A 57,671-nucleotide genomic window follows, 5' to 3' on the forward strand; every position below is an offset into this window, starting at 1 on the left:
CCGACGCTCCGCGTCGACTCCCTCCTCCGCCTTGCGATGCACGCCACCAGACGCCGCTCCCTGATCCGGCCTGATCCAAACGACAGACCCTAGGTGGTGGCCGTGCGCAGTTCCAGCGTGCAGCACTTGACGCTGCCGCCGGCCTTGAGGAGTTCCGAGAGGTCCACGCCGATGGGGTGGAAGCCCCGGGCGCGCAACTGCTCGGTCAGGCCGGTGGCGTTGTGCGGCAGGACCACGTTGAGGCCGTCCGACGTCGCGTTGAGTCCGAAGACCGCCGCGTCCTCGGCCGTGGCGATGAGGGCGTCGGGGAACAGCCGCCGCAGCACGGCGAGGCTGCCCGGCGAGAAGGCCGCCGGGTAGTACGCGATCGTCCGCTCGTCGAGCACCGTCAGCGCGGTGTCGAGGTGGTAGTACTCCGGGTCCACGAGCGTCAGCCCGATGACGGGGCGGCCGAAGAACTCCTGCGCCTCGTCGTGCGAGCGCGGGTCGCTGCGGAAGCCCGTACCGGCGAGCAGCCAGTCGCCGGTCAACAGGTAGTCGCCCTCACCTTCGTTGACGACGTTCGCGGTGCGCAGGTCGGGGAATCCGTTGTCGCGCAGCCAGTCGTGGTAGGCGGGGCCCTCCGCGATGCGCTCGGCGTCGCGGAACCTCGCCACGAGCGCCCGGCCGTCGATCACCGTCGCGCCGTTGGCGGCGAAGACCATGTCGGGGAGGCCGGGGACGGGGTCGATCGTGTCGACGGTGTGCCCGAGGCTCAGGTAGACCTCGCGCAGCTTCTCCCACTGGGTGATGGCCAGTTGGGTGTCGACGGGCTTCGCCGGGTCCATCCAGGGGTTGATGGAGTAGACCACGTCGAAGTGGGTGGGCCGGCACATGAGGTAGTGCCGAGGCCGTGCGGTACGCATGGTGAGGGTCCTCGTGGTCAGGGGCGGCTGGTGAGGTAGCCGCCCATGGAAGTGAAGTACTCGGCCGCTCCGAGCTCGCGGCCGTCGTCCGTCCGTACGCGGGTGATGGCGAGGCCGTGGTTGCGGCCGGTGCGCGCGTCGGCTCCGGCGACGATGACGACGCCGTCGCCCTCGCGGTAGAAGATCCGGCCGGGGGTGCCGCCGTACCGGCCCGTGGAGACCACGGCGGAGAGGATTTCCAGACGCCTGCCCCGGTGGAACGTGAAGGCGGCCGGATACGGGTCGGACTGGGCGCGGACCAGGCGCTCGAGGACCTCGGCGGGCCAGCTCCAGTCGATCCGGATGTCCTCTTCGGCCCGCTTGTGGAAGAAGCTGGCCTGCGACCTGTCCTGCCGGGTGAACTCGGTCTGCCCGGAGGCGATCAGGCCGAGGGCGCCGATCGTGACCGGGGCGATGAGATCGACCGTCTTGTGGAAGAGGTCCGTCGCCGTGTCGGTGGGCTCCACGGTGACCGCGTCCTGCCGGACGATGTCGCCGGCGTCGAGCACCTCGTCCATCATGTGGGCGGTGACGCCCACTTCCGGTTCGCCGTTGATCAGCGCCCAGATCAGGGGCGAGAAGCCGGCGTACTTCGGCAGCAGCGAGTCGTGGATGTTCAGCGTGCCGTGGCGCGGCAGGGTGTAGATGCGCGGCGGGATCCACGTACGCCAGTTGTTGGCCACGATGATGTCCGGATCGGCTTCCTTGAGCCGCTCGAACAGCTCCTCGTCGTCGGGCCGGTTGCGGATGACGACGGGGACGCCGTGCTCCGCGGCCAGATCGGCGACCGAGTCGCTCCAGATCTTCTCGTAGGCGTGCTCGCTCTTGGGGTGTGTCACGACCAACACCACGTCGTGCTCGGAGTCCAGGAGCGCTTGGAGGGTGCGATGGCCCCAGGTCTGATAACCGAACATGACGACCCGCATGGGCTTCCTCCTAGGAAGAGCGATTGATCGACGCAAGTAAAGCAAGGCTTACCTAACATGACAACTGGGCCATGTTTCAAGGCTGTTCGAAGCCATTGTTTCGCCATCGATCGTCGCGGGCCGTCGACAGGCGGAGTCAAATCAGGTTAGCTTTACCTAAGTTCCGCTCGGGTCGCCCTCTCCGGTGTGCCCCGAACACCCTGTTCCAGGCCACGCCCCCCACAGGCGGCACGCACGATGGGAGTCACATGTCTCAGGTTCTTCCTGGTGACACACCTCTGGTCCACGACCTCATTGGAATCGGCTTCGGGCCGTCCAACGTGGCCATGGCGTTGGCGCTCAGCGAGCACAACGCCCGCGTCGGCAGGGAGGAGGCGGTGACCGCGCACTTCTTCGAGCGGCAGCCGTGCTTCGGCTGGCACCGCGGCATGCTGATCGACGACGCGACCATGCAGGTGTCCTTCCTCAAGGACCTCGTGACGCTGCGGAACCCGTCCAGCGAGTACAGCTTCCTCTGCTACCTGCAGAGCAAGGGCCGGCTGATCGACTTCGTCAACCACAAGAACCTCTTCCCGCTGCGCGTGGAGTTCCACGACTACTTCGAGTGGGCGGCGGCGAAGGTCGACGACATGGTCTCGTACGGTCACGAGATCATCGCCGTCGAACCCGTCGTCCAGGACGGCGTCGTGGAGTACCTGGAGGTCACCGCCCGCGCCGGCACGGAGCTCGTCGTCCACCGCGCCCGCAACCTCGTCCTCGGCACCGGACTGCGCCCCCGCATGCCGGAGGGCATCGAGCGGAGCGAACGGGTCTGGCACAACTCCGACCTGCTGGCCAAGGTGGACAGTCTGGAGGGCACTGCCCCCGAGCGGTTCGTCGTCGTGGGTGCCGGGCAGAGCGCCGCCGAGAACGTGGCCTATCTGCACCGCCGGTTCCCCGACGCCGAGATCTGCGCCGTCTTCTCCCGCTACGGCTACAGCCCCGCCGACGACAGCGCCTTCGCCAACCGCATCTTCGACCCCGAAGCGGTCGACGAGTACTTCACCGCGCCCGACGACATCAAGCGCAAGCTGATGGAGTACCACGGCAACACCAACTACTCCGTGGTGGACATCGACCTCATCGACGACCTGTACCGGCAGCAGTACCAGGAGAAGGTCCTCGGCACCGAGCGGCTGCGCTTCCTGAACATCTCCCGGCTCATCGGCGTCGAGGACGGTCCGGACGGCGCCCGCGCCACCGTCAGGTCCCTGGTCAGCGGCGAGGAGACCACGCTCGACGCCGACGTGGTCGTGCTCGCCACCGGCTACAGCCCCGCCGACCCGCTCGGCCTCCTGGGCGAGGTCGCCGAGCGCTGCCACCGCGACGAGCAGGGCCGCATCCGGGTCGAACGCGACTACCGCGTCGCCACCGACCCCGAACTGCGCTGCGGCATCTACCTCCAGGGCGGTACGGAGCACACCCACGGCATCACGTCGTCGCTGCTCTCCAACACCGCGATCAGGGTCGGAGAGATCCTCGACTCGGTCGTCGGCCACCGCCCGGCCACCGCCCCTTCCCCGACCTCCGTCCCCGCCCCCTCCTCAGGTGAGGGCCGGCCGGTCGTCGACGGTGTGGGTACGGCCCGCTAGGCCCCGCACCGCACCCCACGCACCTCTCCGCGCCCCCCACGCAACACCCGCCGCTCCCCGTCGGGCAGATGTCCCGTCCCGGCGGGCGCGGCACGCACTGTGAATCCCCCTGAAAGGAACGTCTGTGTCAACTGGTGCACGTCCCGCCCTCGCGCGGTTCGCCAGATCCGCTCCCCGTGTGGCCGTCCTCGCGGTGGCGGCACTCGCACTCGCCGCCTGTGGGGGCGGGACGGAGAAGTCCGGCTCGGCCTCCTCGCCCTCCGGCTCGGCGTCGGCGGACGGAGCGGGCAAGCCCGCCGCGTTCCCCGTCACCGTCGCGCACAAGTACGGCAGCACGACGATCGACAAGGAGCCGAAGACGATCGTCACGCTCGGCCTCTCCGACCAGGACGCGGTGCTCGCGCTCGGCGTCAAGCCGGCCGGCTCGGTCGACTGGTTCAAGGAGCAGCCGTACGGCAAGTGGCCGTGGACGAAGGACAAGTGGGGCTCCACGAAGCCGGTGATCGTCGGCGAGCGCGACGAGTACAACATCGAGAAGATCGCGGAGCTGAAGCCGGACCTGGTCATCGCCCAGTACTCGGGGATGAAGAAGGAGCAGTACGACACGCTCTCCAAGTTCACCAAGGTCGTCGCCCAGCCCAAGGAGCACCCCGACTACGGCGCTCCGTGGCAGGTCATGACCCGGCAGATCGGCAAGGCGCTCGGCAAGGACGCCGAGACCGAGAAGCTGATCGCGGACATCGACACCCGCTTCAAGGCCGTCCGGGCGAAGCACCCCGAGTTCGCGCAGAAGACGCTGGCCGTCGCCGACTCCTTCGAGGCCGGCAAGTACTCGGCGTTCACCAAGACCGACCCCAAGGCGATCTTCTTCTCCGAGCTCGGCTTCAAGCTGAAGCCGGAGATCGACGGCCTGGCCAAGCCGGGCTGGAACGTCGCCGAACTCAGCGCCGAGAAGCTCAACATCCTCGACGTCGACCGGCTGGTCTGGGTCACCTCCAGCACCGAGGCCAACGACCGCATCAAGGCGGAGCCGCTCTACAAGAAGCTGAAGGTCAACCAGGAGAAGCGCGACCTGTTCGTGCCCTACCAGGACCCCGACATCGGCGCCGCGTTCTCCTTCAACACCGTCCTGTCGATCCCGTACGCCATCGACGAGGTCACGCCGCTCCTCGCGGCCGTCAAGTGACGACGCACCGCTGACCCGCACGCCGCTGACGCGGCGCCAGGGGGGCGTCGATCGAACCGACGGCGTGGCGGTCCCGCCACGCCGTCGGCGTTCGAGGCGCACCCCGCGCACGGAGGGGTGCCGAGCCACGCCCGGGACCACCCCACACCGACGCACCTCCAGGGAAAGGCCACTTCGTACGATGTTTGACGTCGAGTCGGACCGGACGTCCGCTTCCGGGATCCCCCTCACCGGCGGGCAATCCGGTATCTGGCTGGCCCAGCAACTGGAGCCGGACAGCTCTGCCTACAACATCGTGTTCGCGCTCGACCTCCGCGGCGGCCTCGACCTGGACCGGCTCGCCGCGGCCGTCCGCCGGGCCGTCGAGGAGGCCGAGTGCCTGCGGGTGAACGTCGCCCCCGGGAGCGACGGGCCACGCCAGACGCTCCGGGACCTCCCCGCCGCCCTCGCCGTCGTGGACCTGCGTGCCGCCGCCGACCCCGAGGAGGCCGCCGCCGCGTGGACCGCCGCGGACCGGGACCGGCCCGTCGACCTGGCCCACGGACCGCTCACCGGCCACGCGCTGCTGCGGCTCGCCGACGACCACGTCCTGTGGGTCCAGCGCTACCACCACATCGTGATGGACGGCATGGGCGTCGCCCTCGTCACCCGGCGCGCCGGCGAGCTCTACACGGCGCGGGAGCAGGCACCGGCGCCCGGCGACCGCTCCCTCGCCCGCCTGGTCGCCGCCGACCGCGCGTACCGCACGTCGGACCGGCACGGGAAGGACCGCGCCTGGTGGGCCGACCGGATGGCCGGCCGGACCGAGCCCGTACGCCTCGTCGAGCGCGGCGCGTCCCCGATGACCCGTCGCCTGCGGCGTACGACGGAACTCGACCCGCAGGCCGTCGACCGGCTGCACGCCGCCGCCCGGAGCGCGGGCGTCCGCCCGTCCCGCGTCCTGCTCGCCGCCGTCGCCGCCTACCTCCACCGCGTCAGCGGCGAGCAGGACCTCGTCCTCGGCCTGCCGATCGCCGCCCGCCAGGACGAGGTCTCCGCGACCGTCCCCGGCATGGTGTCCAACATCGTCCCGCTGCGCCTCGCCGTCGGGCCCGCCGTCACCGGCGTCGCGCTCGTGGCGCACGTGCGCGACGCGGTCGCCGACGCGGTCGCCCACGGCCGCTACCGCGCCGAGGACCTGGCCAGGGACCTCGGCCTCGTCGACGGCGTACCGGAGCTCGTCGGCCCCACCGTCAACATCCTGCCGCGCCCCGAGGGCCTGCTCTTCGCGGACGGCGGAACCGAGCACGCGGCCGAGCTGCGCCCGGAATGGCTCGGGCCCGTCAGCGACCTCGCCGTCAACTTCGCCGAGACCCGGCACGGTCAGGGCCTCACCGTCCACCTCGACGCCGACGCGGACGTCTGCGACGAGGCCGCGCTCGCCGACCACGAACGCCGCTTCCTCGCCCTGCTGCACGCCTTCACAGCGGACCTCGACCGCCCCCTGGGCCACCTCGACCTCACGTCGGCCACCGAACGCGCCCTGGTACTCGACGAGTTCGGTGTGGCGCCGTGCGAAGCGCCGGAACTCTCCTGGCCCGCCGCCTTCGAGCGGCAGGTCCGCCGCAGGCCCGACGCCGTCGCCCTCGTCTGCGAGGACCGCGAGCTGACCTACGCCGAGCTCAACGCCTCCGCGAACCGCCTCGCCCGCCTCCTCGCCGCCCGTGGCGTGGGCACCGAGGACGTCGTCGGCGTGGCCCTGCCCCGCTCGCCGGAACTCGTCGTCGCCCTGCTCGCCGTGATGAAGGCGGGCGCCGCCTACCTGCCGCTGGACGCGGACCACCCCCGCGACCGCATCGCCTACATGCTGTCCGACGCCGGGGCGCGGACCGTCCTCACCGTGGGCGACCTCGCCGGTGAACTCCCCTCGTCGGAGGGCGTCACGCACCTCCTGCTCGACGACCCGGCGACCGTGGACGCCCTCGCCGCCCAGGCCGCCACCGACCCGGGCGTCCCGGTCGCCCTCGACCAGGCCGCGTACGTCATCTACACCTCCGGCTCGACCGGCCGCCCCAAGGGCGTCGTCGTCCCGCACGACGGCGTCGGCAGCCTCATCGCCACGGCGACCGAGCGGATCGGCATCACCGCCGACAGCCGGGTCGTGCAGTTCGCCTCCATCGGCTTCGACGTGACGGTGTGGGACCTGATCATGTCGCTGTGCGTCGGCGGCCGGATCATCGTCGTCCCCGCCGAGCGCCGCGTCGCCGGCCCCGCGCTCACCGACTACATCGCGCGCCACCGCGCCACCCACATGATCCTGCCGCCGTCGCTCGTCTCCGCGCTGCCGCAGGAGTGCCAACTGCCCACCGGCGCCGTGCTCGTCGTCGGCACCGAGGCGGTGCCGAGCGAACTGATCGCCCGCTGGGACGGCAGGCTCCGGGTCGTCGTCGCCTACGGCCTCACCGAGGCGAGCGTCAACTCCACGCTCTGGATCGCCGACCCCGACCGGCCCGGCCCCGCGCCCATCGGCCGCCCCGACCCCAACACCCGCGCCTACGTGCTCGACACGGCACTCCGCCCGGTACCCGCCGGCACGGAGGGCGAGCTGTACGTGGCCGGGCGCGGCCTCGCCCGCGGCTACCTGGGCCGCCACGGGCTGACCTCGGAGCGGTTCGTCGCCGATCCGTACGGCGAGCCGGGCACCCGGATGTACCGCACGGGCGACCGGGTCCGCTGGGGCGCCGACGGCAACCTGGAGTTCCTCGGCCGCGCGGACGGCCAGCTCAAGATCCGCGGCCACCGGATCGAACCCGGCGAGATCGAGAGCGCCCTGATGGCCTGCCCGGGCATCGCCCAGGCCGCCGTCCTCGCCCGCGAGGACCACCGGGGCGCGAAGCGCCTCGTCGCCTACCTGGTCGCGGAAGCGGACGGCGCGGCGGCCGAGGCCGCCGTGACGGTCGCGCGCGCCCACGTGACCGACGCGCTGCCCGACCACATGGTCCCGTCGGCCGTCGTGCTCCTGGACGGCCCGCTCCCTCTCACCCCCAACGGCAAGCTCGACACCAAGGCCCTGCCCGAGCCCCGGTGGACGGCCCTGACCGGTGCCGACACCCCGGGCACCCCGGCCGAGGCCGCGCTCGCCGCGCTGTTCGCCGAGGTCCTCGGCCTGCCGTCGGTGGGCGTCCACGACAGCTTCTTCGAACTGGGCGGCGACAGCATCGTCGCCATCCAGCTCGTCAACCGCGCCCGCGAGGCCGGTCTCGCCATCACCCCGCGCGAGGTGTTCCGGAACAGGACCGTGGCCGCGCTCGCCCGGATCGCCGGCGAGACGGCCACCGCCCCGGCTCCCCGGGTGGAGCTCGACGCGGACGCGCTGCCCGTCTCCCCGCTCCAGGAGGGTTTCTTCTTCCACGCGGAGTTCGACGACCGCGCCGCCGACCTCTACGTCGTCCAGGAACTCCTCGACCTCACGGGCCCCGTCGACCCCGACCGGCTGCGCCGCTCGCTCCAACTGCTCCTCGACCGGCATCCGTTGCTGCGCGCGTCGTTCCGCCAGCTGCCCGGCGGCGAGATCGTCCAGCGGCTCGCCGACCGCGTGATCCTGCCGTGGCGGGAGGCCGACACCGCCACCACCGGACTCGACGCGCTCCTGCGCGCCGACCGCGCCCAGCGGTTCGCCCTCGACCGGCCGCCGCTGCTGCGCGCCACCCTCATCAGGGACGGGCAGCGCCACCGGCTCCTCCTCACCCTGCACCACATCGTCGCCGACGGCTGGTCCGTCTCCGTCCTGCTCCGCGAACTGACCGCCGCGTACGAGGGCGTCGCGCTACCGGAGCCGGTCGCCCCGGAGCCGTACCTGTCCTGGCTGGCGGGCCGGGACCGGGACGCCGCGCGTGCGGCGTGGGGCGAGGCCCTCGCCGGGCTCGCGGGACCCACGCGCCTGCCGGAACTCGCCACCGCGGCCACCGCGGCCACCGCGGCCGCCACCGCCTCCGGCGTCGACACACCGGCCCGGCACGAGCACGTCGACACCCGCCTTCCCCAGGACCTAGCCGACGAGCTGACCGCCTACGCCCGCACCCACGGCCTCACCCTGAGCACCGTCCTCCACGGCGCCTGGGGCCTCGTCCTCGGAGCGCTCACCGGCAGCCAGGACGTCGTCTTCGGCACCACCGTGTCCGGGCGGACCACGGAGGTCGCGGGCCTCGACTCCGCCGTCGGCCTCTTCATCAACACGATCCCGGCCCGGGTGACCCTGCGCGCCGACGAGACGCTCACGGAGCTCCTGCGGCGCGTCCAGGACGAGCACACGGCCCTGCTCGACCACCAGCACCTCGGCCTCACCGACATCCAGCGGGTCGCGGGCGGCGGCGAACTCTTCGACACGCTCGTGGTCCTGGAGAACTACCCGACCGGCGACCGGTCCGGCGGACAGAAGCCGGAGGAGCTGCGCATCACCGGCGCCGAGGTCCTCGACGCCGTGCACTACCCCCTCGCGCTCGTCGTCGAGCCGGCCGACGGCGGGTTGCTGCTGCGGTTCAAGCACGACGCGGCACGCCTCGACCAGGTGGCCGTCGCGGTCCTCGCCGGCCGGTACACGGCCCTGCTGCGGACCGTCGTCGCCGAACCCTCCCGTCTCGTCGGCCGGACCGGCCTGCTCTCCCTCCGCGAGCGGGAACACCTCGCGGAACTCAACGCCACCGGGCACCCGGTTCCCGAGACGACCCTCGACGCGCTCTTCGCCGCGCGGGTGGCGGACGCCCCGGACGCCTCGGCCGTCGTCTTCGAGGACATCACCCTCACCTACGCGGAACTCGACCGGCGCGCCGAGGCCCTGGCGGCCCGGCTCCGCACCCACGGCGCGGGCCCCGAGCGGTACGTCGCCGTCGCGGTGCCGCGCTCGGCCGAGCTGATGGTCGCGCTCCTCGGCGTCCTCCGGACGGGCGCCGCCTACCTGCCCGTCGACCTCGACTACCCGGCCGACCGGGTCGCGTTCATGCTCACCGACTCGGGCGCCCGCACCGTCGTGACGACGGCGGAGGCCGCCGGCCGGCTGCCCGCGGTGCCCGGCCTCGACCACGTCGTCATCGGCGCGAACGACCGGGCCGAGACCGTCCCAGCAGCAGCAGCAGCAGCAGCAACAGCAACAGCAGCAACAGCAACGGCGGCGGGGGCCGCCGGACCCGACCACCCCGCGTACCTGATCTACACCTCGGGCTCCACCGGCCGCCCCAAGGGCGTCGCCGTCACCCACCGGGCCATTGTGAACCGGCTCGCCTGGATGCAGCACGCGTACGGTCTCACCGCCGACGACCGGGTCCTCCAGAAGACCCCGTCCAGCTTCGACGTGTCGGTGTGGGAGTTCTTCTGGGCCCTGACCGAGGGCGCGACCGTCGTCCTCGCCCGCCCCGACGGCCACCGCGACCCGGCCTACCTGGCCGACCTGATCCACGAACAGGCCGTCACCACCGCCCACTTCGTGCCCTCGATGCTCGCCGCGTTCACCCAGGTCATGGAGACCGCCAGGGACCTTCCCGACTGGGCGACGAGCCTGCGCCGGGTGTTCTGCAGCGGCGAGGCGCTCACCGGAGCCGACGCCCGCGGCTGGCAGGACCTCACGGCCGGGACCTCCCGCGGCGGGCGGGGACCCGTCCCCCTCCACAACCTGTACGGCCCCACCGAAGCCGCCGTGGACGTCACGTACTTCCCGTACGAGGGCGGCGACGAACCGGCCGTGCCGATCGGCCGGCCCGTGTGGAACACCCGGCTCCACGTCCTGGACCCGTTCCTGCGCCAGGTGCCCGACGGGGTGCCCGGCGAGCTGTACCTCGCGGGCGTCCAGCTGGCGCGGGCCTACCACGACCGGCCCGGGCTGACCGCCGAGCGGTTCGTCGCCGACCCCTTCGGCGAGCCCGGCACCCGGATGTACCGCACCGGCGACCTGGTGCGGCGGCGAGCCGACGGGGCGGTCGAGTACCTCGGACGCACCGACCGCCAGGTCAAGATCCGCGGCAACCGCATCGAGCCGGGCGAGATCGAGACCGCGCTCGCCGCGCTCCCCGGCGTCGCGCGAGCGGCCGTGGTCGTCCGCGACGGCGCCCTCGTCGGCTACGCCGTCCCGGCCCCCGGCGCCGCCCCGGACTCCGCGGCGCTGCATGCCGGTCTCGCCGGCGCGCTCCCCGCCCCGATGGTGCCCGGCGCCGTCGTCGTCCTCGCCGAACTGCCCCTGACGCCCAGTGGCAAGCTCGACCAGAACGCCCTGCCCGCCCCCGAGGCCGCGCCCCGGGCGGACGGGCGCGCGCCCCGCGACGAACGCGAGCGGGCCCTGTGCGCGATCTTCGCCGACGTCCTCGGCGTCCCGGGCATCGGCGTCGACGACGACTTCTTCGTCCTGGGCGGCGACAGCCTCACCTCGATCACCGTCGCCACCCGCGCCCGCGAGCACGGGCTGACGCTCAGCCCGCGCGACGTGTTCGCGTGCCGCACCCCCGCCGCCCTCGCCGAGACGGCCGCGCACGCGGCCCCGGCCGAGGCCCCGGCCGACCCCACCGCACCCCAGACAACCGAGGTACCCGTGCACTCCGACGGCGTGACCGTCTCCGCCACCGACGCCGGGCAGGCCGCCGCCGCTCTCCAGGCCGTCCTCGCCCTCCAGCAGCAGTCCGGCGCGGCCGTCGACCCGGCTCTGAAGGCCCTGCTCGACCAGCTGACCGCGGCCGCGCCCCCGGAGCCCCCGACCCCCGCGCCCGCCCCGGCCCCGCTGGGCGGGCTCGTCCTCACCCCCGAGGAGACCGAGCGCGTCCACGCCGCCGCCGGACTCCCCGTCGCGGACGTCTGGCCGCTCTCCCCGCTCCAGGAGGGCATGTACTTCCACGCCACCTACGACGCGGGCGACGCCCTCGACGTCTACCAGTCCCAGGAGGCCCTGGACTTCGACCGCCGGGTCGACGCCGACCGGCTGCGGGCCGCCTGCCGCGCCCTCCTCGACCGCAACACCAGCCTCCGCGCCGGATTCACCAGCGACGGCCTGCCCCGGCCCGTGCAGTTCATCGCCGACGGCGCCGAGATCCCGCTGGTGGAGGAGGACCTGACCCACCTCTCCGAGGAGGAGCAGCGGACCCGCGTGGAGGAGCTGCTCGCCGCCGACCGCCGGCAGCGCTTCGACCTGTCCGCCGCGCCGCTCTGCCGGCTGCTGCTCATCCGCCTCGGCGACGGCCGCGACCGGCTCGTCGTCACCCACCACCTCATCCTCTGGGACGGCTGGTCCGCCTGGCTGTTCCTGGAGGAGCTGTTCACGCTGTACGAGCGGGCCGGTGACGCCACCGGCCTGCCGCTGCCCGGCTCGTACCGCGACTACCTGGCCTGGCTCGACGCCCAGGACACCGCCGCCGCCCTGGACGCCTGGCGCGGGACGCTGGCCGGATTCGACGAACCGACGCTCGTCGCCCCCTCCGGACGCGACGCCGGCCCGGTCATCCCCGCCGACTTCGACGCCCACCTCACCCAGGAGAGCAGCGACCGGCTCCGCACTCTCGCCCGGCGCCACGGACTCACCCTGAACACCGTCCTGAACGCCGCCTGGGGCCTGGTGCTCTCGGCGATGACGGGCCGCGGGGACGTCGCCTTCGGCACCGCGGTCGCCGGCCGCCCGGCGGACGTACCGAACGTGGCCGGCATCATCGGCATGTTCCTGAACACCGTCCCCGCCCGCGTCGCCTTCGCCCCGGACGAGCCGCTCCTCGACCTGCTGCGCCGGATGCAGTCCGAGCGCGCCACCGTCATGCCGTACGAGTACGTGGGCCTGGGCACGCTCCAGCAGGAGACCGGCCACCGCCGCCTCTTCGACACCCTCTTCGTGCTCCGCTCGGCCGACGGCGAGGACCGCGCGGCGGAGCTCCGGGCGCGGCACGGCATCACCGGCGTCTCCAACGTCGACGGCACCCACTTCCCGCTCACCCTGATCGTCACGCCCGGCGCCCGGCTGCGGGTGACCCTGGCGGCCAGGCCCGACCTCTTCGACGCCGAGGCGGCCGCCACGATCCTGGCCCGCTTCACGACGGTCCTGGAGCGGCTGGGCGAGGGCCTCGACGGCGCGACGCCCGCCCGTACCGCCGGCATGGACCTGCTGCTGCCGGAGGAGCGCGCCGCGCTGGAATCCGGCCGGACGGCCACCCGCGGGGACGTGCCGGACGAGACCGTCGCCGACATGCTGACGGCCCAGGTCGCCCGTACCCCCGACGCCGTGGCGCTCGTCTTCGGCGACGTCGCCCTGACATACGCCGAACTCGACGCGCGAATCAACCGGCTCGCCCGGCTGCTCCTCGCCCGCGGCGCCGGACCCGAGACCGTCGTGGCGCTCGCGCTGCCCCGGTCCATCGAGATGGTGGCCGCGCTCTTCGCCGTCCTGCGGACCGGCGCCGCCTACCTGCCGCTCGACCTCGACCACCCCGCCGACCGGCTGCGCCTGATGGCCGAGGACACGGGACCGCTGTGCCTGCTGTCCACGACCGCCGTCGCCCCGACGCTGCGCGGCGAGCACGGGCCCGTCGCCCCCGAACTCCTCCTCGACGACCCGGCGGTGACGGCCGAGCTGGCCGCGCTGTCCGGCGCCGGGATCACCGACGCCGAGCGGCCCGCGTTCGCCCGCGGCGTGCCGGACCGGCTGGAACACCCCGCGTACGTCATCTACACCTCCGGTTCCACCGGCCGCCCCAAGGGCGTCGTCACCCCCTACCGGGGTCTGACGAACATGCAGCTCAACCACCAGAAGGAGATCTTCGACCCGGCCATCGCCTCGGCAGGCGGACGACGGCTGCGCATCGCGCACACCGTCTCCTTCGCCTTCGACATGTCCTGGGAGGAGCTGCTCTGGCTCGTCGAGGGCCATGAGGTCCACGTCTGCGACGAGGAACTCCGTCGCGACGCCGAGGCCCTGGTCGCGTACTGCGACGAACATCGCGTCGACGTCGTCAACGTGACGCCCACCTACGCCCAGCTCCTCATCGAGGAGGGCCTCCTCGACCGCGACGAGACCACGGGCAGCGCGACGGGCAGGCACCGGCCCGCCCTCGTCCTGCTCGGTGGCGAGGCCGTCTCCGACACCGTCTGGACGCGCCTGCGCGACACCGACGACACGTACGGCTACAACCTGTACGGCCCGACCGAGTACACGATCAACACCCTCGGCGGCTCCACCACCGACAGCGCGACGCCGACCGTCGGCCTGCCCATCCGGAACACTCGCGCCCATGTCCTCGACACGATGCTGCGCCCCGTACCGCCGGGCTGCCCCGGCGAGCTGTACATCGCCGGTACGGGCCTCGCCCGCGGCTACCACGACCGCGCCGGCCTCACGGCCGAGCGGTTCGTCGCCGACCCGTTCGGCGAGCCCGGCGAACGCATGTACCGCACGGGCGACCTCGTACGGCAGCGGCCCGACGGCCTGCTCGACTTCCTCGGCCGCACCGACGACCAGGTGAAGATCCGCGGCTACCGCATCGAACTCGGCGAGATCTCCACGGCCCTGTCCGCGCACCCGGAGGTCGCCCACGCCGCCGTGGTCGTCCACGAGACCGCCGGCACCAAGCGCCTCGTCGGCTATGTCGTACGGGAGGACTCGGCCGGACCCGGCGACGAGACGCTCGTTCCCCGGCTGCGCGAGCACCTGAAGGCCGGCCTGCCCGACTACATGGTCCCGTCCGCGCTGGTCACCGTGGCCACCCTGCCGCTCACCGTCAACGGCAAGCTGGACGTCAAGGCCCTGCCCGCGCCCGACTTCGCCGGCACGGGCGAGACCCGGGCGCCGCGCACGCCGCAGGAGGAGACGCTCTGCGCGCTCTTCGCGGAGGTCCTCGGCCTCGCCGAGGGCAGCGTCGGCATCGACAGCGACTTCTTCGACCTGGGCGGGCACTCCCTCCTCGCCACCCGGCTCGTCAGCCGCGCCCGCACCGCGCTCGACGCCGAACTCGCGATCCGCGACCTGTTCGAGGCGCCCACCGTCGCCGAGCTCGTGGAGCGCGCGACCGCCCCGCGCGGCGCCGCCCGCCCGGCCCTGACGGCGCTCACGGCCGCCGAGCGGCCCGACGAACTGCCGCTGTCCCACGCCCAGCAGCGCCTGTGGGTCATCCAGCAGATCGAGTGCACCTCGGCCGCGTACAACTTCCCGCTCGTCATGCGCCTGCGCGGCGCCTTCGACCGCACGGCCTGGTGCGCCGCCCTCGCCGACGTGACCGCCCGCCACGAGGCACTCCGCACGGTCTTCGCCGAGCGCGAGGGCCAGGCGTTCCAGCGGGTCCTGCCCGCCGGCGTGCCGCCGGCCGTGGAACACCTGCGCGCCACCGAGGACGAGGTGCCCGGCATCGTCGACGCCGCCGTCCGGCGGCCCTTCGACCTCTCCGGTGAACTGCCCGTCCGCGCCACGATCGTGGAGGTCGCGCCGGACGACCACGTCGTCGCGCTGCTCCTGCACCACATCACCACAGACGAGTGGTCCGACCGCCCCTTCCTGCGGGACCTGACCACCGCCTACACGGCCCGCCTCGACGGCGCCGCCCCCGACTGGGAGCCGCTGCCCGTCCAGTACGCCGACTACGCGCTCTGGCAGCGACGTCTCCTCGGCGACCCGGCCGACCCGGACAGCCTCGCGGCCCGGCAGCTGGAGCACTGGAGCACGACCCTCGCCGGCGCCCCCGAGGAGCTGGAACTGCCCACCGACCGGCCGCGGCCCGCCCGCCCGGCGTTCACCGGCGGCGAGCTGGACATCACCTTCGACCGGACGGTCCACGACGGACTCAAGCGGCTCGCCCGCGAGACCGGCGCCAGCATGTTCATGGTCGCCCACGCGGCCGTCGCCGCCCTGCTGCACCGGCTCGGCGCGGGCACCGACATCCCCCTCGGCGCACCCATCGCCGGACGGGGTGACGAGGCCCTGGACGAACTCGTCGGCTTCTTCGTCAACACGCTGGTGCTGCGGACCGACCTCGCGGGAGACCCCAGCTTCACCGAACTGCTCGCCCGGGTCCGGGAGACCGACCTGGCCGCGTTCTCCCACGCCGACGTCCCCTTCGAGTCGGTCGTGGAGAAGCTCAACCCGACCCGCTCCCTCTCCCGGAACCCGCTGTTCCAGGTGATGGTCGGCTACCACGCCCGCACCGACGACGAGCTGCGGCTGCCCGGGCTCCGGGCCGACTACGTCCCCTTCGGGATCGGCACCGCCAAGTTCGACCTCGTGTTCAGCTTCACGGAGCGGAGCCCCGTCGAGGGCGCCGGGGGTTCCGACTCCCTCGGCTGCCGCCTGGAGTTCGCCACCGAACTCTTCGACCGGGAGACCGCCGAGCTCGTCGCCGACCGCCTCCGCAGGCTGGTCGCGGCCCTCGTCGCGGCCCCCGACCAGCCCGTGTCGCGGGCCGAGATCCTCTCCGCCGAAGAACGCCGACTGGTCCTCGAAGGCTTCAACGGCGCGCCCCGCGAGGTCGACGAGGAGACCCTGCCGGCGCTCTTCGCCCGGTGGGTCGCCGAGCGCCCGGACGCCGTCGCCGTCGTCGAGCGCTCCCGGTCGGTGACGTACGCCCAGCTCGACGCCCGCGCCCACCGCGTCGCCCGGCTGCTCGCGGCCCGCGGCGTCGGGGCCGAGAGCGTCGTCGGCGTGGCCGTGCCGCGCTCGGTGGACATGATCGCGACGGTCCTCGCCGCGCTGAAGCTGGGCGCCGCGTTCCTGCCGCTCGACCTCGTCCACCCGGGCGACCGCCTCACGTACATGATCGAGAACTCGGGCGCGGCCGTCGTCGTCGGCACCGAGTCCGTCGCCGGGAAGATCCCCGACGTGCCGGGCGTCCCGGTGCTCCTGCTCGACGCCCCGGACACCGCGGCCGAACTGGACGCGCTGCCCGCGACGCCGCCGCCCGGCGGACCGGCGGGCCTCCACCAGGCCGCGTACGTCATCTACACCTCCGGCTCGACCGGCCGCCCCAAGGGCGTCGTCGTCCCGCACGAGGGCATCGCCAGCCTCGTCGCCACCGCCGTCGACCGGATGGGCCTCGAACACGACAGCCGCGTCCTCCAGTTCGCGTCCATCGGCTTCGACGTCTTCGCCTTCGAGCTTGCCATGGCGCTCTGCCACGGCGGACGGCTCGTCCTCATCACCGACGAGGCCAGGGTCGCGGGCCCCGCGCTCACCGACTTCCTCGCCGACCAGCGGATCACCCACATGATCCTGCCGCCCTCGCTCGTCTCGGCGCTGCCCCCGGGCTGCGCCCTGCCGGAGGGCTCGACCGTCCTCGTCGGCACCGAGACCGTGCCGCCGGACCTGTTCGAGCGGTTCGGCGCCACCGCGCACCTGATCTGCGCGTACGGACTCACCGAGGCGACGGTCAACTCGACGCTGTGGCCCGCCCGCGAGCACGGAGGCCGGGCCTCCGGACGGGTGCCGATCGGCCGCCCCGACCCCAACACCCGCTGCTACGTCCTCGACGAGCACCTGCGGCCGGTGCCAACCGGTGTCGTCGGCGAGCTGTACGTCGCCGGGCGAGGCCTCGCCCGGGGCTACCTCGGGCAGACGGGGCTCACCTCGGAGCGGTTCGTCGCCGACCCGTTCGGCACGCCCGGCAGCCGCATGTACCGCACGGGCGACCGCGCCCGCTGGCGCGCCGACGGCAACCTCGACTTCCTCGGCCGGGTCGACACCCAGGTGAAGATCCGCGGCTTCCGCATCGAACTGGGCGAGATCGAGGCCGCCCTCGCCGGCCACCCGTCCGTCGCCCAGGCCGCCGTCCTGCCCGACCGCGACGGCGACATCGTCCGGCTCGTCGGCTACGCCGTACCCGAGACCGGCGCGGGGACGACGAGGGAGCTCGACCCGCAGGAGCTGCGCGCCCATGTCGCAGGGCAGCTGCCCGAGTACATGGTCCCCGCCCTCGTCGTCGCCCTCGACGGCCCGCTGCCGCTCACGCCCAACGGCAAGCTCGACCACAAGGCGCTGCCCGCGCCGCGATGGTCCGCGATGACCGGCGACGCCCACCCGGCGACCCCCACCCAGGCCCGGCTCGCCGAGCTGTTCTGCGAGATCCTCAAGCTGGACTCCGTCGGCGTCCACGACAGCTTCTTCGCGCTCGGCGGCCACTCCATGGCGTCGATGCGGCTCCTCGGCCGGATCCGCGCCGAGTTCGGCGTCGAGCTGAGCATCCGGGACGTCTTCGACGCCCTGACCGTCGCCGGTATCGCCGGCAAGCTGGACGGCGCGACGGCCGCCCGCCCGGCGCTGCGCCCCGCGCGGGACGCCGAGCCCGACGGCGACCTTCAGGTGGCACCCGTACAGCAGTGGCAGTGGAACGCGTACCGGCGGAGCCCCGGCTTCGACCACGCGCTCGTGCTGCGCTCGCCCGGCGGACTCGACGCCGACGCCCTCACCGCCGCGCTCGCCGACGTGACGGCCCGCCACGAGCCGCTGCGCACGGCCTTCGCCGCGCAGCCCGACGGGACGGTGCTCCGGCGGGCCGCCGAGGCACCGGCCCCGACCGCCGAGCACTGCGCGGACCTGGACGCCCGACTGGCCGAACTGGCCGGGCAGGCACCGGACCTGGAGCGGGAACCCGCCCTGCGCGTCCGGCTGCTCACCGGCCCGGACGGGGCCCAGGCGGTGCTGCTGACCATGCACTACCTGGCCGTGGACGAATGGTCCGTGGTCCCGCTCCTCCGCGACCTCACCACGGCCTACGGAGCGCGGACCGCCGGCCGGGCGCCCGACTGGGAGCCGCTCCCCGTGACGTACGGCGACTACATCCGCTGGGCGCGCGAGGTCCTCGGCGACGTCGACGACCCGGACAGCCGGGGCGGCCGCCAACTTGCCTACTGGCGCCGGACGCTCAGGGAGGCACCGCGCGAACTGGCACTGCCGGCCGGCGTCCCCGGCCCCCGGACCGAGGAGCACACCGGTCACGGGCCGGCGGCCGGGATCGTCGAGTTCGTCCTCGACGAGCGGCTGCACGCCGACGTGGACCGGCTCGCGCAGGCCACCGGCACCAGCATGTTCATGGTCCTGCACTCGGCGCTCGCCGCCCTGCTCACCGCCCACGGCGCGGGCACCGACCTGCCCATCGGCACGATGGTCGCCGGGCGCACCGACGACCGGCTCGCGGACCTGGTCGGCTGCTTCTTCAACACGGTCCTGCTGCGCACCGACACGGCGGGCGACCCGACCTTCGCCGAACTGCTCGGCCGCGTAAGGGAGACCACGCTCAGCGCCCTCGACCGGCAGGACGTCCCCTTCGACGCGGTCGTCCGGTCGGCCGGCCTGCGGCCGGAGGGCCCGCAGGTGATGGTGATCCACCACGAGCAGGCCGACCTCGACCGGCTGGAGGGCGGCGTGGGTAGCCTCCAGGCCGTCCCCACCGGCTCGGCACGGGCGGAGCTGACGCTCTCCTTCTACGAGCCGCGCGGCGACGGGCCCGTGCACTGCGGGATCATCCACGCCCACGAGCGGATCGGCGCCGCCAAGGCCCGCCGGCTCGCCGAAGAACTCCAGACCCTGCTGCGCACGGTGACAGCCGACTCCGAGCAGCCGCTGTCCGAACTGTTCGACGTCACATCCACGAGGAGTGAGAACGCATGACGACCAACCCCTTCGAGGACTCGCAGGGCCGCTTCTGGGTCCTGGCCAACGAGGAGAACCAGCACTCGCTGTGGCCCTCCTTCGCCGCGGTACCCGCCGGCTGGCGGACCGTCTTCGGTGAGAACACCCGAGAAGCGTGCCTGGCGTACGTGGAGGCCCACTGGACCGACCTGCGCCCGGCGAGCCTCGTGGCCCGGCAGGGCTGAGTAACGAAAGGAGGGGCGTCACGACGATCCGTCGTGACGCCCCTCCGGCGTTTCGCGCCTGAAGCCGGTCGAGCCGGAGGCCGGTCGCTCCTGGGAACCGTCGCTCCCGAAGCCGGTCGCTCCTGGAGCCGGTCGCTCCTGAAGCCGGGCGTCCCTGGAGCCGGGCGCTCCTGAAGCCGGGCGTCCCTGGAGCCGGGCGTCCCTGGAGCCGGTCGCTCCTGGAGCCGGTCGCCCCCGAAGCCGGTCGCTCCCGAAGCCGGGTGCCCCTGGAGCCGGTCGCTCCTGGGCCGGTCGTGCCTAGAGAGCCGGCGAGACCGGCACCTCGGCGCCGGATTCGGAGTCGGAGGCCGGCTTCGGCACCTTCTCCGCCGGCTGCCGGCGGCTGTCGGACCACGCGGCCCAGAGGTCGGCGTACCGCCCGCCCGCGGCGATCAGCTCCTCGTGGGTGCCGTTCTCCACGACCCGCCCCTTGTCCAGGACGACGACCCGGTCGGCCGTCGCGGCCTGCGGAAGACGGTGGGCCACCATCATGCCCGTACGCCCCTCAAGGGCCCGCGCCGCGGCGTCCTCCAGGACGCGCGCGCCCGCGCTGCCCGCGTCGGCCGTCGCCTCGTCGAGGATGGCGATGGGCGGATCCGCGAGGACCAGCCGGGCCAGCGCGAGGTGCTGCGCCTGCGTCACCGTCAGCCGGTGCCCGCCCTCTCCGACGACCGTGGCCAGGCACTCGGGCAGCGCCTCCGCCCACTCCAGGGCGCCCACCCGGTCCAGGGCCGCGCGCAGCTCCTCGTCACCGGCGCCGGGCCGGGCGAGCCGCAGGTCCTCGGCGAGCGGCCCGGCGAAGACGTGCACCTCCTGGCTGATCAGGGTCACCGCGCGCCGGACCCCGGCCGGGCCCAGCTTCCCCACGGGCACCCCGCCGAGGGTGATCGAGCCCGACGTCGGCTCGTGGACCCCGGCGATGACCTTGGCGAGGGTCGTCTTGCCCGCCCCGCTCGCGCCGACCAGGGCGACCCGCTCCCCGCTGCGCACGGTGAGGTCGACGTCGTGCAGCACCGGAGCCCCGGTGCCGTACGAGTGACCGAGCGCCGACACCGTGACGGAACCGTCCACGGGCGCGTCGGCCTCCTCCGGCGCGGACTCCGCGGGCAGGGCCGAGACGCCCACCAGGCGGGCGAAGCTCGCGCCCGCGGACTGCGCGTCGTCCAGGAGGTACAGCGTGGCGTTGATCGGGTTGAAGAGGCTGTGGAAGTACAGCGCGGCCGCGGTGGCCGTACCGATGGTGACCGAGCCGCCGTCGACCAGGACGAAGCCGGTGGCGAGCATCGCGGCGAGGCCGATGAACTCGGCGAGGTTCAGCCGGGAGAAGAAGCCCGTGACGAGGTGGATGCCCCGCAGGCCGAGGTCGCGCGCGGCCCCCGACCGGTCCTCCAGAAGCCCGGTGTGCGTGGAGCCGAGCCGGAAGGCGCGCACGGTCCGCGCACCGCCGACGCTGTCGAGCAGCTGGTGCTGCAACGCCCCGGTGGCGATGCGGTGCTCGCCGTACACGGGGGAGGAGCGGCGCATGTACCAGCGGACTGAGAACACCTGCACCGGCGCGGCGAGGAGCGCGGCGAGCAGGAACCGCCAGTCGAGCACGGCGAGTCCCGCGAAGGTCAGCACGATGGTGAGCGCGGACCGGCTGAACTCGGGAAGGGCCTGCCGCACCGACTTCGCGATCATGGTCACATCGCTCGTCACCCGGGACACGAGGTCGCCGGAGCCGGCCGCCTCGACCCGCTCCAGCGGCAGCCGCAGCGCCCGCTCGATGAACTGCTCGCGCAGCGCGGCGAGCACGGTCTCGCCGAGCCGGGCGACGAGCGTGCTGCCGACGGCGGCGGCGGCGCCGCGCGCCACGGCGACGGCGATGAGCAGGACGAGCGGCAGCGTCAGGGCCTGGGACCCCCGCTGTTCCACCACCAGGTCGACGATGTGGCCGAGCAGGGGCGCCGTCAGCAGCCCGATGGCCGTGCCGGCGACCAGGACGGTGATCGCGGCCACGGCCAGGAGCCGGTGGCCGTGGAGCATGGTGCGGAGCGCCGCCATGCACTCGGCGCCGGTGGCGGTCGGCAGGAGCGCGCGGTCCGGGCTGCTTCCGGTCATGGTCTGTTCCGTCTCCTCGGGCGGTGTCGTACCCGGTGTCGTACCCGGTGTCGTGCGCGGAGTCGTCATGCGAGCACCGCCGCGCGGTACGTCTCGTCGGCGGCGAGGAGGTCGTTGTGGTGGCCGTCGGCCCGTACGGCGCCGTCCTCCAGGACCACCACCCGGTCGGTCACCGCGAGGAGTGCGGGACTGGTGGTGACGAGGACGGTCGTACGGCCCCGGCGGACCTCCCGCAGCTCGCGCGCGATCCGCGACTCGGTGACGGTGTCGACGGCGGTGGTCGGATCGTGCAGGACGAGGACGGGCCGGTCGGCGGCGAGCGCCCGGGCGAGCGCCACGCGCTGGCGCTGGCCGCCCGAGAGGGACCGGCCGCGCTCGGCGAGGAGGGTGTCCACGCCGTCCGGGAGCAGCTGGGCCACGTCGTCGGCGGCCGAGGCCGCGAGGGCGCTCTCGACCGCCGCCGTGTCGCCGTCGGCCCCGGACCGTACGTTGTCGAGCAGGGTGCTCTCGAACAGGTCCGCGTCGTGGTGGGCGACCAGGACGGCGCGGCGCAGCGCGTCGGGGTCGAGCCCGGTCAGCGGTACGCCGTCGAGCTCGACCGTGCCCTCGGCGGGGTCCTTCTCCCGGGCCAGGCAGAGCAGCAGGTCGGCGGCGGCCGCCGGGTCCCTGGTGACGATGCCGGTCAGGCCGCCGGCGGGCAGGTCGAGGTCCACCCCGCGCAGGGCGCCGAGCGACACCCCGCGCAGCGCGAGGTGCCCGGCGGTCGCGTCGGCCGGGACCGCCTCGCCGCCCTCGACGGAGACGGGCGAGGCCAGCACCTCCGCGATGCGCTTGGCGGAGGCCCGCCCCTGGGCGAGTTCGGCGTTGACGTAGGTGAGCAGCTGGAACGGTCCGAGGAGGAACTGCGCCAGGCCCACGGCCGCCACCAGTTCGCCGACGCTGATGCTGCCGTCCATGGCGAGGTAGGCGCCCACCAGGCCGATCACGGCGATGAAGACGCCGGTCAGGGTGAGGATCGCGCCCTCGTGCCCGGCCCGGCTGCGGGCCGCGCGCAGGGCGGCGGCCAACGAGTCCTGGCTCGTGGTGCGGTAGCGGGCGACGGCCGCCGACTCGGCGCCCATGCCCTTGAGGACCCGCAGCCCGGCGACGAGGTCGGCGGCGACCCCCGAGGCGTGGGCGGCGCGCTCCTGCTCGGTCTCGCTGCGCCGCTCCAGGGGTCGGCTGATGCGGTGCCCGAGCCAGAGCAGGGGCGGGATGCCGAGCAGGACGAGCAGGCCCAGCGGCACGGAGATCCTGAGCAGCGCGACGGCGCTGATCACGAGGGCCGCGACCGCCGACACCCCGTACGCGATGGCGGTCGCCACCGAGCCCACCCGGCGGGCGTCGTTGGTGGCGATGCTGGTGAGGGCGCCGGGGAGCCGGTTCGTCTCGGAGCCGCCCCGGGGGTCGAGGACACGCCCGGCCAGCTCCATCCGGAGCCGGTGCGCGGCGTGCTCGCCCGCGCCCTCGGTGATCCGCGCGCTCGTCCGGTAGCACGTCGAGAGGACGAGGAAGAGGACGGCGAGGACGACGAGCCAGCGCAGCAGGGACGCGGAGGAGCCGGTCGCCACCGCCGAGTCGATGATGACGCCGATGACCACCGGGATCAGGGCCTCGCAGCCTTGATGGGTCATGCCGAGCAGGGACGCCGCGATGATGCGCGGGCGCTGCCCTCTGATCGCTCGACCGAGGACAAGTGCCCCTGTCGGTACGCCCGTTGGCATGTGACTCCTCCACGGAGACGTAGATGATGGTTAGGTAAGCCTACTCTGACCGTTCGGCGCGTTGACCGGCCGTTTGCGTTCGGGTTAGCCTCACCTAAGTATCGACTCGCCAGTCCGTGTGTCGAGGGGCCCGCCCCACGCGCCAACTGCCGCCAGGGGAGCTGTCGTTGTCCGTCCAGTCCCGCGAAAACGTCGGGAAGGCCGTCGACGCCGCACCCCGGCCGGGCCGCACCGGGGCGACGCTCCGGAGCCTCGGCCTGCTGGTCGGCGTCGCGGCACTCGTCCTCGTCTGCCTCCTCAGCGTCTGGGTCGGCACCCGGGGCATCCCCTTCACCGCCACCTGGAACGTCCTGTGGAACCCCGACGGGTCGGAGACGTCGGTGATCATCCATGACTACCGCATCCCCCGGACCCTGCTCGGCATGCTCGTCGGCATGGCCCTCGGCCTCGCCGGCGCCCTCATGCAGGCCCTGACCCGCAATCCGCTCGCCGACCCCGGCATGCTCGGCGTCAACCTCGGGGCCTCCGCCGGCGTGGTGGTGGCCATCGCCTTCTTCGGCATCGCCGCGCCCCTCGGCTACGTCTGGTTCGCCCTCGTGGGCGCCGCCGCCGCGTCCGTCGGGGTCTTCCTGCTCGGCTCCTCCGGCCGGAAACTCGCCTCACCCGACCGGCTCGTCGTCGCCGGCGCCGCCGTCACCGCCGTGCTGTACGCCTTCAACTGGGCGATCCTGCTGCTCAACCCCAGGGCCTTCGACCAGTTCCGCTTCTGGACCGTGGGCTCCCTCGCGGGCCGCTACTACGACGTCGTCCTGATGGCCCTGCCGTTCATCGCGGTCGGCCTGGTCGTCGCCCTCGTCCTCGCGCCCTCGCTCAACGCCCTGGCCATGGGCGACCAGATGGGACGGGCGCTCGGCGTGAACGTCGGCCGGACCCGCGTCCTCGGAGCCGTCGCCGTGATGCTCCTGTGCGGCGCCGCGACCGCCGCCGCCGGACCGATCGGCTTCGTGGGGCTCGCCGTCCCGCACGTCGCCCGCTTCGTCGTCGGCCCCGACCAGCGGTGGGTGTTCGCGTACTCGATGCTCATCGCCCCCGTCCTCCTCGTCGGCTCCGACGTCCTCGGCCGGATCCTCGGCGCCCCCGGCGAGGTCCAGGTCGGCATCGTCACCGCCTTCGTCGGAGCCCCCCTCTTCATCGCCCTGTGCCGCCGCCGAAAGCTGGTCATGCTGTGACTGCCGTACGGGAGGCGAAGGCCTCCGGACCCCCGCCCGGCTCCGAGGGCGGGCCCGCCCCGGCCCGCGTCGTCACCGGCCGGGTCGTCCGTACGCCCTCGGGGGCCGTCTCCGTGCTCGTCCGGGGCCGGACCGTCGCCGTCACCGCCGCCCTCCTCGCCGCGCTCCTCACGGTCGCCGGCGTCACCCTCACCACCGGCGACTTCGACCTCACCGTCGGAGAGGTCCTCCAGGCGCTCACCGGCAACGGAACGGGCATCGCCGACTTCGTCGTCAACACCCTGCGCATGCCCCGGCTCCTGACCGCGCTGTTCGTCGGCGCCGCCCTCGCCGTCAGCGGGGCCATCCTCCAGAGCATCACGGGCAACCCCCTCGGCAGCCCCGACATCATCGGCTTCACCAACGGCTCCGCCGTGGGCGCGCTCGTCGTCATCGTCGTCCTCCACGGCAGCATGACGCAGATCGCGCTCGGCGCGCTGATCGGCGGCCTCGCCACCGCCCTCGCCATCCACCTCCTCATGCTCGGCCGGGGCATCCAGGGATTCCGGCTGGTCGTCGTCGGCATCGGGGTCAGCGCCCTGCTCCTCGCCGTCAACTCGTACCTGATCACCCGGGCGACCTTCCAGGAGGCCCTGGAGGCCCAGGCCTGGCTCATCGGCAGCCTGGGCAACCGGCTCTGGACGCACGCCAACGCCATCGGCATCGTCGTCGCCGTCCTGCTGCCGCTCGCCTTCTTCCTCTCCCGCCGCCTCTCCATGGTGGAGATGGGCGACACCACCGCCATGGCCCTCGGCGTCGACGTGGCACGCACCCGCACCCTGCTGCTGGTCATCAGCGTCGCCCTCGCCGCCTTCGCCACCGCCGTCACCGGCCCCATCTGGTTCGTGGCCCTGGCCGCTCCCCAAGTGGCCCGCAAGCTGGCCCGCTCCTCCGGGCCCGCCCTGCTGCCGTCCGCCCTCATGGGCGCGGTCATGCTCGCCCTCAGCGACCTCGCCGTGCAGCGGCTCTTCGCCCCCGCACTCCTGCCCGTGGGCACGGCGACCGGCTGCGTCGGCGGGCTCTACCTCATCTGGCTACTGGTCACCGAGTCGCGAAAGAGCCGCGCATGACAGCAACAGCGAAGCGTCCGACGACAGCGAACCGTCCGACGGACCGTCCGGCCTCCCGGCTCCGCGCCGAGAACCTGACCCTCTCCTACGACCAGCGGACCGTGGCCACCGACCTCGGCGTCGACATCCCCGACCACTCGTTCACCGTGATCATCGGCCCGAACGCCTGCGGCAAGTCCACGCTCCTCACCGCCCTCGCCCGGATGCTCAAGCCCCGCGCCGGACAGGTCTACCTCGACGGCCGCGCCATCGGCTCGTACCGCTCCCGCGAGGTCGCCCGCCGCCTCGGACTGCTCCCGCAGTCCTCCACCGCCCCCGGCGGCATCACGGTCGGCGACCTCGTCGCCCGCGGCCGGTACCCGCACCAGGGCATGCTCAAGCAGTGGTCCGCCGACGACGAGGCGGCCGTCGTCGAGGCGATGCGCCAGACCGGCGTCCTCGAACTCGCCGACCGGCCCGTCGACGACCTCTCCGGCGGCCAGCGCCAGCGCGTGTGGCTGTCCATGGTCCTGGCGCAGCAGACCTCGATCCTCCTCCTCGACGAGCCGACGACCTTCCTCGACATCGCCCACCAGGTCGAGGTCCTCGACCTGTGCGCCGAACTCCACGCCCGCGAGGGCCACACCATCGTGGCGGTCCTCCACGACCTCAACCAGGCCTGCCGCTACGCCACGCACCTCATCGTGATGCGGCCCGGGGGCGTGATCGCGGCCGAGGGCGACCCGTCGACCGTCATGACCGCCGAGCTGGTCGAGGACGTGTTCGGCCTGCCCTGCCGCATCATCGACGACCCGGAGACGGGGACACCGCTGATGGTGCCGGCGGCGCCCAAGCGGTACGCGCCCACGCCCACCGGCGCCAACGTACTGGCCGAGACCTCCTGACTCGACGACGAACCGGACGGACCGCCCATGCTCTGTACGAGGCTGACGAACGCGCACATCCTCACGATGGACCCGGACCACCCCGTCGCCCATGACCTCGGGATCTGGCGCGGCCGGATCGTCGGCCTCGACGAGGCCGTCACCTCGCTGCCCGCCCGCGAGGTCGTCGACCTCCAGGGCGCCACCGTGCTGCCCGGCTTCATCGACAGCCACGTGCACCTGGCGTGGACCGGACTGAAGGCGAACACCCCGAGCGTCGCCCCCTGCGAACGCGTCGAGGACGTGCTCGCCGCCGTCGAGGAAGCCGCCGCGCGGAAGGCACCCGGAACCTGGGTCGACATCGCCGGATACGACCAGCGGGCCCTGGGCCGCCACCTCACCGCCGCCGAGCTCGACCGCGTCACCCACGGGCGCAAGCTCTTCGTCATGCACGACTCCGGACACGCGTGCGTGGTCAACAGCGCCGTCCTGGAGCTCCTCCCGGCCGACGTGCCGCACCAGGACGGCTTCCTCGTCGAGAGCGCCATGGCCGCCGTACGCCGCCTCCGCCTGCCGTACTCCCAGGAGGAACTCGCCGACGCGATCGAGCGCGCGGGCCGCGCCTGCCTCGCCGAGGGCATCACCGCCGTCGCCGAGGCGGGCATCGGCGGCGGGCTCCTCGGCCACAGCCCCGTCGAGCTCGGGGCCTACCAACTCCTGCGCGACCAGGGACGGCTGCCCCTGCGCGTCCAGCTCATGGCCGCGGGCGACACCCTGCGACCGCGGGCCGCGCACCGCGACGACGGCATCCCCCGCGCCCTCGACCTCGGCCTGCGGACGGGCTTCGGCGACGACTGGCTGTCGCTGGGCGCGCTCAAGATCTACACGGACGGCGGCATGATGGCCCGTACGGCGGCCCTCACCGCCCCGTACGAGGGGATGTCCCACACCGGCCAGCTCCAGGACGACCCCGAGCGGCTCGCCGAGCTGATCGTGGACGGCCACCTCGCGGGCTGGCAGCTCGCCGTCCACGCCATCGGGGACCGCGCCGCCGACCTCGCCCTCGACGCCCTGGAACGCGCCCAGGCCATGCGGCCCCGCCCCGACGCCCGGCACCGGATCGAGCACGCCGGGCTGATCCGCCCCGACCAGCTGCCACGCCTCGGGCGCCTCGGTCTCAGCGCCGTGGTCCAGCCCAACTTCCTCCGGTACTTCGGCGACGACTATGCGGAGATCATGGGGGAGCGGCGGGCGCCGTGGATGTACCGGGGCCGGGGATTCCTGGACCACGGCGTCACCCTCGTCGGCAGCTCGGACCGCCCGGTCACGGACGGCTCGCCACTGCGGGCCGTCCAGTTCATGGTCGAGCGCGCCTCCCTCTCCGGCCGACGGATCGGCCCGGACGAGGCCGTCACCGTCGACGAGGCCCTGCACGCCTACACCGCCGCCGGCGCGTACGCCTGCCGGTGGGACGACACGGCGGGCAGCCTGAGCCCCGGCAAGCGCGCCGACCTCGTGGTCCTGGGAGACGACCCGCGCCGCGTCGACCCGGCCCGGATCGGGGACATCGACATCGTGGCGACGTACGTGGACGGCCACCGCGCCCAGGAAGGGAAAGCCTAGGGTCTGTCGTTTGGATCAGGCCGGATCAGGGAGCGGCGTCTGGTGGCGTGCATCGCAAGGCGGAGGAGGGAGTCGACGTGGTGGGGGTACCTCCCGTGCCCGAAGGGCTACGGGGGACGTCGGCGAGTGACGACAACGCGGCGAGGCGCGGTGCCAGGTGCCGCGAGCCCGGCATGATCCAAACGACAGGCCCTAGCCCTGCGGCGTGCCGGGAAGCCGGACCGTGACCAGGAGACCGCCGGTGGGGCGGGGGGTGAGGTCGAGGGTTCCGTCGTGGGCGCGGACGATGCTGTGCACGATGGCCAGGCCGAGGCCGACCCCCGCGTGCTCGTCGGTGCGTACGCGTTCCGTCCCGCGTCGGAAGGGTTCGGTCAGGGTCGGGACCAGGTCCGGCGGGAGCGGAGGGCCCGTGTTCTCGACCCGCAGCACGCTCGTGGAGCCGCGCGCCTCGGTGTGGACCGTCACGGTGCCGCCGGCGGGGAGGTTGTGGACGACGGCGTTCTGGACGAGGTTCGTCACCATCCGCAGCAGGAGCTCCGCGGAGCCGCCGGCCCGGGCCGGCCCGCCGGTGACGTCGAGCGTGATCCGGCGCTGTTCCGCGAGGGGAAGCAGCGTTTCTGCGGCTTCCTCGGCGACGAGGGAGAGGTCGACGCTCTCGCGGGTGAAGTCTCCGCGGTCGCCGCGGCTGAGCAGCAGGAGGGCCTCGGTGAGGTCGATCGCCCGCGCGTTGACGGTGTGCAGGCGCTCGACGAGTTCGCCCCGGTCCCGCGTGGGGTCCTTGCGGGCGACGTCGAGGAGCGTCTTCGAGATCGCCAGCGGGGTGCGCAGTTCGTGGGAGGCGTTCGCCGCGAACCTCTGTTGCTCGGCGACATGGGAGTCGAGCTGTTCGAGCATCGAGTCGAACGCGTCGGAGAGTTCACGGAACTCGTCCTGGCGGCCCTTCATCCGGATCCGGTGGGAGAGCGATCCGCTGCCGGCTCGCCGGGCCGCATCCGTGATCAGGGTGAGGGGTGCGAGCATCCGGCCGGCGAGGAGCCACCCTCCCAGCAGGCCGAACACGAGCAGGAAGACCATCGCCACGGCCGCGGCGGGGGCGAAGGTACGCACGAGGAGGTAGCGGTTGGGCGCGACCCCGAGCAGGCCCTGGGAGTTGTCGGGTACGTAGCGCAGCAGGAACACCCACACCACGGCCAGCAGGAGAGCGCCGGCGACGGCGAGGAACCCGGCGTAGCTGAGGGTGAGTTTCAGCCGGGCGCTGAGCCCTGGGCGTCTACGCACGCGGACCGCCGGAGCGGGCGGTGTCGCGGCCGTCGTCGATCCGGTAACCGACGCCGGGCACCGTGGCGATGAGCCAGGGTTCGCCGAGCCGTTTGCGCAGCGCGGAGACGGTGATGCGCACGGCGTTGGTGAGCGGGTCGGCGTTCTCGTCCCAGGCCCGTTCCAGCAGCTGTTCGGCACTGACGACCCCGCCTTCGGCGGCGACGAGGACGTCGAGCACGGCGAACTGCTTGCGGGTGAGCGCGACGTACCGTCCGTCGCGGAAGACCTCACGACGGAAGGGATCGAGCCGGAGCCCCGCGATCTCGCGGACCGGCGGCCGGACGTGCGCGCGTCTGCGGTCGAGCGCCCGCAGCCGCACGACGAGCTCCCGCAGCTCGAACGGCTTGGTGAGGTAGTCGTCGGCGCCGAGCCCGAACCCGGAGACCTTGTCGTCGATCCGGTCGGCGGCGGTGAGCATGAGGATCGGGATGCCGCTGCCGGACGCGACGACGCGCCGGGCGACCTCGTCGCCGGAGGGGCCGGGGATGTCGCGGTCGAGGACCACGAGGTCGTAGGAGTTGACGCCGAGCAGTTCCAGGGCGGAGTCGCCGTCGCCGGCGATGTCGGCGGCGATCGCCTCCAGCCGGAGACCGTCACGGACGGCTTCCGCCAGGTAGGGCTCGTCCTCCACGATCAGTACGCGCATGTCCGAAGCCTAAGCAGCACGACCTATCGCCGACGTATGCGGGGAGGCGCCCGCCGGACCGCGCCACCAGCGGCGCGACGCCAGAGCCGCCAGCATGGCGCCGGTGGCGTTCACGAGGACGTCGTCCACGGAGGACACCCGGTCGAGCCGCAGGACGTACTGCGCGGTTTCGACCAGGACCGAGCAACCCGCCCCGAGGGCCAGGGCCCGTGGCACGGACGCCCACGCCGAGAAGCGCATCGGGGCGAAGAACCCCAGCGCCGCGAAGACCAGCAGGTTGCCGACGGTCCCGAGCGGCCCCATCGTGACCAGGTCCCGCAGCGGTACCAGGCTCACCCGGCCGGGCACGACCCCGGCCCCGGCGCCCGGCATCATGGTCATCCAGACGAACGGCACCGTCCCGTGGACCATCCCCACCTCGGCCAGCGACATCCGCCACGCCCCGGCGACGCCGGCGGCACGCCGACGGTGCGCCAGAGCCCACACCACCAGCGCGGACAACGGCAGTGCGACCAGCGTCATGAGCACGATCCCGTTGAACGTGTCGAAGCAGCCGTGCCATCGCCCCGCCATGCACCTCGGCGCGGACATCAGGAGAGGCCTCCGAATGACGAAGAGGGCGCTCGCCACGCCGAGGAGGACCAGACAGAGAAGCACGATCCCGCGCGCGCGGCGGGGCGGTGCTGACAGGGACGCGTCGTGGTTCATGACCTCATTGGAGCGGGAGGGCTGTTGCGGTGGCGTAGGGATTTTTCGATACGCCCGCGATACGGGGAAGTTTGTACGGGAAGCCCGTACGGGGAACCCCCGCCGCAGGCCGTCAACCTGACGGCGACCCGGTTGACAGCCGCTGACCTGCCGCTTTCCGGGCTGTACGCAGGTGACGCCGGCAGGCAGGCCGCGCTAGATACGACTCGTGGATGGGCGAGACAAGAGGAGCCGTGGCGCGTCATGAAGGACTTCCCCTCGATCCCCACCGCTCCCCGGGCGCTACCCCTGATCGGACACGTCGTACCGCTGCTGCGGGATCCGCGGGCGTTCCTGAACTCGCTGCCCGCCCTCGCCCTCACCATGATCGTGATCTGCGATCCGGAGCTGACCCGGCGAGCCCTGCTGGACGACCGCGTCTTCGACAAAGGCGGCCCGTTGCCGCGCGACCCGCTCCGGACACCTCCTAGGGGCGGGGCTTCGGTTCGGTGGTCTCCCGGAGGAGCGTCGCGCGGTCGATGGCGTCGCTCCCCGTCGCCGGGACGGTGCAGGCGTACGCGCCCGCCACCGCGCCGTACAGCGCGCACCGGGACGGGTCCTCGCCCGTCAGCCGGCCGAAGAGGAAGCCGGAGGCGAAGGCGTCCCCGGCGCCGTTGGAGTCGACCACCGGTGTGCGCGGTGCGACGGCCGGGACGTGCGTGAGACCGTCGGCGGTCAGCAGGTAGGCGCCCTCGGCCCCGGCGGTGGCGACCACGACCTCGGCCCGGCCCCGCTCCAGGATCCGCCGCGTGGTCTTCTCCGGGTCCACCAGGGCCGTGGTGGAGACGAAGACGACGTCCGCGCCGTAGGCGAACGGCTCGTGATACGGGTTCTCGCCGTCCCAGTTGTGCAGGTCCGTGGAGATGGTCAGACCCGCCTCGCGCAGCTGGGGAAGCGCGAAGGCGCACGGGTACGTGATCGAGACGTGCGCGTGGCGGCTCCTCGCGGCCAGCGAGCGGACCAGCTCCTCGGGGAGCCGGTCCGCTTCGTGGGAGCGGCTGTCGTCGTAGAGCGAGAGCCGACGCCCGTCGGGTCCGACGAGGTTGACGGCCCGCTTCGTCCCGCCGGGCAGGGGCGCTTCGGTGAAGGCGATGCCCCGGTCACGGTGGAAGGCGCGGACGAGGTCGCCCTGGGCGTCGTCGCCGATCATGTCGAGGTGGTGCGTCCGCAGGCCCAGGGAGCTCAGCCCCAGGGCGACGAAGTCGCCGGTCTGCCCCGCCCGGGTCTCGATGCCCGGCCGGATCATGTAGCTGTCGGCGTACGGCAGGGGGAGCTCGGGGACGGACACGATCGTGTCGACGCCCGACCCTCCCAGGACGAGGACGTCGTACTCGCTGGCCATCGCGGTTCCTCTCGCCGGGCAATATCTTGCTGACTGTTGCAGCAAGGTATTGCACAGCGTCAGAGGCCGAGAAGACGTACGGCGTTCTCCTTGAGGATCAGCGGCCGGACCTCGGGCTTGATGTCGAGGGCGTCGAAGTCGGCCAGCCAGCGGTCCGGCGTCACGACGGGGAAGTCCGAGCCGAACAGCACCTTGTGCCGGAGGAAGGAGCCGGCCGCCCTGACGAGCTGCGGCGGGAAGTACTTCGGCGACCAGCCCGACAGGTCGATGTGGACGTTCGCCTTGTGGGTGGCGATGGAGATCGCCTCGTCCTGCCACGGCACCGACGGGTGCGCCAGGACGATCGTCAGGCCGGGGAAGTCGGCGGCCACGTCGTCCAGGAGCATCGGGTCCGAGTAGCGCAGCTTGATGCCGCGCCCGCCGGGCAGGCCGGCGCCGATGCCGGTCTGCCCGGTGTGGAACAGCGCGGGGACGCCCAGCTCCTGGAGCGCCTCGTAGAGCGGGCGGTGCTCGGGCGCGTTCGGCGCGAACGCCTGGAGGCTCGGGTGGAACTTGAAGCCGCGGACGCCGTGGTCGAGGACGAGCGCGCGGGCCCGGTCGGCGGCGTCGGGGCGGTGCGGGTCCACCGAGCCGAACGGGATGAGGACGTCGGGGTGTTCGGCCGCGGCCGCCGCGATCTCCTCGCTGGACAGGGCCGGGTGGCCGAGGCCCGTCGTGGCGTCCACCGTGAAGATCACTGCGGCCATCCGGCGTTCGCGGTAGTGGGCCGCGAGGCGCTCGACGGTCGGGGTGCGGTCCTGGCCGGACCTGAAGTACGCGGCCGAGGCGTCCATCAGCTCCGCGTCGAGCGCGAGATGGCCGTGGGCGTCCTGCTCGACGTGGACGTGGAAGTCGATCGCGGTCAGGGCGTCGGGATTCAGCGGAGAGTTCATCGGGTGGCTCATAGGGTGGTTCCTCGGGGCGTTCATCGGGGTGCTCACAGGTGGTCGGTCCGGTCCTTGGCGTCGAGCAGGAGGGTCAGGACGGCGTCGCGCGCGGCGACGACATCGGCCTCGGCGGTCCCTTCCAGCTCCTCGGCGACGCCCTGGGTGATCTTGTGGGTCAGCTCGGGCGTGAGGCGCGGCGCGCCGAGGTCGGCCCACCACTCCTCCATGGGCGGGCCGAGATGCTCCAGTACGTGCGCGATGCCGCCCGCTCCGCCCGAGAGGTGCTGGTTGAGGAAGGGCCCGAGCAGCGCCCAGCGCAGACCGGGGCCGTGCGCGATGGCCGTGTCGATGTCGGCGACACTGGCCGCGCCCCGGTCGACCAGGGAGTACGCCTCGCGCCACAGCGCCGCCTGGAGCCGGTTCGCGACGTGCCCGGGCAGCTCCTGGCGCAGCCGGATCGGCCGCCGGCCGAGGCCGCGGTAGAACCGCATGGCCTCGTCGACGGCGGCCTCGCCCGTCCGCTCGCCCGGCACGACCTCGACCAGCGGGACGAGGTGGGGCGGGTTGAACGGGTGCCCGACGAGGACCCGTTCGGGGTGGGCAGCGCAGGCCCGCTGGATCCGGGACGGGAGCAGCCCGGAGGAACTGCTCGCCAGGACGGTCTCCGGCGGGGCGGCGGCGTCGAGTACGGCGAACACCTCGTCCTTCAGGTCGGCGCGCTCGGGGCCGTTCTCCTGCACGAAGCCGGCGTCCGCGACGGCCTCGGCGAGGTCCGCGGTGAACGTCAGCCGGGTCTGGTCGGCGGTGACGGCCGCCCGGAGCCCGGCCTCCGCGCCGGGCGCGGGATCGGTGGCGACGACCTCGTGCCCGTACCGGAGGAAGAGGGTGGTCCAGGAGGCCCCGATCACTCCGGTCCCGACGACGGCGACCCTCATGACGCGCTCCCGGGCTTCGCCGTGCCGCCGCGCGTGGCGGCGTACGCCACGAACGTGTCGAGCGAGCGGGGGTCGGCGAGGACGTCGGTGCTCGCGACGGACTCGGGGGCCGCGCCGAGGAGGATCCGCTTGACCGGGACCTCCAGCTTCTTGCCGGTGCGGTTGCGCGGGACGGCGGGCACCCGCTCGATCACGTCGGGGACGTGCCGGGGCGACAGCGCCGACCGCAGTGTGCGGGCGATCTTCGTACGGACGGCGTCGTCGAGCTCGACGGGGCCCGCGACGAAGAGCAGCAGCTCGCCGTTGCCACCCTCGGGGTCCTCGATGTGGACGACGAGGCTGTCGTCGACCTCGGGCAGGTCCTCGACGACGGCGTAGAACTCGGCGGTGCCGAGCCGGACGCCGCCGCGGTTGAGGGTGGCGTCGGAGCGGCCGGCGACGACGCAGTGTCCCTCGGGCGCGAACCGCACCCAGTCGCCGTGCCGCCACACGCCCGGGTACTCCTCGAAGTAGGCGGCCCGGTAGCGGGAGCCGTCCGTATCGCCCCAGAAGCCGACGGGCATCGACGGCATCGGCTCGGTGATCACCAGCTCGCCCAGCTCGCCGACGACCCGCTTCCCCTCGCCGTCGTAGGCGTACGCGGCGACCCCGAGGCAGGGGCCGGAGATCTCCCCGGCGCGCACGGACTGGAGCGGGCTGCCCTGGAGGATGCCGGTGCACACGTCGGTGCCGCCGCAGCCGACGTTCAGGAGCACCCGGTCGCCGAACTGCTCGGCCACCCAGCGGAAGCCGTCGGCGGCGAGCGGGCTGCCCGCCGCGCCGAGCTGCCGCAGCCGCGACAGGTCGAACTCCTCGGCGGGCCGGACCCCGGCCTTGCGGCAGGCCATCAGGTAGCCGGGGCTGACGCCCATCAGCGTCGCCCCCGTCTCCTCGGCGATCCGCCACTGCTCCCGCAGCTCCGGGTGGACCGGATTGCCGTCGATCATGACGATCGAGGCGCGGACGAGCAGCGCCGAGACCAGGGTGTTCCACAGCATCCACGCGGTGGTGCTGAACCACAGCATCCGGTCGCCCGGCCTGAGGTCCCAGCTCAGCGCGTTGTTCTTCAGGTGCTCCAGGAGGATCCCGCCGTGGCGGTGGACGATCGCCTTGGGGATGCCGGTGGTGCCGGAGGAGAACAGCACGAACAGCGGATGGTCGAACGGCACGGGCTCGAAGGGCACCGGTCCGGGGGCCTGCTCCGCGAGCAGCTCCGCCCAGCCCAGCGCGTCGGGCAGCGCGTTCGGGCCGTACGGGACGTGGACGACCCGCTCCACGCTGGGGAGCAGCGCGGCGATCTCCGCCACTTCGGTACGGCGGTCGACGTCCCGCTCGCCGTAGCGGTAGCCGGCGACGGTGAGCAGCACCTTCGGTTCGAGCTGCGCGAACCGGTCGACGACGCTGCGCGGGCCGAACTCCGGAGCGCAGGCCGCCCAGACCGCCCCGATGCTCGCCGTGGCGAGGAACGCCACCAGGGTCTCGGGGATGTTCGGCAGATAGGCGACGACCCGGTCGCCCTTGCGGACGCCGAGACGGAGGAGCCCGGCACGGGCCCGGGCGACCTGGTCGCGGAGGTCGCCGAAGGTCAGCTCGATCGGCGCCCGGGTCTGGGAGTGGGCGACGACCGCGACGGCGGCGTCGTCGGCTTCGTCGGCGGACCCCTCCCGCCCGAGGGCGTGCTCCGCGTAGTTGAGGGTCGCGCCCGGGAACCACTCGGTGTCCGGCATCGACCTGCGGCCCAGGGTGGCGGTGGGCGGGGTGTGCGGGCGGACGTCGAAGAACTCCCAGAGGGAGGACCAGAAGCCGTCGAGGTCGGTGACGGACCACTGCCAGAGGCTGTCGTAGTCCGGGAACGACAGCTGTCGCTCCGACTCCAGCCAGCGGAGGTAGCGCCCGATCTCCGACTCGTCCCTGACCCGGGGGCCGGGGGTACTGAGGATCTCGCTCATCGGGTGACCTTCCCGGCGCGGCCGTCGAGGAACGCCCGCATCCGCTCCTGTGCGTCGGAGCTGCCGGCGGCGACGGCCGCCATGAGGGATTCGAGCAGGAGGCCGCCGGCGGGCGAGGCCTCGGCGATACGGGGGAGGGCCTGCAGGACGGCGAAGTTGGTCAGCGGCGCGTTGGCCGCGATCCGCTCCGCGAGCTCCAGGGCCTTGGCGCGCGCCCCGCCCTCGGCGGTCAGGTAGTGCGAGAGTCCGGCGACTTGGCCCTCGGCGGCGTCGAGGACGCGACCAGTGAGCATCATGTCCGCCATCCGGTGCGCGCCGATCAGCCGGGGGATCCGGACCGAGCCGCCGCCACCGACGAACAGCCCGCGCTGCCCCTCCGGCAGCGCGTAGAACGCGGACGGCTCGGCGACCCGGAGGTGCGCGGAGGCCGCGAGCTCCAGGCCGCCGCCGATGACGGCGCCCTTCAGCGCGGCCACCACGGGGACCCGCCCGCCCTCGATCGTGTCGAAGACGCGGTGCCACATGAGCGAGTGCTCCAGAGCCTCCACGGTGGACCGTTCGGCCAGCTCGCCGAGGTCGAGCCCGGCCGAGAAGTGGTCGCCCTCGGCGTCCAGGACGACGGCCCGGACGTCGGGGCCCGGCTTCCGGAAGAACTCCTCGATGCGCAGCACCGTGGCGTCGTCGAGGGCGTTGCGCTTGGCCGGGCGGCAGAGCGTCAGGACCGCCACTCCGTCGCGGCGGTCGATCGAAAGCGTGCTCAAGAAGGACTCCTCAATTATCAGGAATCCTGAGTATCGGAGCACGCCCCGCCGCCAGGCAAGGGGGGTTGCGCTAGAATTTTCGACAGGATTCCTGATGATGGTGAGAAGGGGAGGGGATGTGACGGACGCCGCTCCGCCGTCTCTGCTGTACTCGGTGAAACAGGTCGAGCTGGCGACCCGGGCCCGGCTCGACGAGCTGCTCAGGCCCGCGGGCGTGACCGCCCTCCAGTACACCGCGCTGACCGTGCTCGAGCGCCGGGACGGCATGTCCTCGGCGGAGCTCGCCCGCAACTCCTTCGTCACGCCCCAGTCGATGTCCGACCTGGTCGGCGCCCTGGAGCGGCGCGGCCTCATCACCCGGTCCCCGGACCCGGCGAGCCGGCGGCGCCACGTCATCGGCCTCACCGACGAGGGCCGCGCCCTGCTCGCCCTCCACGCGCCGGCCGTCCAGCACCTGGAGGACGAGATGCTCACGGGCTTCACCGCCCGCGAGCGCACCACCTTCCGCGACTTCCTCAACCGCGCCCGCGCCGCGCTCGGCTGACGCCGGTAATCCGCGCGGCGCTCGGCTGACACCTGCCATCCGCGCGGCGCTCGGCCGACGCCACGCTGATGGTCAGCTGATGGGCTCGACCACGAAGACCGGGATCTCGCGGTCGGTCTTCAGCTGGTAGTCCGCGTAGTCGGCGAAGGCTTCGACCGCCCGCGCCCACCACGCCCGCCGCTCCTCGCCCGTGACGAGGCGGGCCCTCATGTCCCAGGTCCGCGGGCCGTCGCGCAGCTCGACCAGGGGAGTGGCGACCAGGTTGTGGTACCAGACGGGGTGCTTCACCGCCCCGCCGTTCGACGCCACCAGCGCGTACGCGCCCTCGTGCTCGACGCGCATCAGCGGCGTCTTGCGGAGCTTGCCGCTCCGCGCGCCGACGTTCGTCACCAGGACCACGGGCATGCCCCGCATCGTGGTGCCCTTCGTGCCGCCGGAGGACTCGTACAGCTCCACCTGGTCGCGCACCCAGGTCGACGGGCTGGGCTCGTACTCACCTTCGAGGGGCATGGCTGTCCTTTCGTCCGTGTGGTCTGCGTCGTCCGCAGCGTCCGCGGCGGCGGCCGGTATCCGGACACCGGCCCCGCTCGCCCTACGACGCTAACCGACGCGCCGCCGCGCGCGCCCCTTCCTGCGGGCTGCGGCGAGGGGACGTCCCGCCGAGCGTTTCCGATGAGGTGACAGGCGCGGCCCATCGATGTGTCGCACGGCTGCGTACTCGGCGTCTGTGGTCGGATGGGCGCCGCCGATGAGCCCATCGAGGATCCCTCTCCGACGTCCCGAGGGGTTTCGCCGACCGGCGGGAATGGCAGCGAATTCCGGCACCGCACGGCCGAAGGGGAGCCGGATGTACGAGATGCGTCAATGGATCGCCGCGGCCGAGGCCGAACTGGACAGGGAACTCGCCCTCGAAAGGCTGCTCGGCTCGGCCAACGCGCGACCGCCCGCGCCCGAGCCCACGGCGGCGGGTCTTCCCATGGCGTGGGCACAGGCCCGCGCCCGTGCCCGTGACAGCGCCCGACAGCCCCTGCCCGTCGTCACCCGCGACCTCGACGCGGCCCTCGGCCACGCCCTCGCCGGACCGCTGACGGCCCTCACCGACCTGCCGCCGTTCGACACCTCGGCCATGGACGGCAGGGCCGTCGCCGGACCTGGGCCGTGGCGACTGCGGGACGGTGCCGTTGGCGAGGGCGAGGGCGAGGGCGAGGGCGAGGGCGAGGGCGAGGGCGAGGGCGCGGGAGCGGGTCTCGGCCGTGACGTCCGTGTGCGGGGGCAGGAATGTCGCGCGGGCGACACCCTGCTTCCCGCCGGGACGGCCGTGACCCCGGCCGTCGTCGGACTCGCCGCCGCGGCCGGCTACGACCGGCTGGCCGTCCACCGCCGCCCCCGCGTGGAACTCCTCGTCCTCGGCGACGAGTTGCCGGAGTCCGGGCCGCCCCGCGACGGACGCGTCCGTGACGCGCTCGGCCCGCTCCTCCGGCCGTGGCTGGCCCGCCACGGAGCCGAGGTGATCGGCCGCCGACTCGTGGCGTACGACCTCGGACCGCTGCGGGACGCCCTGCGCGGCTCCACCGCCGACGTCGTCGTCACCATCGGCAGCACGGCCGCCGGGCCGGTGGACCATCTGCACGCCGCCCTCGGCGACTTGGGCGCCCGGCTCCTGGTCGACTCCGTCGCCGTACGGCCCGGCCACCCCATGCTGCTCGCCGAGCTGCCGCCGGCCCCCGACGGCCGGCCCCGCCACCTCGTCGGTCTGCCCGGCGATCCGTCGGCCGCCGTCGCCGGTGCGGTCACCCTCGCCGTACCCCTGCTGCGCCGCCTCGGCGGCCACGCGGACCCGGACCCCGCGTCGTCCCGGACGACCGCCACAGAGGCGCTGCCCGGGCATCCGCACGACACCCGGCTGGTCCCGGTCCGGCGCGTGGCGCGCGGGGTCGCGCCGCTTCCGTTCGGCGGACCGGCGATGCTGCGCGGTCTCGCGGTGGCCGACGGCCTGGCGGTCGTCCCGCCCGGCGGCGTGCCGGCCGGGGCCGAGGCCGAGGTCCTGGACGTACCCGGACCGTGAACAGCGGACGAGACATCCCCGTGAAGACCCCGATGACGTACCGCCCCCCGTCCGCCGCCCCGACCCGCCGACTGCCGTCCTTCGCGGTGCTCGTGATGTCGACGGGCCCGACGTCGGGGACACCGCGCTCGCGCATGTCGGCCCGGTTCATGAAGACGAGCGTGCGGAGGTTCTTGATGCCCCGGTAGCGGTCGCTGTCGGGGTAGACCGGCACGGCGGGTCCGGAGGTATCAGGCCAGTCGGCGCGTTCCGGCATTCGCCGTTCTTCCGACCCGCCGTCAGGAGGTGGGCGCTTTCTGTGGGTTCGACGGGAGTTCGATTGCGAGAATGTGGCAGATGCATGACAAGCGCTCAACTCCCTTGAGCTACGCCCGTAGACCGGACAGGCTGCTGGTCATCCGGAGCGCCCCACACGGCTCCCGGCCGTGCGTGTGACCCACACGCGCCCCCCACAGTCGCGCCGCCCCACCCGAGGCGCGACGCCGAAGAGGAGGACTCCCTCGTATGGCACTCCCGCAGCACACCAAGGCCCGGTTCGCCCTGACCATGTCCGCCGCGACCGCCGCCGCCCTGCTCGGCACCTTCGCCGCCGTCCCCGCCCAGGCGGCCCCCGCCGAGGGCGTCGTCCTCGCGGCCGGTTCGGCCGACGCGGTGCCCGGCAGTTACATCGTCACCCTGAAGCAGGGCGCGGGCTTCAAGGCGGCCTCCGTCAAGGGGCGGAACCTGATAGCCGGTTACGGTGGCACGGTCGGCAAGACCTTCGGCTCCGCCCTCAACGGCTACACGGCCACCCTCGGTGCGACGGAGGCCCGCCGCCTCGCCGCCGACCCCGCCGTCGCCTCCGTCGAGCAGAACCAGATCTTCCGCGCCGACGCGACGCAGACGAACGCCCCCTGGGGCCTGGACCGCATCGACCAGGCGAACCTGCCGCTCAACGGCACGTACACCTACCCCGACACGGCGGGCGGCGGCGTCACCGCGTACGTCATCGACACCGGCGTCCGCATCTCGCACGCCCAGCTCGCCGGCAGGGCCGTGAACGGGTACGACGCGGTCGACGGCGACACGGTCGCGCAGGACGGCAACGGGCACGGTACGCACGTCGCCACCACCATCGCGGGATCGACGTACGGCGTGGCCAAGGCCGCGAAGATCGTCGCCGTCCGCGTCCTCGACAACGCGGGCTCCGGCACCACCGCCGGCGTCATCGCGGGCATCGACTGGGTCACCTCCCACCACACGGCGGGGGCCCCGGCCGTCGCCAACCTCTCCCTCGGAGGAGGCGCCTCCACCGCCCTCGACAACGCGGTGAAGAACTCCATCGCCGACGGCGTCACCTATGCCGTCGCCGCCGGCAACTCCGGTGTCAACGCCTCCTCCACGTCCCCCGCCCGGGTCGCCGCCGCCATCACGGTCGGCGCCACGAGCAACACGGACGCCAAGGCGAGCTGGTCCAACTACGGTTCGGTGCTGGACCTCTTCGCCCCCGGCGTTTCGATCACCGCGGGCTGGCACACGAGCGACACGGCCACCAGCACCATCTCCGGCACCTCGATGGCCACCCCGCACGTCGCGGGCGCCGCCGCCGTGTACCTCGCGGGGCACACCTCCGCCACTCCGGCGCAGGTCGCGACCGCTCTGGTGAACGGCTCGACCCCGAACAAGGTGACCAGCCCGGGCAGCGGCTCGCCCAACCGCCTCCTGCGGCTCGTCCCGTAACGCGTACCTGACCGGTCGGGGGTCTTGCGCGGATCCCCGACCCTCTCTACCCTCGCGGCTCAATGGTTAGGAAAACTTCCTAACGAATGAGCCGCGAAGGAAAGGGAGTTGTCATGCGTCGACGAAGCGTCTCGCTTCTCGGGCTCGCCGGACTGCTGGCGTTGCCCCTGGTGTCGATCCCGCAGGCACAGGCACAACCACAGGCCCAGCCGCGCGCGCAGGATCAGGCGGCCGCCGCCGACAGTCTGGTGTCCACGGGCAAGCCGGTGACGGCCTCGTCCGTCGAGGCCGCGGGGTTCGAGGCCGGCAAGGCCGTGGACGGCAACACCGGCACCCGCTGGGCCAGTCTGGAAGGCGTCGACCCGCAGTGGGTCAGAATCGACCTCGGCGCGACGCACACCGTCTCCCGGGTGAAGCTCAACTGGGAGGCCGCCTACGCCAAGTCGTACCGGATCCAGACCTCGGCCGACGGTTCGAACTGGACCGACGTCTACGCGACGACGACCGGTGACGGAGCCGTCGACGACCTCACGGTCTCCGGCAGCGGCCGGTACCTCCGCATGCACGGGACCACGCGCGGCACGCCGTACGGCTACTCCCTCTGGGAGTTCGAGGTCTACGGCGCCCCGACCGGCGGCGGCGTCCCCGGCGGCCCGGCCGTCCCCTTCGGCAGCCACCTCAAGCCGTACACCGCGGGAACGCTGAAGCCCTCCGGCGCGCAGGCCACCGTCGACCAGAAGGTCGTCGAGTACTACAACAAGTGGAAGGCCGCCTTCGTCCGGCAGAACTGCGGCAACGGCTGGTACCAGATCATCTCGCCGGACGCCGACCACCCTTACGTCGCCGAGGCGCAGGGGTACGGCATGGTCGTCACCGCGACGATGGCCGGCGCCGACCCCGACGCGAAGAAGATCTTCGACGGTCTCGTGAAGTGGAAGATCGACCACCCGTCCTCGATCAACCCGAACCTCCTCGCGGCCGAACAGGACGTGGCCTGCAAGAGCGTCAACGGCGGTGACGGCGCCACCGACGGCGACATGGACGTGGCCTATGGCCTGCTCCTCGCCGACAAGCAGTGGGGGAGCGCCGGCACCTACAACTACAAGGACCTCGCGCTCAAGCACATCGCCGCGATCAAGAAGGACGAGCTCAACCCGACGACCAAGCTCCTGAAGCTGGGCGACTGGAGCAGCTCCGGCGACCAGTACTACTACATCTCCCGCACCTCGGACTGGATGGTCGACCACTTCCGCGCCTTCCGTACGGCCTCCGGCGACACGACCTGGGACGCCGTACGCAGCGCGCACCAGACCCAGATCGCGCGGCTCCAGTCGACGTACGCGTCCGGCACCGGCCTGCTGCCCGACTTCGTCGTCGACACGAACACCACGCCCAAGCCCGCCCCCGGTCAGGTCCTGGAGGACCCGAACGACGGCGCGTACTGGTGGAACGCGTGCCGTACCCCGTGGCGCATCGCGGACGACGCGGTGACCAGCGGGGACGCCACGTCGCTCGCCGCCGCGCGGAAGCTCAACAGCTGGATCAAGACGAAGACCGGCGGTGACCCGAACAAGATCGCCATCGGCTACAAGCTCAACGGAACCCAGATCTCGGCGGGCAGCGAGGCCGCCTTCTTCGCGCCGTTCGCCGTGGCGGCCATGACCGACCCGGGCAGCCAGGCCTGGCTGGACGCCCTCTGGAACAAGATGCTGGCGACCCCGGTCGACACGAGCAGCTATTTCTCGGCCAGCATCCAGCTCCAGGTCATGATCACGGCTTCCGGGAACCACTGGGTCCCGTAGGGGTCACCGTGGCGGACCTCGCGCCGATCAGTGGTGGAAGAGCCTCAGCCCGGTGCGCGCGAGCGACGTCGTCGCGGAACGGCGGCGCGCCGTCCGAGGCGAACGCCACCCCGGTCAGCTCCGCGAGCCACGCGGTGCGCTGCCCGTCGGTGAGGAGAGCGGTACGTCGTCGCGCTGCTGGGGCAGGCGCATGCCGAACACCTCCCGGGCCTCCTGGCCCGGCGGGGTGAAGGCCGCGTCGGCCTCCGGCCCGGCCACCGCCGCGCCGGCCGGCGAGTCGTGCTTGAAGGAGGCGGCGGCCGGCCGGCCCAGGGCGCGGCTCGCCTCCCGGGCCAGCTGCCAACTGTTCAGCGAGTCAAGGAGGTTGACGTAGGACGGGCTGCCGTTCACCACCCGGACCGGCCGGCTCCCGGGCTCCACCGGCACGGCGGTCGCCACCAGCTGCTGGGGATCGATGCCGTAGCGCAGTTCCCTCTCAAGACCTCCTGGGTCAGCGGGACATCACTGACGCAGGCGCCCAGGCGGTCGACGCGCACGCGGGAAGACGGGACCGCATGCCGCTCCCCGGTGGTGATCCACCTTCGCCAGTCGCGGCGGGCAACGAGGCTACCGGCCCGGCGGAAACGCGGAGCGCCGCACCCCCCGTACGGGAAGTGCGGCGCTCCGCCGTGCTGTCGGTGCCGGGGGGATCAGACCGCCGGAGCCGGGAAGGTCGGGTACTCCACGCCGGAGACGTGCTGGACGACCCGGATGACCTGGCACGAGTAGCCGAACTCGTTGTCGTACCACAGGTAGAGGATCGCGTTGTCGCCGTCGACCTTGGTCGCACCGGCGTCGACGATGGACGCGTGGCGCGAGCCGACGAAGTCCATCGAGACGGCGTCGGGTGCCGTGGTGAAGTCGATCTGGCGCTTCAGCGGCGAGTGCAGCGAGACGTCGCGGAGGTACTCGAGGACCTCTTCGCGGGTGGTCTCGCGGCCCAGGCGCAGGCTCAGGATGGCGATCGACACGTCCGGCACCGGGACGCGGATGGAGCTGCCGGTGATCGGGGCCTTGAGGTCGGGCAGCGCCTTGGCGACGGCCGAGGCGGCACCGGTCTCGGTGATCACCATGTTCAGCGGCGCGGAACGGCCGCGGCGGTCGGCCTTGTGGTAGTTGTCGAGGAGGTTCTGGTCGTTCGTGAACGAGTGGACCGTCTCGACGTGGCCGCGGAGCACGCCGTACTCGTCGTCCATCGCCTTCAGCGGCGGGACGATCGCGTTGGTCGTGCAGGACGCGCAGGACAGGATCTTCTCGTCCGGCTTCACCGTCTCGTGGTTCACACCGTGGACGATGTTGGGCACGTCGCCCTTGCCGGGCGCGGTCAGGACGACCTTGTCGATGCCCGGGCGCAGGTGCTTGGAGAGGCCCTCGCGGTCGCGCCACTTGCCGGTGTTGTCGATGAGGATGGCGTTCTCGATGCCGTACGCCGTGTAGTCGACCTCGGAGGGGTCGTTGGCGTAGATCACCTTGATCGTGTTGCCGTTGGCGAGGATCGTGCTGTTCGCCTCGTCGACCGTGATCGTGCCCTGGAACTGGCCGTGGATCGAGTCGCGGCGCAGCAGCGAGGCGCGCTTGACGAGATCCTGGTCGCCGCCGCCGCGGACGACGATCGCGCGCAGGCGCAGACCGTTGCCGGAGCCGGCCTTCTCGATGAGGAGGCGGGCGACGAGCCGGCCGATGCGGCCGAAGCCGTAGAGGACGACGTCACGCCCGTCGCGGCGCTCGATCTTGTTCTCACCGGTGGCACCGGCGACGGCCTCGGCGGTGAACTCGGCCACGGAGAGACCGCGGTCGTCCGTCTTGTAGTCCGCGGCCAGCACGCCGATGTCGATCTGGCACGGGCCCAGGTCGAGCGTCGTGAGCGTCTGGAGGAACGGGAGCGTCTCGGTGACCGAGAGCTCCTCGCCGTCGATCTGCCGGGCGAAGCGGTGGGTCTTGAGGATGCTGACCACCGACTTGTTCACCAGGGAGCGGCTGTGGACCAGGACGGTGACGTCCTGCTCCCGGTGCAGCTTCCCGATGATCGGGATCATCGACTCCGCGATCTCCTCGCGGTTCTTCCAGCTGGTGAACGAGTCGTCATTGACAGTCACAAGATTATCTTTCGAGCTAGGCGGCGCTCATATGGTAACCCCAGGTCCGTGCGGTGCTTCAGAGGGGTGGCGCATCCCACGCTCCGCCCCCGCGGGCCGCTCGCGGAAGCGCGCCAGACGCTCCTCCAGAGCCGCCCGGCGTGCGGGCCACTCCTCGGCCACGATCGAGAAGACGGCGGAGTCGCGCAGTCGGCCCTCCTCGCCCGGGGCCCACGACACGGACCAGTTCCGCAGGACGCCCTCGAAGCTCGCGCCCACCTTCTCGATGGCCGCCCGCGAGCGGGTGTTGCGCGCGTCCGTCTTGAGGTCCACCCGCGCCACGTCCCAGCTCTCGAAGGCGTGCCGGAAGAGCAGGTACTTGGCCTCCGCGTTCACGCCCGTGCCCTGGGCCGAGGCCGCGAGCCAGGTGAAGCCGATCTCGATCGCGCACAGGCGCTCACCGGACGGCCAGAAACGCGGATCCCAGAAGGAGGTGGCGCCGACGACCCGGCCGGTCGCCACGTCCACCTGCGCGTACGGGGCGAGCCTGCCGTCGGCGGCGCGGCCGAGCTGTGTCTCGACGTACGCCCCGAATCCCTCCCGCCCCGGCACCCAGGTGAACCCGTACGAGTCCCGGTTCTCCTCGGCCGCCTCGGCGAGACCCGCGGCGTGCTGATGCCCCAGCGGCTCCAGGCGCACGAACGCGCCCTCCAGAACCGGCCCTTCCAGCGTGAAACCCATGGATGCGCACCCCGCGTACGTGTCGAATTCGTCGACGATCACCGAACGCTGAGGAGAATCGCAGAGTCCGGCCGCGGAAGCACTCTTGTTTCGGGTGCTGGTCACGGGCCGGTCAGGGGCCGTCAGGGTGCGTCGGAGAACGCGAGCGTCCGGAAGACGTCACGGACCCGGGCCAGCGGTCCGGGGTCCCGGGTGAAGTACAGCCGGTTCGTGAGCAGGACCGCCCAGCGGCCGCGCGCGGGCGAGACCCACAGGCCCGTGCCGGTGAACCCGAAGTGCGCCCAGATTTCGTCAGCCGGGTCCGTGCCCGGCGCCGGGTGCCAGAAGAGCCCGCGCGGCGGGGTGAGCGCGCCGGTGCGGACGCGCAGCGAGGCCGCCGTCCAGTCGGCGGAGAAGGTCCCGGGCACCGGGGCGAGCAGATGGCGCAGGAACAGGCCGACGTCGCCCGCGATGGTGAAGACGCCGGCGATCCCGCAGGCGCCGCCGAGGAGCCGGGCCGAGAAGTCGTGCACGGTCCCCCGGAGCGGGGCGCCGCTCTCCTCGTCGTACTCGGTGGGCGCGCAGCGCTCCCGGGTCTCGGCGGACAGCGGTCCGTAGCGGGTCTCCGTCATGCCGAGCGGTGTCCAGACCCGGTCCTGGGCGAGCCGGGCCAGGGGCCGGCGCGTGAGGTGCTCGGCGAGGTAGCCGAGGATCAGTGCCGCCCGGTCGGTGTACGCGACGGCCTCCCCCGGCCGGTGCCGCAGGGGCTCGGAGAGGACCCCGTCGCGGACGTCCTGCGGGTCGGAGCCGTACAGGGGCCGCAGATTGGCGCGGAGCGGCAGCCCGGCGGTGTGGGTGAGGAGGTTCAGGGCCGTGACGCCGGCGAGGGGCCGTCCCGCGGCCTCCGGCCAGTACGCGCCGACGGGCGCGTCCGGTTCCAGTTTCCCCGCGTCGACGAGGGTGCCGACCACGGCCCAGACCGCGAGGATCTTGGTCAGGCTCGCGACGTCGAAGAGCGTGTCCCGGAGCATCGGCCCGGCGGGTCGCGCGGGATCGAGTGCTCCGACGGCCCCCGCGGAGAGGGTGGTACGGGCGTCGCCCACCGCCCATACGGCACCGGGGTACACGCCCGCGCGCACGCCGTCGTCGAGGAGCGGCCCGAAGGGATTGCCGTGCTGGGCCAAGGGATCGCTGAGCTGGACCAAGGCGTGCCTCCGGCGGGTCGGGGCGGACCCGTCCGGGGCCGGCGGGCCGGACCCGTCCGCTCCCCGACGGGCCCCGCTCCGGAGTCATGCCCGGGCAGTAGGGGAAGACACCCTTCCGTCAGCCCCTGTCCCAGGACTTCACTTGCACGTGACCTCGTCACGCGGGGTGTAGTGCGTCGTGAAGGTCTCCCGCTTCACCTCGGCGCCGCCGTCCTTGAAGACCCGGTCCACCGAGATGTCGAAGCCTTCGAGGGGCTCCTGCGGCATGCAGGCCTCACCGGTGCCCTCGCGCTTCGCGGGCTCCGTCTCGTTGGTGCGCGGACCGGCAACCGCCTCCACGGAGTCGTACTTCCTCGTTCCGAGGAAGCTCACCGTGACCGAGGAGTCCGTCGCGTCCGCCTTGATGTAGATCGGCTTGCCCGAGTCGTTGCGGAACTTCAGGTCCAGGCTGCCCCAGGCGACGGTGGCCTCGCGGCCGGCCGGGTAGCGCTCGATGTAGAAGGAGTGGGCGCCGTACTCGACGGGCTTCACCCCGGCGAAGAACATCGCGTTGAAGACGGTGGTGGCCATGGCCGACACGCCGCCGCCCGGTGCGGACCGGTACTGGCCGTCGAGGATCATCGTGCCGTCCACGAAGCCGTTGTCCGCCGTGCGCTCGCCGACCGTCTCATTGAAGCTCCACACCTCACCGGGCTGCACCACGGAGCCGTTGATGAGCTCCGCGGCCCGGCCGATGTTCGTCGTCCGGTAGGGCGCGGTGGGGAAGTCGACGGTGAAGGTGGACATCTGCTCGGTGATGCCGAGGCGGGCCAGTGAGTCGGAGCTCAGCTCGGGCTGCGTGACCGTGGTGGCCACCGGGGCCGTACGGGCCGCGGCGTCGTCCTTCGTGAGCAGCGGGCGGACGGCGTCGCCGAGGGCCTTCGCGGTGACCTCCTGCCCCGGCTTGCCCTCCGACTCGACGACGACCTTGCCGTCCCGCACCCCGAGGGTCGCCTCGACCGGGGCGCCCGTCATGGAGGCGAGGGGCTGGGCGACGTCGGGGTCGCGGAGGAGGGCCTCGGCGTCGAGCGCGGCGCTGAGCCTGCCGTTCTCGGCCTTCACGGAGAGGTGGTCGCCGAGGGTGGCGGGGGAGATCCGCAGCCGTTCGGCACCGGCCGTGAGCGTCACCGGCCCGGAGACGGCGGTCTTCGCGTACGTGTCGAGGAAGCGGGTGACCTCCGAGTCGCCCAGCTTCGGTTCCGTGAGGGCGACGGGGAGGGTGACGGGCGAGGCGCCCGAAGCGGCGGGATAGGCGGCGCGCAGGGTCTCGGCGGCCCGCCCGGTGTCCAGCTTCTGGCCGGTGACCGCCCGGGTCGCGACGGCCTCGCCGTCGCGGAAGGCGACGGATCCCTCGCGGACCTTCCGGTCGTTCTTCTTGGCCAGCTCGGCCACGGCGGCCTGCGCCTTGGCCTCGTCGTAGGCGAACACCGGCCGTATCTCGCGCTCGCCGGAGGAGAAGAGCCGCCCGATGACGGTCACGGGGTCGCGGGACGGGTCGGCCGCCAGATCGGCGGTCTTCTCCACGTCCACGGTCAGGCCCGCGGCGGCGGGGGAGACGGTGGCCGAGCGGTCCCCGACCGTGACGGGTATCGGCGCGCTCCAGGCGGCCGGGGCCTCGGCCGCGAGCTTCGCCCGCGCCTCGGCGCGGCTCATGCCGCCCACGTCCACGCCGGCGACACTGGTGCCGGCGGATATGTCGTCCCCGGCGGTGACAAGACCCGCCACGTACAGGCCGCCCGCGGCGACGGCGACCACACCCGTCGCGATCGCCGCGGTCCGGAGGCGCGGACTGCGCCCCTCGCGGGGCGTCGGGGCATGGTCGGTCCTGGAGCGGGGCACACGCTCTCCCGGGGCGTCGAGGATGAGGGGATCCCCACGACGGTACGCCGAAAGAGTGTCAAATGCACATAAAGCCGCGATGACCTGCGGGGATACGGAGCGGGACGGAAGCGGCACAGAGCGTTTCCGGGGGGACTGGGAAGGGTGCCGTACGCGCCGGGAGGGCTGCCGTATGCACCGCGGGAAGGTTGCCGTATGCACCGCGAAAGCTGCCGTACGCGCCCTCTAAGCTGGAACGATGCCCGTCACCCCGAGCCCCAGCCCGGGCGCCGCCGCCCCGAGCACCGGGCCCCCGAGCCCCGGACCCCAGTCCGTCGACCGGGCCCTCGCCGTGCTCGACGCCGTCGCCGACGCCGACCGGCCCGTCGGGGCGAAGACGCTGGCGCGGCGGCTCGGCTGCGCGCTCTCCACCGTCTACCACGTCACCGGGCCCCTGCTCGCCCGCGGCTACCTCGTCCGCACCGCCGAAGGGTACGCGCCCGGGCCCCGCATCCCCGCCCTGCACCGCTCCCACCAGCGCCACCACGGTCTCGGCGCCGGAACCGGGGAGCTCCTCGGCCGGCTGCGGCGGGCCACGGGAGCGGAGGCGTACCACACCGCCTACCGCGACGGACAGATCACCGTCGTCGACACCACCGCCCCGGTGACCGACGCCGCGCACCCCTTCACCCCCGGCCCCGAGGACCGCGCGCACGCGACCGCCCACGGCAAGGCGCTCCTCGCCGCGCTCCCGCGCCCGCTGCGCCGCCGCTATCTCGCGGACCACGGCATGGCCCGTTTCACCGAGCGGACCATCACCAGCGCCGAGCGCTTCGAGGCGGAGGCCACCCGGGTGCGCGACCGGGGCTTCGCCGTCTCGGTGGGCGAGGCGGACCTCGCCTACACCTGCCTCGCCGTGGCCCTGCCCGAGCGCGGCGACGGCATCGTCCACGCGCTCTCCGTCTCCCTCCCCACCGCCGACTTCGGTCGGCGGCAAGGCGAACTCCGGGCTGCGCTCGCCCGCGCCGTACCCGAGTTTCCGGCCCTGCCGGAATCCTGACCCGCCCGGCCGGCCGGCCGGGCGGGAGCACCGCAGGGTGGACGCATGATCTTCATCGCCGTCCGCTTCACCGCCCGCCCCGACCACGCCGACCGCTGGCTCGACCTGGTCGCCGACTTCACCCGCGCCACCCGTGAGGAGCCCGGCAACCTCTTCTTCGACTGGTCCCGCAGCGTCGACGACCCGAACGTCTTCGTCCTCCTGGAGGCGTTCGCCGACGCCGAGGCCGGCGCCGCCCACGTCTCCTCAGCGCATTTCGCCGCCGGCCTCGCCGCCATGGCCGGAGCCATCGCCACCATCCCCGAGATCATCAACGTCGAGGTCCCGCAGCAGGGCTGGGGCGCCATGGCCGAGCTCGCCCCGACCGACGCCTGAGCGCCCCGGGCCGCCGCCGGCCCGCCTGATAGGTTCGCGGGAAACGCAGGCGGGGCGGCGGCCCGAGGGGAGAAGCGGCACATGGCGGTGAGCGGACGGCAGACCGGCAGGCCCACCCTGGAAGAGGTCGCGGCCCGGGCCGGAGTCGGCCGCGGCACGGTCTCCCGGGTCATCAACGGCTCCCCGAAGGTGAGCGACCAGGCCAAGGCCGCCGTCGAACAGGCCGTCGCCGAACTCGGTTACGTCCCCAACCGGGCCGCCCGCGCCCTCGCCGGCAGCCGCACCGACGCCGTCGCCCTGGTGATCCCCGAGACCGAGGCGCGGCTCTTCGCCGAGCCGTACTTCCTCGACATCATCCGCGGCGTCAGCGCCGAGCTCGCCGACGCCGACAAGCAGTTGCTGCTCACCCTGATCCGCAGCGACCAGGAGCGCCAGCGCTTCGAGCAGTACCTCGCGGCCCAGCGCGTCGACGGCGTCCTGCTCGTCTCCGTGCACGGCGACGACCCGCTGCCGGACCAGGTCCGCGCCCTCGGCCTGCCGGCCGTCCTCAACGGCCGCCGCCGCGAGGACGAGCGCGTCGCCTTCGTCGACTCCGACAACACCGGCGCCGGCCGGACCGCCGTCGCCCACCTCGCCGCGCGCGGCCGACGCGGCATCGCGACCATCACGGGCCCCCTCGACATGTACGTGGCCCGCTGCCGGCTCGACGGCTACCGCGCGGGCCTGGCGGAGGCCGGACTCGCGCCCGACGAGGCCCTCGTCGCCAACGGCGACTTCACCGAGGAGGGCGGCCGGCGCGCCATGCGGGAACTCCTGGACCGCAGGCCGGACCTGGACGCCGTCTTCGCCGCCTCCGACGTCATGGCCGCGGGTGCGCGCGCGGTGCTGCGCGAGGCGGGCCGCCGGGTCCCCGAGGACGTCGCGCTCGTCGGCGTCGACGACTCGGCCGTCGCCCGGCACATGGACCCGCCCCTCACGAGCGTCCGGCAGCCCATCGAGGAGATGGGCCGCACGATGGCGCGCCTGCTCCTCCAGGAGATCGCCGCGCCCAGCGAGCCGGACGAACAGCCCCGCCGGATGCTGCCCACCGAGCTGGTCGTCCGCGGCTCCTCCTGACGCGACCCCTCCAGGGCCGGCTCGCGGTCCGAGAGGGTCCGAGATGCAGCCCGCTCCGGGCCCCCGGAGAATGGACACCGTACGGGGTCCGTATCCGCGACCAGGGCGCTTCCCTCGGCGTCCGACCCGCCAAGGGGGCGGTGGACGATGGCGTTGCGTCAGCCGATCCGGTCACACACCGCGTCCGGGTCACTACGCACGTGGACGCTGGTCTATCTCGTGGTCGTCACCCTGCTGACGATCGCGTACCTCCAGTTCCCGGCCCGTCACACCACCCTCTGGGCACTCATCGGACTCGGCGGCGTCGTCGCGATCCTCGTCGGCGTCCATCTGCACCGGCCCGTCCGCCGCTGGCCCTGGCTGGTGCTCGCCGCCGCCAACTTCGCCTTCGTCGCCGGCGACACCGCCTACAACGTCCTGGAGGGCTTCTTCGGCCAGACCCGGCCCTTCCCCTCCGTCGCCGACGCCCTGTACCTGGCCACGTACCCCCTGTTCGCCATCGGCCTCTTCGGCTTCATCCGCTACCGCGCCGCCGGCCGCGACCTCGCGGTCGTCCTCGACGCGCTGATCCTCACCTCGGGACTCGCGCTGCTCTCCTGGGTCAACCTCATCACCCCGCTCGCCAGGAGCGAGGACATGACCTGGACCGAGAAGGCCATCTCCATCGCCTATCCCCTCGGCGACGTCCTGATGCTCGCGATGCTCGCCCGGCTGCTCGTCCCCGGCGGCCTGCGCTCCCGGTCCGTGCAGCTCCTCACCCTCGGCACCTGCGGCATCCTCGCCTCCGACGTCATCTACGGCACGCTCCAGCTCAAGGGCACCTGGCAGGTCGGCACACCGTGGGACCTCGGCTGGGTCGTGTTCTTCACCGCCTGGGGCCTCGCCGCCCTCCACCCCTCGATGACCGGCCTCACCGAGCGCGCCCCCGAACCGGCACCGCGCGTCGCGGAACGCCGCCTCGCGCTCCTCGCCGGCGCCTCGCTCGTCGCCCCCGCCCTGCTCCTCTTCCAGTCGCTGCGCCACGACAAGGACCAGGACATCGGCGTCATCGCGATCTTCTCGGCCCTGATGTTCCTGCTGGTCCTCGCCCGGCTGTGGAGCATGATGAGCGACCACGGGAAGGCCGAGGCGCGCGAGCGCAGCCTCAGGGTCGCCGCCGCCTCCCTCGTCGCCGCCCTCAGCCCACGCGAGGTCGCCGGATCGGTGGAGACGGCCTCCGCCACGCTCTTCGGCCCCGGCACGGACCACCGGGTCCTCCTCTTCACCCGGGACCGCAGGGGCGGTCTCACCGCCGTGGCCACCGTGGCCCACCCGTGGAGCTGTAGCACCGACCGGCTGACGCGTCCTCCCGCGACGGCGTGGCCCGAGCTCGTCGCCCACGGCGCCCGGCTCCTCCCCGTGACCCGGCTCGACCCCGCCGTCGCCGCCGAGGCGGCGCCCGAGTCCCACGTACTGCTCTGCCCCCTGGAGCTCCAGACGCCGACCGGACGCGAACCCCTCCTCGGCGTGCTGCTCCTCGCGGGACCCGAGAAGAAGCTCTCCGAGATCGCGCGCCCCGCCCAGTCGCTGGCCTCCCAGGCGGCCCTCGCCCTGGAACGCTTCAGGCTCAGCGAGGAGGTCAACCGCCGGACGAGCGAGGCCTACTTCCGGACGCTCGTCCACAACACCTCGGACGTCATCCTCATCGTCGACGACGACGACACCGTCCGGTACGCGAGCCCGTCCGCCGAGTCCATGTTCGGTCACTCCCTGCTCCCGGGCACCCCGCTCACCGAGCTGCTCGCCCCCGCCGACAAGGACAGCGCCCTGCGCGTCCTCGCCGACGCCCGCTCACGCGACGCGGTCGACGCCCGGGGCGACTGGAAGCTGCTCCACGGCGGTCCCAGCGGCGCCGGCGGCTCCGCCGACGTCCAGGTCGAGGTCCGGTGCAGCAACCTCCGCAACGAACGCACCGTGCACGGTCTCGTCCTCACCCTCAGGGACGTCACCGAGCAGCGGAAGCTGGAACGGGAGCTCACGCACCGGGCCTTCCACGACTCCCTCACGGGCCTCCCCAATCGTGTCCTGCTGCTCGAACGGATCGAGCGGGCCCTGCTCCGCGGGCGCCGTGAGTCCACCCTGACCTGCATGCTCTTCGTCGACCTCGACGACTTCAAGGTCGTCAACGACACCATGGGGCACTCCGTCGGCGACGAACTCCTCGTCGCCGTGGCCCGCCGGCTCACCTCCGTCCTGCGGCTCACCGACACGGCCGCCCGGCTCGGCGGCGACGAGTTCGCCGTCCTCATCGAGGGGGCCAGGGAGCCCCGCGACGCCGAGACCCTCGCCGCCGAGATCGTGCACACGCTCAGCCAGCCCTTCCACCTCACCGACGGGGCCGTCTCCGTCTCCACGAGCATCGGCATCGCCACCGTCCTCGACAGCGCGCACGCCGAGGAGCTCCTCGGCCACGCCGACCTCGCCCTGTACGCGGCGAAGGCGGCCGGCAAGAAGCGGTGGCGGCTCTTCCACCCGGAACTCCACTCCCGGCTCGTCGCCCGGCACGAACTCCAGGCGGGCATGGACACGGCCATCGCCGACCACGCCTTCGCCCTGCGCTACCAGCCCATCGTGGAGGTCGACGGCGGCGCCACCGCCGGCCTGGAAGCGCTCATCCGCTGGCCGCACGCCCGGCGCGGGATGGTGCCGCCCGACCAGTTCATCACCCTGGCCGAGGAGAGCGGCCACATCATGCCGCTGGGCGCCTGGGTCCTCGAACACGCGGCGCTCGACATCGCCCGCTGGCAGCGCTCCCGCCCGCACCGGCCGCCCCTGTACGCCAACGTCAACGTCTCCGCCCGCCAGTTCCGCGACCCGGGGTTCCTCGAAGGGGTCCGGCGCACCCTCCGCTCCTCCGGGCTCGCGCCGGGCTCCCTCGTCCTGGAACTCACCGAGACGGTCCTCATGCGCCAGGACACCCAGATCCGTACGACCATGGCCGCCCTGAAGGACCTCGGGGTCTCCATCGCCATCGACGACTTCGGCACCGGCTTCTCCTCGCTCAGCTACCTCCGCGAGTTCCCGATCGACATCCTCAAGGTCGACAAGTCGTTCATCGACGACATCACGACCGACCCCCAGCAGGTCGCCCTGGTGGAGGGCATCGTGCGCATCGCCGATGTCCTCGGCCTGCTGGTCGTCGCCGAGGGCATCGAGCACGAGGAGCAGCGGGAGCTCCTCGCCGAGATGGGCTGCCGCTACGGGCAGGGCTACCTCTTCGCCCGGCCGATGACCGCCCACCAGGCCGAGTCGTACCTCCACCGCGCCCCGTCCCCCGCCGCCCACTCCGCAGTCCGCCCGGCTCAGCCCGTCGCCCCGGCCGCCCCGGGAACCGCCCCCGTCACCGTCGTCACCAGCGCGGGCACCCCCGCCCCCGCAACCGCCCCAGCCCCCACCGGACACCCCGCACTCCCCACCGGACACCCCACACCCGCCACCGGACACCTCACCGCCGCCCGGACCGGCCGGCCGCCGCGCCCGTCCCGCTGGCGCGATCTGGAGCACCTCCAGCGGACCAGCCTCATGTGCGACGCCGTCATCGACGAGATCGACGGCCGCCGCATCAGGGTCGGCGACGACTGGCTCGTCGACTTCGCCTCCTGCAACTACCTCGGCTTCGACCTCGACCCCACGATCATGGCGTCGATCGAACCGGAGGTCAGACGCTGGGGCACCCACCCGAGCTGGTCCCGGCTCATCGGCAGTCCGCGGCTCTACCCGCGCATCGAGGAGCGGCTCACCGAGCTCCTGGGTGCCCCCGACACCCTCCTGCTGCCCACGATCACCCTCATCCACCAGTCCGTCATCCCGCTCCTGGCCGGTACGGGCCAGGTCTTCGTGGAGGCACAGGCCCACCGCACCGTGTACGACGGCTGCGTCGTCGCCCGCGGCCAGGGCGCCGAGATCCACCGCTTCCGCGCCGAACGGCCCGAGGAGCTGGCCTCGCTGCTCCGCGGCGCTCCCGGCGACGCCGGCCGGCTCGTCTGCATGGACGGCGTCAACAGCATGACCGGCAACTTCCCGGACCTGCGGACCCTGGCCAGGATCTGCCGCGAGAACGGCGCCCTGCTGTACGTCGACGACGCCCACGGCTTCGGCGTCATCGGGGAGCGGGCCCCGGGCGAGAGCAGCCCGTACGGCTCCCGCGGCAACGGCATCGTCCGCCACCTCGACGAGACCTACGAGGACCTGGTGCTCGTCGGCGGCTTCTCCAAGGCGTTCTCCTCGCTGCTCGCCTTCCTCGCCGTCCCGAAGTGGCTCAAGGACCACCTGAAGGTGGCGGCGGCCCCGTACCTCTACTCCGGGCCCTCACCGACGGCCTCGCTCGCCACCGCCCTCGCCGGGCTCGACGTCAACGACGAGCGCGGCGACGAGATCCGGGCCGGGCTCTACCGCAAGACGGCCCGGGTCCTCGCCCACGTCCGGAGCCTCGGTCTCGCCACCCCGAACATCGACGGGCTGCCGATCGTCGAGATCCCGCTCGCCGACGCCGCGGACCTCGACGCCGTCGCCGCGTTCCTCTGGGAGCACGGGATCTACGTGACGCTCGCCTCCTACCCGCTCGTCCCGCGCGACAAGGTCGGCTTCCGCATCCAGGTCACCGCCGCCAACACCGACGAGGAGATCGACCAGTTGTGCGATGCCCTCACGGCGCTCGCCGAGCGGTTCACCCTCCAGCACGCCGAGATCCCGCGCCCCGGCGCCGTCACGGCCGGCCGCCGGCCTCCCGAGCGGTGATGGACACGACCGGGCGCCCCGGCCCGCCGCACGCGCCGGGCCGGTGGGACCGGTCGGCGGGGCCGCGCCGCAACCGGGACGCCGACTGGAACGCCTGGCCCGTCGCCGACTACCTCGCCGAGAACTACCGCAGGCTCCACCCCTGCGACGTCGGCGTCATCCGCCACCACGCCGCCGTCTACCGGACCTTCGCCCCGGGCGCCCTTTCCCGCACCCTCGAACTGGGCGCGGGCCCGAACCTCTACCCCCTCATGCAGGCGGGCGCCGCCAGCCTCCGTGTCGACGCACTGGAACCGAGCGCCGCCAACGTCGGCTATCTGCGGCAGCAGCTCGACGACGGCCCCGACGACAGCTGGCTGCCCTTCTACACCCTGTGCCGCAGCCTCGACCCCGCACTCCCCGAGAGCTGTACGGACGCGCTCCGCCGGGTCCGGGTCGTGCCGGGCACCGCGGAGGACCTGACCGACGGTACGTACGCCCTCGCGTCGATGAACTTCGTCGCCGAGAGCGTCACCGAGGACTTCGCCGAATTCACGGCGCTCTGCGACGCCTTCGTCCGGGCGGTCCGCCCCGGCGGACGCCTCGTCGCCTCCTTCATGGAACGCATGCCGAGCTACCGCATCGGAGCGGGACCGGTCTGGCCTGCCTGCCCGGTCGACGGTGCCGTCCTGCGGACCGTCTTCGGACCGCGCACCACCGGCCTGCGGATCGAGCGGCTCGCCAAGGACCGCACCCTGCCCGAATACGGCGACACCGGCGTCCTGCTCATGACAGCGCTGCGGTCCGACACCTGAACGCGCCGCACCGGACGAGTTCGTTAGACAGGCGAAACGTTTCCTTACATAATCCCCGGACATGGGAAAGACCTACGAACGCATCGACGGTCGCCTGCGCACTTTCATAGAGCAGCAGCCGATCTTCTTCACCGCGACCGCACCGCTGGACGGCGACGGCACGGTCAACCTCTCGCCCAAGGGCCTCAAGGGCTCCTTCGCGGTGCTCGACGAGCAGCGCATCGCCTATCTCGACTTCGCCGGCAGCACCGCCGAGACCATCGCGCACCTGCGGGAGAACGGCCGGATCACGGTGATGTGGTGCGCCTTCCAGGGACCGCCCAACATCGTCCGGGTGCACGGCCGGGGCGAGCCCGTCTTCCGTGACGACCCGCGCTTCACGGAACTGCTCGCGCACTTCCCGGACATCGACCCGACCCTGCACGGGCTGCGCGCGATCATCGTGGTGACGGCCGAACTCGTCCGTGACTCCTGCGGGTACGGGGTGCCCTTCATGTCGTACGACGAGGAGCGCGATCTGCACGGCAAGCGCTTCTCGCGTGAGGACGACGCCTCGCTGAGCGCGTACTTCGCCAAGAAGGACCACATCGCCCAGAGCATCGACGGCCTGCCGGGGCTGCCTCTTCCCCTGCCGCCGGGCAACTTCTGAGCGAGGG

Annotated in this window: 36 protein-coding genes and 1 riboswitch; of the genes, 18 read left to right on the top strand and 18 right to left on the bottom strand. The window is 72.9% G+C overall.

Annotated features, from left to right (window positions below; translation table 11 throughout):
• Positions 1-89 precede the first annotated feature (89 nt).
• Entirely contained in the window at positions 90-905 is an 816-nt protein-coding gene (gene ddaH / locus ACFWWU_RS32660; RefSeq protein WP_384151181.1) for a dimethylargininase, read from the bottom strand.
• 17 nt (positions 906-922) lie between these two features.
• Positions 923-1,870 (bottom strand): methionyl-tRNA formyltransferase, encoded by a 948-nt coding sequence (locus ACFWWU_RS32665; protein ID WP_384151184.1) that lies wholly within the window; start codon positions 1,868-1,870, stop codon positions 923-925.
• A gap of 248 nt (positions 1,871-2,118) precedes the next feature.
• On the opposite strand from ACFWWU_RS32665, the gene ACFWWU_RS32670 reads away from it, so the two are divergent.
• The 4 genes from ACFWWU_RS32670 (at position 2,119) to ACFWWU_RS32685 (ending at position 19,477) form a co-directional block, all read left to right on the top strand.
• Positions 2,119-3,501: a lysine N(6)-hydroxylase/L-ornithine N(5)-oxygenase family protein gene (locus ACFWWU_RS32670; RefSeq protein ID WP_384151187.1), complete on the top strand. Its 1,383-nt coding sequence runs from the start codon at positions 2,119-2,121 to the stop codon at positions 3,499-3,501.
• A 178-nt stretch (positions 3,502-3,679) separates the two neighbouring features.
• Positions 3,680-4,687 (top strand): iron-siderophore ABC transporter substrate-binding protein, encoded by a 1,008-nt coding sequence (locus ACFWWU_RS32675; RefSeq protein ID WP_384151190.1) that lies wholly within the window; start codon positions 3,680-3,682, stop codon positions 4,685-4,687.
• A gap of 181 nt (positions 4,688-4,868) precedes the next feature.
• A complete protein-coding gene (locus ACFWWU_RS32680; RefSeq protein ID WP_384151193.1) occupies positions 4,869-19,271 on the top strand; it encodes an amino acid adenylation domain-containing protein in 14,403 nt (4,800 codons plus the stop codon).
• Entirely contained in the window at positions 19,268-19,477 is a 210-nt protein-coding gene (locus ACFWWU_RS32685) for an MbtH family protein (protein WP_384151196.1), read from the top strand. The genes ACFWWU_RS32680 and ACFWWU_RS32685 overlap by 4 nt, the downstream gene beginning before the upstream one ends.
• A gap of 297 nt (positions 19,478-19,774) precedes the next feature.
• On the opposite strand, the gene ACFWWU_RS32690 is transcribed toward ACFWWU_RS32685, so the two are convergent.
• The gene (locus ACFWWU_RS32690) at positions 19,775-21,616 is read right to left on the bottom strand and encodes an ABC transporter ATP-binding protein (RefSeq protein ID WP_384151199.1); all 1,842 of its coding nucleotides are present in this window, start codon (positions 21,614-21,616) and stop codon (positions 19,775-19,777) included.
• A gap of 65 nt (positions 21,617-21,681) precedes the next feature.
• Complete coding sequence (locus tag ACFWWU_RS32695) at positions 21,682-23,379, bottom strand: ABC transporter ATP-binding protein (protein WP_384151202.1); 1,698 nt, start codon at positions 23,377-23,379, stop codon at positions 21,682-21,684.
• Positions 23,380-23,540: 161 nt separating this feature from the next.
• Here ACFWWU_RS32695 and ACFWWU_RS32700 point away from each other — a divergent pair, with 161 nt between their 5' ends.
• Genes ACFWWU_RS32700 through ACFWWU_RS32715 form a run of 4 tightly spaced genes read left to right on the top strand, consistent with a single transcriptional unit; the run spans position 23,541 to position 28,203 of the window.
• Positions 23,541-24,608 carry a FecCD family ABC transporter permease gene (locus ACFWWU_RS32700; protein ID WP_384151430.1) on the top strand — a complete coding sequence of 356 codons (1,068 nt, stop codon included), beginning with the start codon at positions 23,541-23,543 and terminating at the stop codon, positions 24,606-24,608.
• The gene (locus tag ACFWWU_RS32705) at positions 24,605-25,717 is read left to right on the top strand and encodes a FecCD family ABC transporter permease (protein WP_384151206.1); all 1,113 of its coding nucleotides are present in this window, start codon (positions 24,605-24,607) and stop codon (positions 25,715-25,717) included. Before ACFWWU_RS32700 ends, ACFWWU_RS32705 begins: the two co-directional genes overlap by 4 nt.
• On the top strand, positions 25,714-26,601 hold the full coding sequence (locus ACFWWU_RS32710) for an ABC transporter ATP-binding protein (RefSeq protein ID WP_384151209.1): 888 nt from the start codon (positions 25,714-25,716) through the stop codon (positions 26,599-26,601). The genes ACFWWU_RS32705 and ACFWWU_RS32710 overlap by 4 nt, the downstream gene beginning before the upstream one ends.
• Positions 26,602-26,628: 27 nt before the next feature.
• Positions 26,629-28,203 carry an amidohydrolase gene (locus ACFWWU_RS32715; protein ID WP_384151211.1) on the top strand — a complete coding sequence of 525 codons (1,575 nt, stop codon included), beginning with the start codon at positions 26,629-26,631 and terminating at the stop codon, positions 28,201-28,203.
• Between the two features lie 192 nt (positions 28,204-28,395).
• On the opposite strand, the gene ACFWWU_RS32720 is transcribed toward ACFWWU_RS32715, so the two are convergent.
• From ACFWWU_RS32720 to ACFWWU_RS32755, 8 genes are all read right to left on the bottom strand, one after another.
• Positions 28,396-29,481 (bottom strand): sensor histidine kinase, encoded by a 1,086-nt coding sequence (locus ACFWWU_RS32720; RefSeq protein ID WP_384151214.1) that lies wholly within the window; start codon positions 29,479-29,481, stop codon positions 28,396-28,398.
• Positions 29,474-30,169: a response regulator transcription factor gene (locus ACFWWU_RS32725; RefSeq protein ID WP_384151217.1), complete on the bottom strand. Its 696-nt coding sequence runs from the start codon at positions 30,167-30,169 to the stop codon at positions 29,474-29,476. Before ACFWWU_RS32725 ends, ACFWWU_RS32720 begins: the two co-directional genes overlap by 8 nt.
• Positions 30,170-30,178: 9 nt before the next feature.
• Positions 30,179-30,877, bottom strand: a complete 699-nt coding sequence (locus ACFWWU_RS32730; protein WP_384151220.1) for a VanZ family protein — start codon at positions 30,875-30,877, stop codon at positions 30,179-30,181.
• 466 nt (positions 30,878-31,343) lie between these two features.
• Positions 31,344-32,258, bottom strand: a complete 915-nt coding sequence (locus ACFWWU_RS32735) for an adenosine kinase (RefSeq protein WP_384151223.1) — start codon at positions 32,256-32,258, stop codon at positions 31,344-31,346.
• Between the two features lie 59 nt (positions 32,259-32,317).
• On the bottom strand, positions 32,318-33,190 hold the full coding sequence (locus ACFWWU_RS32740; protein ID WP_384151226.1) for an amidohydrolase family protein: 873 nt from the start codon (positions 33,188-33,190) through the stop codon (positions 32,318-32,320).
• Positions 33,191-33,234: 44 nt separating this feature from the next.
• Complete coding sequence (locus ACFWWU_RS32745) at positions 33,235-34,119, bottom strand: 3-hydroxyacyl-CoA dehydrogenase NAD-binding domain-containing protein (protein ID WP_384151229.1); 885 nt, start codon at positions 34,117-34,119, stop codon at positions 33,235-33,237.
• The gene (locus ACFWWU_RS32750; RefSeq protein WP_384151232.1) at positions 34,116-36,107 is read right to left on the bottom strand and encodes an acetoacetate--CoA ligase; all 1,992 of its coding nucleotides are present in this window, start codon (positions 36,105-36,107) and stop codon (positions 34,116-34,118) included. The genes ACFWWU_RS32745 and ACFWWU_RS32750 overlap by 4 nt, the downstream gene beginning before the upstream one ends.
• The gene (locus ACFWWU_RS32755; RefSeq protein WP_384151235.1) at positions 36,104-36,868 is read right to left on the bottom strand and encodes a crotonase/enoyl-CoA hydratase family protein; all 765 of its coding nucleotides are present in this window, start codon (positions 36,866-36,868) and stop codon (positions 36,104-36,106) included. Before ACFWWU_RS32755 ends, ACFWWU_RS32750 begins: the two co-directional genes overlap by 4 nt.
• Before the next feature lie 118 nt (positions 36,869-36,986).
• Here ACFWWU_RS32755 and ACFWWU_RS32760 point away from each other — a divergent pair, with 118 nt between their 5' ends.
• Positions 36,987-37,412: a MarR family winged helix-turn-helix transcriptional regulator gene (locus tag ACFWWU_RS32760; RefSeq protein WP_384151238.1), complete on the top strand. Its 426-nt coding sequence runs from the start codon at positions 36,987-36,989 to the stop codon at positions 37,410-37,412.
• A gap of 72 nt (positions 37,413-37,484) precedes the next feature.
• On the opposite strand, the gene ACFWWU_RS32765 is transcribed toward ACFWWU_RS32760, so the two are convergent.
• Entirely contained in the window at positions 37,485-37,922 is a 438-nt protein-coding gene (locus ACFWWU_RS32765) for a nitroreductase family deazaflavin-dependent oxidoreductase (RefSeq protein WP_384151240.1), read from the bottom strand.
• A 466-nt stretch (positions 37,923-38,388) separates the two neighbouring features.
• Here ACFWWU_RS32765 and ACFWWU_RS32770 point away from each other — a divergent pair, with 466 nt between their 5' ends.
• The 3 genes from ACFWWU_RS32770 to ACFWWU_RS32780 all read left to right on the top strand — a co-directional run bounded on the left by ACFWWU_RS32770 (position 38,389) and on the right by ACFWWU_RS32780 (position 42,998).
• Positions 38,389-39,477 (top strand): molybdopterin molybdotransferase MoeA, encoded by a 1,089-nt coding sequence (locus tag ACFWWU_RS32770; protein WP_384151433.1) that lies wholly within the window; start codon positions 38,389-38,391, stop codon positions 39,475-39,477.
• Between the two features lie 504 nt (positions 39,478-39,981).
• Entirely contained in the window at positions 39,982-41,196 is a 1,215-nt protein-coding gene (locus ACFWWU_RS32775; RefSeq protein WP_384151243.1) for a S8 family peptidase, read from the top strand.
• A gap of 113 nt (positions 41,197-41,309) precedes the next feature.
• Positions 41,310-42,998, top strand: a complete 1,689-nt coding sequence (locus ACFWWU_RS32780) for a glycosyl hydrolase family 8 (protein WP_384151246.1) — start codon at positions 41,310-41,312, stop codon at positions 42,996-42,998.
• A gap of 114 nt (positions 42,999-43,112) precedes the next feature.
• Here the strand turns inward: ACFWWU_RS32780 and ACFWWU_RS32785 are convergent, their stop codons facing one another.
• The 5 genes from ACFWWU_RS32785 to ACFWWU_RS32805 form a co-directional block, all read right to left on the bottom strand.
• The gene (locus ACFWWU_RS32785) at positions 43,113-43,466 is read right to left on the bottom strand and encodes a hypothetical protein (protein WP_384151436.1); all 354 of its coding nucleotides are present in this window, start codon (positions 43,464-43,466) and stop codon (positions 43,113-43,115) included.
• Between the two features lie 40 nt (positions 43,467-43,506).
• A riboswitch (ZMP/ZTP riboswitch) is annotated at positions 43,507-43,600 on the bottom strand.
• A gap of 87 nt (positions 43,601-43,687) precedes the next feature.
• Positions 43,688-45,133, bottom strand: coding sequence for a glyceraldehyde-3-phosphate dehydrogenase (locus tag ACFWWU_RS32790; RefSeq protein ID WP_384151249.1), 1,446 nt, complete (start codon positions 45,131-45,133; stop codon positions 43,688-43,690).
• Between the two features lie 27 nt (positions 45,134-45,160).
• The gene (locus tag ACFWWU_RS32795; RefSeq protein WP_384151252.1) at positions 45,161-45,853 is read right to left on the bottom strand and encodes a GNAT family N-acetyltransferase; all 693 of its coding nucleotides are present in this window, start codon (positions 45,851-45,853) and stop codon (positions 45,161-45,163) included.
• Between the two features lie 122 nt (positions 45,854-45,975).
• On the bottom strand, positions 45,976-47,037 hold the full coding sequence (locus ACFWWU_RS32800; RefSeq protein ID WP_384151255.1) for a serine hydrolase domain-containing protein: 1,062 nt from the start codon (positions 47,035-47,037) through the stop codon (positions 45,976-45,978).
• A 138-nt stretch (positions 47,038-47,175) separates the two neighbouring features.
• Complete coding sequence (locus tag ACFWWU_RS32805; protein WP_384151258.1) at positions 47,176-48,915, bottom strand: VanW family protein; 1,740 nt, start codon at positions 48,913-48,915, stop codon at positions 47,176-47,178.
• Positions 48,916-49,153: 238 nt separating this feature from the next.
• Between ACFWWU_RS32805 and ACFWWU_RS32810 the strand changes: the two genes are divergently transcribed.
• From ACFWWU_RS32810 to ACFWWU_RS32835, 6 genes are all read left to right on the top strand, one after another.
• Positions 49,154-49,954, top strand: a complete 801-nt coding sequence (locus ACFWWU_RS32810; RefSeq protein WP_384151261.1) for an IclR family transcriptional regulator — start codon at positions 49,154-49,156, stop codon at positions 49,952-49,954.
• Positions 49,955-49,999: 45 nt separating this feature from the next.
• Entirely contained in the window at positions 50,000-50,329 is a 330-nt protein-coding gene (locus ACFWWU_RS32815) for a putative quinol monooxygenase (RefSeq protein WP_384151264.1), read from the top strand.
• Between the two features lie 81 nt (positions 50,330-50,410).
• Positions 50,411-51,445, top strand: a complete 1,035-nt coding sequence (locus ACFWWU_RS32820) for a LacI family DNA-binding transcriptional regulator (RefSeq protein ID WP_384151267.1) — start codon at positions 50,411-50,413, stop codon at positions 51,443-51,445.
• A 147-nt stretch (positions 51,446-51,592) separates the two neighbouring features.
• Positions 51,593-56,221 carry an aminotransferase class I/II-fold pyridoxal phosphate-dependent enzyme gene (locus ACFWWU_RS32825; RefSeq protein WP_384151270.1) on the top strand — a complete coding sequence of 1,543 codons (4,629 nt, stop codon included), beginning with the start codon at positions 51,593-51,595 and terminating at the stop codon, positions 56,219-56,221.
• Positions 56,221-57,015, top strand: a complete 795-nt coding sequence (locus ACFWWU_RS32830; protein WP_384151273.1) for a class I SAM-dependent methyltransferase — start codon at positions 56,221-56,223, stop codon at positions 57,013-57,015. Before ACFWWU_RS32825 ends, ACFWWU_RS32830 begins: the two co-directional genes overlap by 1 nt.
• 61 nt (positions 57,016-57,076) lie before the next feature.
• Positions 57,077-57,664, top strand: coding sequence for a pyridoxamine 5'-phosphate oxidase family protein (locus tag ACFWWU_RS32835; protein ID WP_384151276.1), 588 nt, complete (start codon positions 57,077-57,079; stop codon positions 57,662-57,664).
• Positions 57,665-57,671: the final 7 nt, after the last annotated feature.

Source organism: Streptomyces sp. NPDC058650 (assembly GCF_042717315.1).
Classification (GTDB): Bacteria; Actinomycetota; Actinomycetes; order Streptomycetales; family Streptomycetaceae; genus Streptomyces.

What these genes read in the sequence shown, in the direction of transcription:
- ACFWWU_RS32750 (WP_384151232.1), bottom strand. Translation starts at nt 36,107, where the DNA reads ATGAGCGAGATCCTCAGTACCCCCGGCCCCCGGGTCAGGGACGAGTCG.
- ACFWWU_RS32825 (WP_384151270.1), top strand. Translation starts at nt 51,593, where the DNA reads ATGGCGTTGCGTCAGCCGATCCGGTCACACACCGCGTCCGGGTCACTA.
- ACFWWU_RS32690 (WP_384151199.1), bottom strand. Translation starts at nt 21,616, where the DNA reads ATGACCGGAAGCAGCCCGGACCGCGCGCTCCTGCCGACCGCCACCGGC.
- ACFWWU_RS32775 (WP_384151243.1), top strand. Translation starts at nt 39,982, where the DNA reads ATGGCACTCCCGCAGCACACCAAGGCCCGGTTCGCCCTGACCATGTCC.
- ACFWWU_RS32670 (WP_384151187.1), top strand. Translation starts at nt 2,119, where the DNA reads ATGTCTCAGGTTCTTCCTGGTGACACACCTCTGGTCCACGACCTCATT.
- ACFWWU_RS32730 (WP_384151220.1), bottom strand. Translation starts at nt 30,877, where the DNA reads ATGAACCACGACGCGTCCCTGTCAGCACCGCCCCGCCGCGCGCGCGGG.
- ACFWWU_RS32725 (WP_384151217.1), bottom strand. Translation starts at nt 30,169, where the DNA reads ATGCGCGTACTGATCGTGGAGGACGAGCCCTACCTGGCGGAAGCCGTC.
- ACFWWU_RS32765 (WP_384151240.1), bottom strand. Translation starts at nt 37,922, where the DNA reads ATGCCCCTCGAAGGTGAGTACGAGCCCAGCCCGTCGACCTGGGTGCGC.
- ACFWWU_RS32815 (WP_384151264.1), top strand. Translation starts at nt 50,000, where the DNA reads ATGATCTTCATCGCCGTCCGCTTCACCGCCCGCCCCGACCACGCCGAC.
- ACFWWU_RS32735 (WP_384151223.1), bottom strand. Translation starts at nt 32,258, where the DNA reads ATGGCCAGCGAGTACGACGTCCTCGTCCTGGGAGGGTCGGGCGTCGAC.
- ACFWWU_RS32820 (WP_384151267.1), top strand. Translation starts at nt 50,411, where the DNA reads ATGGCGGTGAGCGGACGGCAGACCGGCAGGCCCACCCTGGAAGAGGTC.
- ACFWWU_RS32715 (WP_384151211.1), top strand. Translation starts at nt 26,629, where the DNA reads ATGCTCTGTACGAGGCTGACGAACGCGCACATCCTCACGATGGACCCG.
- ACFWWU_RS32740 (WP_384151226.1), bottom strand. Translation starts at nt 33,190, where the DNA reads ATGAACTCTCCGCTGAATCCCGACGCCCTGACCGCGATCGACTTCCAC.
- ACFWWU_RS32680 (WP_384151193.1), top strand. Translation starts at nt 4,869, where the DNA reads ATGTTTGACGTCGAGTCGGACCGGACGTCCGCTTCCGGGATCCCCCTC.
- ACFWWU_RS32795 (WP_384151252.1), bottom strand. Translation starts at nt 45,853, where the DNA reads ATGGGTTTCACGCTGGAAGGGCCGGTTCTGGAGGGCGCGTTCGTGCGC.
- ACFWWU_RS32810 (WP_384151261.1), top strand. Translation starts at nt 49,154, where the DNA reads ATGCCCGTCACCCCGAGCCCCAGCCCGGGCGCCGCCGCCCCGAGCACC.
- ACFWWU_RS32710 (WP_384151209.1), top strand. Translation starts at nt 25,714, where the DNA reads ATGACAGCAACAGCGAAGCGTCCGACGACAGCGAACCGTCCGACGGAC.
- ACFWWU_RS32665 (WP_384151184.1), bottom strand. Translation starts at nt 1,870, where the DNA reads ATGCGGGTCGTCATGTTCGGTTATCAGACCTGGGGCCATCGCACCCTC.
- ACFWWU_RS32780 (WP_384151246.1), top strand. Translation starts at nt 41,310, where the DNA reads ATGCGTCGACGAAGCGTCTCGCTTCTCGGGCTCGCCGGACTGCTGGCG.
- ACFWWU_RS32685 (WP_384151196.1), top strand. Translation starts at nt 19,268, where the DNA reads ATGACGACCAACCCCTTCGAGGACTCGCAGGGCCGCTTCTGGGTCCTG.
- ddaH (WP_384151181.1), bottom strand. Translation starts at nt 905, where the DNA reads ATGCGTACCGCACGGCCTCGGCACTACCTCATGTGCCGGCCCACCCAC.
- ACFWWU_RS32835 (WP_384151276.1), top strand. Translation starts at nt 57,077, where the DNA reads ATGGGAAAGACCTACGAACGCATCGACGGTCGCCTGCGCACTTTCATA.
- ACFWWU_RS32830 (WP_384151273.1), top strand. Translation starts at nt 56,221, where the DNA reads ATGGACACGACCGGGCGCCCCGGCCCGCCGCACGCGCCGGGCCGGTGG.
- ACFWWU_RS32745 (WP_384151229.1), bottom strand. Translation starts at nt 34,119, where the DNA reads ATGAGGGTCGCCGTCGTCGGGACCGGAGTGATCGGGGCCTCCTGGACC.
- ACFWWU_RS32695 (WP_384151202.1), bottom strand. Translation starts at nt 23,379, where the DNA reads ATGCCAACGGGCGTACCGACAGGGGCACTTGTCCTCGGTCGAGCGATC.
- ACFWWU_RS32770 (WP_384151433.1), top strand. Translation starts at nt 38,389, where the DNA reads ATGGCGTGGGCACAGGCCCGCGCCCGTGCCCGTGACAGCGCCCGACAG.